Below are 56660 nucleotides of genomic sequence, written 5' to 3'. Positions count from 1 at the left end.
GTCAGAAGCTGCCCTGCGAGACCGATTCTGAAATACGACTGAACTCATACGGCCCGGGGTGGGTGCACAAACCGCACCCACCCCGGGTCTGTGTTGTATTGGTATACCGTTAATGCGATGGTGCCCGGACTAACACCGACAGTGAGCATCGCGAGGAATGAATGAGAAAAGAGACGAGAGTCTCGCCTTGCTTATGATTCGTTTTGGGGGTAGCCCTGATTCTTCCCTGAACACCGGCGTGATCGCTACACTTTGTCGACGTGAAGGGTGAAACTGGTTCCAGTTCATCCCAAAAACGACTGACTGGAGCATGACGTGACCACTGGTATGACGAATACGGCGGAGAATTCCGATCACAATGATTCTTCATTACCTGCCCCAACTCCCACAACAGGCGAATGTGGACCCGCTGGTATTAAACGAGTTATCGCAGCTTGGGCAGTTCATGGTCTGACCATGTCGGGCCTTGTCTTTGCCTGCCTCGCGGCCGTCGCGCTTGTTGAAGGTCAGATCAAACTGATGTGGCTATGGCTGGGCATCTCCATGATCGTCGACGGCGTGGATGGCACGTGTGCACGTAAAGCCTGCGTACGCCAAGTGATCCCGTGGTTCGACGGGTCGGTTCTGGATAACATCATCGACTACATCACGTGGACGTTCCTGCCGGCAGTATTCATGTACCTTTACCTGCCGTTTGGTCCGAAGTGGGTTGCGATGCTGATGGCGATCGTCGCAACCGTGTCCTCGGTGTTCTGCTACGCCAACGATGGGGAAAAGTCGAGCGACAACTACTTCGTCGGCTTCCCCGCAGCCTGGAACATCGTTGCCGTGACGATGTACATTACCCAGTCGCCGGCGTGGATGAACGTCGTGACAACGCTGATGCTGGCGGTATTGACCTTGGTTCCCCTCTATTTCACGCATCCGATGCGAGTAGAGAAGAACCGCACCTCGAACATCATCGTCACAGTCATCTGGATTGCCGTCACCTGTTTCATGGTCGCAGTCTTCCCCACTATCCCGATGTGGGCGAACATCATCTTCTGGATTTCATCCGCGTGGTTCCTCTTCACCGGGTTCGTGCGCACCTATCAGGGGCCCGCCGTTTCTGCGAAGTGACTTCAGGGCAGTGAGATCAGCCGAGTGACGCTTTAACTCACCGAATTCACAAGCGTGCGTTTCACGACGCGGTCGCGCCACCAGCGGAATCCTTCTAACGCGATGGCGCCAATAATCATCGCGGCGACGAACACGATCACCATTGGTGGATAGTGACGCCCGTGCATCCAGAAATACACGTAGGGGGACACGAAGGTCACGATAGTGACAATCAACCCCATGACGCGTTTAAAGAACGTGCGACCAGCAACCATCGCCAGAACGCCCCATGTGTAGGGAATAGCGGTGATCATGTCGATCGACCAGAGAACCCAGACTTTCCCGTGGAACCCCGGAACAAAAGCAACCGGTAGTGCCCGCAGTGACGAGTAGACGAACACAACCAGGTACGCCAAGAACGTCGGATTGACCATCATTCGAATAGCGAATGAGCGGTCACGGAAAGCCACGCCAGCCTCCCGCAAGGCATGGATGGCGGTTCTCGTCGCGCGGAGAGAATCCGCGCCCGTAAGAACACGCTGCAGATACCGGCGAGTGACCTCAGACGTCTTCCACTGATTGATCAGAGCAATCGGGTTGATAGCAACCGGCAAAGATCCGTCGTCCAACGGAACGCCCGCAACTCGAACAAGCGCGGGGTCGCCAGCAAAAGTACGGAGCTTCTCTAACAGGTGCGCGGGCAAGATTCCCAGCCACAACGTCTGACGCCGTTCGACAGCTTCACGCAGTCGGTGACCGAACGCATGTCCCCAGGAGTCAAGGGAAAAGAACGAGTCTGTTACCTCATCGGCTAAATCGCCAAGGTCATCGAAGAACTGCGTACGACGTGCGCTGATTTCACCAATACGATCAGCGCCTGACAGTTCCAGCAGAACGTCGGCATCCCAGCAGTAGCGCGAGGCCTCGGGAATATCGGCGACACTTGCGGGGATGAAGAGTCTATCGACAGCTGAAGGAGTGTACGAGGCGCATGGAGGCATAGTGCCTGCTGGCTTTTCAGCGTCGCTTGGGCGCTCAACAGAGCCTGCCTGGTTCATGCATCTCCTTAATAAATGAGGAGCGAAGCTTTAGCCCCGCATCATCGATGGGCACTCTATGAGCGACTTTACGTGTCTAGCCTGTCTGAGAGTAGCGAATAAAGATATAGGGGTCTACCCGCATTCAGCCCCGAAAATGCCGGGCGACTACGATTGCACTATGGCTAACCGGAAGATTCCAACCGATCAGGGCATGAATGCTCTGCGCACGTGGATGCGTGAGCGGGATGAAACGAAACGTGCCATTCTTTTAACAGCGGTGCGTTTCACTCTTGAGGAACTCGCAGTTTTACACCCCGGCCGTTCGGTCGAGGTGCGTGTCCCACCTGCGGGCGCGGTTCAGATTATTACGGGTACAACGCATCGTCGTGGGACGCCACCCGCAGTCGTCGAAACGACTATGCAGGTGTGGTTACAACTGGCCACAGGCATCATTACCTGGGACGAAGCAACAGGGGATGGGCGCGTTCAGGCGACCGGTGAGCGCACTGACCTGACCACGTTCTTCCCCGTTATTCCGGGGTTGAAAGCTGATCGCGACTCCGCGCTGTAGCAATCACGGCTGAGTCAAAGGGGACATCAAGTCCAGAGCCACGCCCGAGTGATCACGCCGAAGCGCTCAGATTCAGCGTCTGAAAAAGAGCTGTCAGTCCTCAATCTGAGGAGCGCGCGGACCGTACCACTTCTTGGCGCCTCGCAGAGCATAACGCTGAGCAACCGCTACGATCGCCGCCGACGTAGCGGCGAAGAGAACCAGCGACACCATCGCGGCCTCGTCATCGTCTTCACGCGGAATATCGTGTCCCGTCACCAGCTTCCAGCCGAGCTCAGTGACCTTTCCTGCGGCAAGAGCAGAAAGAGCCATCGCTCCAGCGCTTGCAATCTTCCAGCCGAAATCCTCCATGGGACACTCCAATTCTGTCGACAACACACCACGTGCGGTAAATTCCTGCTTCAATCATGCCCCACGACACGTGAAGAGTGCACCCGAGTGCCACGATTCCACACGCGAGCCGTAGACTTGGGGTGTTGGGATCCAGATCCGAGGAGCTTAAAGTGAACCTGCGTCGCGTAATGCCCACATCCGTCGCAATTGTCGTGATGTGCATGGCGCTGAGCGCATGCTCTTCGTCCATCGGCTCAGGAACCGACCCGTTCTCGCGACCGATCGGCTCATCTCCACACTCGTCCGACTCCACATCCGGCCAGCAGTCCGAGAACGCCTCCACCCTTGGCGCCCCCGAACCGTCCAAAGGAACAGGCACTATCACCATCGGTGTCACTCAGGCAGAAAAACTTCCCGACTCAGTTATTGAGGCGTTCCACCAAGCAACCGGCTACGACGTCGCGCAACAGGTGATTGATTCCGCCTTCGCTCTCGATGGCCAGCACATCGATGCAGTGCTCGGAATCGACAGGCCGAGCCTCGTGAATTCTTCAGCACAACTGGCGACGGACGCACTCTTCTCTCTGACGCCAACCCCGGGCACCGAAGTAGCCGCAACCGCCTCGGCGTTGGCGTACGGGCGCAACGACGTGTGCGTCCTCATCGACAAAGCCTGGATGAGCGTCAACGGATATGCCCTCCCAAGTGGACTCGAAACGCTACGCAATCCCGGTGATGCGGCCTCGCTGATTGTCCCCGACCCCGTGTCATCCGACATCGGGCGAGCGTTCATCGACGGCGTCGCCACCTCCTACGGCGAAGGATTCGGCCAGTGGGTGGGCGCGCTCAAAGCCGCTTCGGTGATGATCGAAAACGACGAGGCCGCCTTAGCCACATGGACAGGAACCTCGCTCACGGGCGGAGTTGAAGCACAAAAAGACGCCACAGAACTCAGTGGAGCCCAAACGGTCGTCGCACCCGCGAAACGACTGCCCTACATGGTCGGCCCCATGCGCGAACTTGCTCGCACAACGTCGAACACCGGCATCGAATCCCAAGGCGTCGCAATGGGAAGCAGCTGTGTCACCCGATACCTGTACATTGCGCCCAGCGCGCAGACCACCCAGCTTGACGGTGTCCGCTCCCTAGCCGCGTGGCTCTTGAGCTTCGACGGGCAACACGCGCTAGCGCAGGACGGAGTCGTCTACCCGCTGGAAGAAAGCGCCGGCGAAAACACTCCGGCCAGCTGGTTTATGACCCCTCAAGACGATGCCATCACCGTCAACGAGCCGGCCTCCAACGCCACGACGTGGGCGCTCGACCAGTGGAGGAGCGCGCTCGCGGGCTGAACGTCAGTCAGCCAGCATCTGTGGGATCACGCGACATTCCGCGCCGATCTTCATCGGAGCGATCGTGCCTGCTGCACGCATTTCCTCCAGGCGCGGAACCAAGCGTTCGACCACGTGCCACGGGTCAAGTGTATTGAGGTAAATGCGTGTGCCGCCCTCGAAACCTGCCAGCGTCGAAATGCGCCACTTGAGCAAGATCCTCCACCGCATCGGCGTGCGAACCGTGGGCGGACGATGGTACCACTCTTCGTTGCAGGGAACATCGGCGCCGGTCGCAGCGTGAACCGCGTGCAACAGGTCGGACACGGCGCGAAGCTGCTCTTCGGAAGCTTCCCACGGGTTGCGCGGAGAATGCAGGGGCCAAATAGCGACGCCCGGGAAACGATGTCCGAAGCCCGCCATCGCGATCGCATGGTCGTTCTGCGCAATCAGCAGTTTGCGCGTGGCGGCGACGGTCAGAATGTCGTCGTAAATATCCGGCTGGGAGCGCAGGCGGTTCAGTTCGGCTTCCGTCTGCACCGAGAAGTCGTCGATTGCCACCAACTGCTTGTGCAGGTGGTCGAACGAGGCTCCCGCGGGCTTCAACCAATTCTGAAATGCAGCGACGTAGCGAACATTCGGGTCAAGGGTGTACAGGTCCGCCATCGTGCGCGTTGTGAACGCCGTGTACTGGAAGTGCTCTTCGGGAGTCATTGTGCCTGAAGCAGCAAGCTGCGTTGTGTCTTTCGCGCCATCGATGTAGTGGCGTCGGGCAACGATCAGGTCGTGACCGCCGGAGAAGAAGCCATTCGCCTGTTGTAGCTTGTCAGAATCTGACATTGCGTCGATTTCGCCATCGCTGACACCTGAAGCCGACAGGCGGGCGTGCACCACGCGCATCACATGGTCGTAGCCTTCGGAGGATGCTAGGTATTCCGCCATACGACGGTGTTCAGCTTCGCTGGGAACGTGGCCGTGGTTCAGATGCCAGTAGTTGTAGGACACGATCTCGAACAGGTTCGGGATGCGACGGAACTCCGCTGTCGTCGTGGAAAGCTGGTCAGCGGGAAGTCCGGTCAGTTCACTCCAGTTTCCGGCCTGGTCACGCACCAAACGGGACTTTTCCGGCGGAGTCTCAAGATAACGCCGATCGCAGAAGGCGCAGTGGCATCCATCCTGATCGTGATCGATGGGCATTGGATGAGCTGGGGGAACCGATAGCGGGCGGTGACCGCGTCCAGGCACGGTCCACACCTCGGTTCCTGTGAGAAGGTTCTGCTGCTTTACCGTGCCATCGGCTAAACGCACGATGGCACGGTCGGTTCGAGAAAGCTCCTTTGCCATGGGGTTAATTCTACCTGCCAAATGCACGTTCTCCCAGAGTCGGTGAACGATTCTTTGCATTCGATACGGGCAGGGGTGCGATCATGCCCAACACGCGCAATGGGGTCTGACCAGCGCAAGTACTGGTGTCGGGCCAGTGGACGGACGGGTCAGGTGGTGAACAAGCGCGGTTGTTTGGGCTCGGCTGGTAAAACGCAATCGGCGAGAACCTCGAAAGGTTCTCGCCGACATTAAATGGCGCACATGCTACGTGAACGTCAGGCGTTCGGTAGCCATCCGCGAGCGTTCTTACCCAGATCAGCGATCAGAGCGGCAGCTTCCTGCGCACGATCTGCCTGGACGAAGAAGTGGTCGTGACGAGCGCAGGCGATCGGGTTCGCTGCAATCGAACGAGCCGACAGGATCTGTGCGATTGTCGCGGTAATACCGATCGAATCAAGGTCAGCCTGCAGGCCGAGGAAGATGTGAGCGTAGCGCTTTTCGGTCGGAAGACCGGCCGCTTCGGCTTCGTCAACGGGAAGAACAGCGGTCAGCTTGTCCTCATCACGAATGACGGCGAAGGGGTGGGTGCCTGCTGGGACCTCGTCAACGATGGCGAAAACGTATTCGCCGGCGTTTGTCGGATCCAGCGTGGCAAGAATTTGGTCGAGAGCATGGGTTTCAGTCATGACGTAGATGCTATCGCTCAGCACGTGTGAGTAAAAGGCGTCATCTTATGCTGGACATCCTTGAGCGTTTCATGGGCCGTTTCGCGCTCGCTTCCCTCTTCTATGTGCACGCGATCGCCCGTGCTGACGGTGAACAAGCGCGGTGGGGGCTGAAGAAGAGGAGCCGGTAAAAGTGCTAGTCAGAGCCTATTCATTGTATTCGGGTTCGAACCGGTGCGCCCTGCCTCGCCCTCGTCTAGGGCGTCGATGGCTGTCATGTCCTCGTCCGACAACGTGAAGGAAAAGACATCGAGGTTCTGCGCCTGACGCGATGGTGTCACCGACTTCGGGAAGATCACGTCTCCGCGTTGCAACGCCCACCGCAGTGCTACCTGAGCGGCGCTGACCCCGATCCGCGCACCAATCATGGCCAAGGTTTCGTCAAAGGGGGCGCGGCCTCGTGCCAACGGAGACCAGGCTTCCACCACCATGGAGTGATCGCGCGCGAACTGGCGCAACTCGTTGTTGGGGAGGAAGGGGTGAGCCTCCACCTGCAGAACATGCGGAGCCACCGTCGCCACGTCGAGAACCGCCTGGATATGCGCGATTTCGTAGTTCGACAGGCCGATCGCGCGCGCACGACCATCAGCGTAGAACTCTTCCAGCGCACTCCACGGCAGGGCAACATTTCCGTCGTACAGCGTGGGTAAAGGCCAGTGGATGAGGAACAAATCCACGTAGTCAGTACGCAGATCTTCCAAAGTCTGAGCGAAAGTTGCGCGCGCAACGTCAGGCTCATGGTTCGTGTTGTTCAACTTCGACGTGATGAACAGTTCCTCGCGCGGGATCTTAGAATCTGCGATCGCACGCCCAACCTCTGGCTCATTGCCGTACATCTGAGCCGTATCAATGTGCCGATACCCCAGCTCCAGCGCGTTTGACACCGCTTCATAGACGCCCTCAGTCACTTTGTACGTGCCAAAACCGAACTGCGGAATAGGCGCTCCGGTTGGCAGTGTGAGCGTTGGGATGGTTGGGGTGGGCATGGTTCCTCGCTTCGTCGGGTACTTTCATCTTCCCACGTTCTGCCACGTAGATGTCGCCACGCGAGTGCGAAGAGTATGCGTCACTACTTCCAATAGAATTTCAGGTGCCTGAAAAGCCTGTATTTTACGTGTCGTAGGCGCTCTATCTCAATGGGGCAGTGGGTGGCAGTTCACAGTGGCGTGCGTCCTGTTTAAAGTGAGGGGTATGGCTGAAGAAACCCCGAAAGTACACAAACGTACCGCCGCGTTTACTGAAGAGCAGATTGAAGCTGGTCTTTGGCTTCTGCTGGCATTGAACTCGCGGTCCAGCCTCGGTGATGAGATCCCGGGGAAAGATTCGGCTCTTCGTGATCTTTTGGCTCCCGTCGCGCGCAAGGTCCCGCTCAGCGATGAGCAAGTGGATGAAGCGGTCTTGCTGATCGAGGCTGCCAAATGGGCGATGGAGCGCCATGAACTGCGTCCACTGTCCGTGTCGCAGTGCAATCGTGAACGCGATGCGCTGCTGAAGCGCTGGAATTTAGCGTCCACGAAAGGCGCGTTGCTCTGGCCGCCGTCGTCGCAGACAATTTCAGCTCGCCTTGGGGGAGGATCGTGGAGTCGGGCTACCGCTCGTCTTGGGTTCCGCGCGAATTCGCGAGGCCGGGCCCGCGGATCTGGCAGGTTTACTTCCGAATCAATGGCCGTTGTTCTGCGCGAATTCATTGCCGAATGTGAGCGTAATCAGATCGAACCGACACTTCAGGGGTACAGGAAATGGTCGAAGCGGCAACGTGCGACGGGCAGGGACGATGTTGCTTCTGTTGCCACTTTGCGACAGAGGTATGGGACTTGGAGTGTGATCCTCGCTTCTGTTGAACCATGAACCTATGAATAATTGCATTTCGTAAAAGCAATGAAGTGTTGATTAAACTAGACTCCTCAGTTATAAACTGAGTCCTTTGTAAGAGTGGATAGACGTAGGTAGTCGGAAAGTCTGGAGTCGTCAATGTCAGTACGCAAAGCGCTCCTCGCGCTCGTCTCTCAGCGGCCTGCTGGTGTGTACCGCCTCAAGCAGATGTTTGAGGATCAGACTTGCGAAGCTTGGCCGTTGAATATCGGTCAGGCTTATCAGACGATGCAACGCCTTGAACGCGATGGTTCTGTCTCTTCGCGCCAGGAAACAAACGCTGGGCGGGACTCTGAAGTCTTCGAGGTCACCGAAAAGGGTCGCGAGATCCTCAACGACTGGTGGAAGACCCCGGTTTCGCGTCAGAGCCCGGAACGCGATGAGCTCGTCATGAAGCTTGCCGTCGCAGCAACTGACCCCAGTGTTGATGTCACGGCACTCATTCAGACCCAGCGTCGTTCCTCGCTGAGGGCACTGCGTGATGTTACGCGTCTGAAGTCGCTTGCCTCGGATGAAGAACTCGCATGGAAGCTGATTCTTGAGCGTCATATCTTCGACCTCGAAGCGGAACTGAACTGGCTGGATCACATTGAGTCCGGTGCCGTTTCCGAGGTCGCTCGTCGCGCAGCATTCGCTCGCTTCAAACGTCAGGAACGTCAGAAGTCTTCGAAGAACGTTGCTACCGGCGTGCGATGAGTTTGAACTCCCATCCGGTTGCTCTTGTCGATATCTTTCACGAATACGGTACCGGCAATACGAAGGTTCAGGTGCTCGCTGGGATCAACCTACAGGTTGAGCCTGGCGAGCTTCTTGCCATCATGGGACCTTCGGGCTCTGGTAAATCCACACTGCTTGCCATCGCTGGAGGACTAGAGCGCCCAACGTCGGGCAAGGTTTACATTCACGGCGAGTCCTTTGCAGATATGTCGTCTGTGGAATGTGCGATGGTTCGCCGTAAGTCGATCGGATACGTGTTCCGCGATTCAAATCTACTTCCCACCCTGACTGCGGTGGAAAACGTTGAAATGCCACTTGAACTGGATGGTTTTTCTTCCTCGAAAGCACGCGATGCTGCACTTTTTGCCCTCGAGGAAGTGGGAGCTCTTGACCTTGCTGAAAAGTTCCCGGATGGCCTGAATGGTCGTGAGCAACAACAGGTTGCAATTGCCCGCGCTCTGGTTGGTCGTCGCTCGATTATCATGGCTGACGAGCCCACCGGTTCCCTCGATTCTCACTCGGGTGAACAGATTATGCTTGCTTTGCGTCAACAGATTGATGCGGGCGCTGCAGGAATCCTGGCGACTCACGAGGCCCGTTTTGCCGCGTGGGCTGACCGTACAGTTTTCCTTCGTGATGGGAAGATGACTGATACCTCTTCGTCAGATCGGATTGAGGATCTTCTATGAGCGAAGGCGGATCCGGATTGAGCCACGGAATTCGCGCACGTGCTAATACTTGGAAGATTGTATTGCGGATATCGAGGCGCGCAACGATCCGTGATCGATGGCGTACCCTGACGTCGTTACTGATCGTTTCGCTACCGATCGTGCTGGTTATTTCGTCGATCACTCTCTGGTCGATGATGTCATCATCACGCTATTTGGCGATACAGAACTTAGGGCCGAATGATTCGACTCAAGCGCGAATTACACGCGTCAGCTTTAATCCGATCGAACAGGATTATTTGGGTGAACCAGCGGGTGATGTGACTTCTGCGTCCGTGGATTCATCGTCTGTCGATGAGTTTCAACTGAATCGGTGGCTCCCCAGCGATGCTGTGATGGTCACAACGCTATCTTTCCCGTCGGTCAATGTGTCAACTGAAGACGGTTTACGCTCTGCATTAGTTACGACAGCCACAGAGACTTCGTCGTTGGATATTTTTGCTGAGAAGGATGAACAGACTCCGAGGCTTGAAAATGGGCATGCTGTTCTTGCTTTAGACGTTGCTACAGAACTGAACGTGGGCGTGGGGGACACGATTCATGTTTCAGTATCAAGCACGAGCATGAAGCCATCAATTACTGCGACGGTCATGATTGACCAAGTGGCGGATCAGGAACGAAGCATTGTTGTAGGTCTTGGAACTTTTGCATCGAGATCGCCGAGTGAACTTCAAGGAACCTCTGCTCACTACTACATCTTGAGTGAATCCCCTGTGACGTGGGACGACGTGCAGCTGCTCAATCATTCAGGCTTCGCTGTTATCTCTCGTGCTGTTCTGGCACATCCCCCTCAGAACGCTCCGCCTCCGCAATCCACGGAATTTTCATCGGCTCAGGCATGGCTTCCATTCATCATTGTTATCGGTGTTCTTCTGGTTTTCATCGAGCTGATCCTGTTCGTCTCACCGCTATTCGCGGTCGCTCAAACGAACGGTATCCCCAGCGCGATTACGATGCTTGCCGTTGGCGCGACACGTTTTCACCTGATTCGTCTGATGATGTCGCTGGGACTGGTACTGGGTGTCCTGTCGGCATTCCTGTCCCTTGCAGGGGTGGGGATCGTCCTTGGTACCTTCGTCCAGACTCAAGGTTTAAGTCTGTCGATGATTCCTTGGGAAGCTCTAGTCTTCTCCTTCATTTCACCGATTGTGGTGTGTCTGATCGCCTGTTACGCGCCGTCTCGTGACCTTGCGGACACGGATGCGACCACGCTGTTCTCTGGGCATACTCGTGCGCCGTCGCGTCTTGTTCGGAAGATCCCGTTCTACCCGCTTCTTCTTGTCCTTGCTATCCCGCTTTTGATGTGGGCAGCGATGGCGGGGGCTCTGGGGATTCTTGCTTTCGGCCTAGCCCTGCTGATCAGTGGAATTATCGGAACCGCTCCTTACTTTGTTGCATATGACTGGCGCGGCCGACGCCCTCCTTCGCTGGGTTTGCGTCTTGCGGTTCGTGACGCGGTCAGGAACGGCCAGCGGACGCTTCCAGCAATGGCCTCGTTGATGACCACCGCGCTACTGGCCACAGCGCTTCTGATCACTCTGACAAGCGCGAACGAAGCCGCGTGGAATGCGCACGCGCACCTGGGGCCGAAAGGAAGCGTCTTCGTGTCGGACGCCGATGTCACGGATATGGTTTCTCAGGCGCGAGTGATTCACGATTCTGCCGCTGCAGCTGTGACGGATCGTCGCTCGGTATCGAGCGCCACCACGTTGTCAGGGCTGAAATGGGAATCCACTGATTGTGGCCCCTCCATCGTGATCGAAACGATCTCCCCTGACGAGTCATCCACAGAGTCAATGAACGACCATGTTCCCTCGCTCGCGGAATTGGATTTGGCGTACATCGTGGACGATGGCACTTTCCTCTCCGCCTCCAACCTGATTTCCGGTGACGAGATGGTGAAGGCCGTAACGACCCTGAACTCCGGTGGCGCGATTATGCCGAAGGGCTCGTACATTTCTGAATCGGGCCAAGCGACACTTCGTGCTCTAGATATGAGCGACACGGTTGAGGCAGCTACGCAAGGCTCGAACACGGTTCCTGACCCCACCACGGTGTCCGAAGCCCAGATTCAAGCAATCACCTGGTCGAAGCTGAACGTGATCGTCTTGTCTCCCAAAGCTGCTGAAGTGTTGAAGGTTCCCGTCCTTCCACTGGGACAGCTTTTGATTGTTGATAAGCCCGTGTCTGTTTGGGCGATGTCGGGATTTATTTCAGCAATTGAGTCGAGCGCCCCCGGTTCATCGGTGACGGTCATTCAACCTCCGTTGTCGACCATCATCATGCCCTACATCGCTACGCTGATCGCATTGCTTTCCGCCACCGGAACGATCGCTTTGATTGTCGTTCTTTCGGCTAACGCTATGCGTCCCGACTTCGAGACGCTGGAAGCGATTGGTGCGTCTAGGACTCTCCGTTCGCGCGTTACCGCCTACCAGGGCATGGGACTCGCATTGCTCTGCTTGCCTATTTCCATACTGTCCGGCTTGATTGCAGGGGTGCTGACGGTCATGACGATCGCTCGTTCAGGTGTATTCCCTGAGCTTGCAAACCTTCATCCTGTGATCCCGTGGTTTCAGGTGATCGTGATGTTCTTCGGTTCTCCGATTTTGGCGACTGTCGTTGCGGGCGTTGTTGCTTCGCGCCAGCAGAAGCCGGGCTCCCTGATTTCGGTGAGCTAGGCCGCCTACTGACTGCGGTGCTCGAACTGAGCCGGACAGTCAGCGTCCCGGCGTAATCCCCCCCAGTGACGCCTCGTCAATCCCAATCGAAATCGGAAAGATGATGGTCGAGACGCGCATGTTCATGAGAGTCACGCCCGCGTAGGCGATCCAACTCTCGGCGCTCTTTCTTCGACGGGCGACCAGTTCCACGTTCACGCTGAGCAACCGGGATGAACAATCTGGGACGAGGGGGAGTGAGGTCCTCGTAGCAGACGCGCGCTTGAGGGGCACCAACGCGTTTGACCAGCAGTTTCGTTACCGTCAGTATCTGGTCGAAACCGTCGACTCGTAGGCGGACCTCGTCGCCCACCTTCACTTTTTGAGCGGCTTTTGCGCTGTCGCCGTTGACTTTCACGTGTCCGGCGCGAGCCGCAGAGGTTGCTTGCGACCGCGACTTGACCTTGCGGATAGCCCAGAGCCACGTATCGACGCGAACCGAGTCTCCGGGTGCCAAAGCGCCTCGGGGAATCTCGACGGCCTTCTGCTCGCTGGTAGAGGTCGACGGGGATTCGCCCGAGGTGCCCGGTGTACTAGTCATACGGCAATCGTAGACGGTTGCCGAGGGAGCTAGGCGAGGCGTGCTCGCAGTTCGCTCACGGAGGTTTGGCGACGCTTCGCAACAGCACCGATCGAAACGATGAAAGCAAGAAGTGACCATGCGATCAACAGACCTACGGTGTGCCCAAGGTTCGTCGCACCGACTCCCAAAACAAGCGCTCGTAGCGTTCCTTCAACCGCAGGAAGGATCATCGCGCCTCGCAAGCCACCAATGAATCCGCTGGTCGGCTGGCCGGCGAAAATGCCGACGAGCAACACTGCTTGGAAGGCGAATAAAACAACGGAGATTGCCAGTCCCACGCGCTGACCAAACGCTGCGATCAGTGCTTGCTGAACGATTGCGAGCGTCAGCGCACTTACCACAAGAATGACGAATGTTGCGACGGGGCGAGTTGTCATGGCTCCGGCAATACGCAGTGCGCCACCAAGGATAGCTGCGGAAACACCGGACACGATCAGGTTCGGCCAAAGGGCATTGAACGCGAGTGCAGCGGGGGTGGCCGCCGAATCAACGCGCTTGGAATTGAGCGCGCCGAACGCGAGTGCCCCCACCATTGTCGCCAGCCACAGGGCAAGAACCGCTGCGGTGGGAGACCACGATGTCGTCGTATCCTGCTTACCAGAAGTGGAGGTGACGTCGATCGGAGTGGCCAGTGCCTTCGCGGACGAGGCCGCTTCTGTCTTCGAGTGTGTGGGGATCTGATCGGTGGCTGACTGGAGTCCGTCGGCGAGCGTGGTGGAACCGTCGCTCAGCTGATTCAGGCCGTCAACCAACTGGTTGGCACCGGAGTTCAGCGTTTGGGTTCCGCTGACCAATTCGCCGGTCTTCGACGCCAGAGTGGAGGCTCCGGAGGATAGTTGGGAGGCGCCACTATTCGCCTCTAATGCACCGTCGGCGAGCGTTGAAGCTCCGGAAGATAGAGCAGATGATCCGCTATGAGCCTGGGCAAGGGAACTCGACAGTGTTGATGATCCGCTAGCTACCTGATGGGCTCCCGTGCTCAGCTGGGTGACACCGTGGTCGAGCTTCGTCGCCCCGGCTGCCACCTGCGAAGCAGCGGAGTTCAGGTCGGAAGAGTTTTTCCCAGCCAGCTGGCCCATGTTTGCCACGACGGTGTCAATACCGCCGGAGACCCTGGTGGCGCCTGCGCTCAGCGTGCTCACTCCGGCTTTCAATGCCTGGAGCTGTGTGCCCGTGGAGTCCACCGAGTTTTGCGCCACGGTTGCTCCTTGGCTGAGTTGAGTTGCCAGCTGTTCGGCACCGGAAGAAATGCCTTGCGCGTATTGGGTTGCCCCCGCGCATGCTACAGCGCTTCCTGCCTGGCAGGCGCTAATGAGTGCGGGTAGCGCGTCTGCGTTGGTCTTGATGGTGCTTGCTCCGTTGCTTGCTGCGGTCAGCTGACCGGGCAGAGCGTTGAGAGCAGTAGTGTCGAGGGTGCCCAACTGCTGATCCAGCTGGGTAAGGCCGGCTGCGACCTGTTGTGCGCCCGTCTGCAATGATGGCGAGGTCCCATCAAGAGACTGAGTCATGCCGGCGTAGAGTTGGGTGGCCCCGCCTGTGTACTTCGCGACTGCTCCTGCCAAAGAGGAGGCGCCGTCGCTCAGGGAAGTTGAGCCGCTCTTAAGAGAATCGATGCCCATGGCCAAGGAGGAGGCTCCGGAAGCGAGCGTGGTTGAGCCGTCGTTGAGAGAGCTCAACCCGTTGTCCAACGTGCGCGCTCCGTCTGCCAGGGATGAGCTCCCCGAGGTGAGCTGAGCAACTCCGGAACTGAGCGTAGAAGCCCCATTTGCTAGAGAGCGTGTCCCGTCGGCAAGCTGGCCACTTCCACTTGCCAGTGTCGATGTGCCGTCAGCCAGCTGACGCGCTCCGTTAGTCGCGCTGACTTGTCCGTCAGCAACTTGGCGCGCTCCGTCGGCGGCCTGGCCGATCTTATCGGCAATTGTCCCCGTGGCTTCAAGGGATTGCGTCAGGTATTTGACAGTGAGCGTCGTACCGAATTCCGATGCGGCACTGTGAGCAAGCGCGTTCGACAAGGTGCCAAAAGCATCGCTTGAACCGTCCGCAACTTCGAGGTTCAGTTGTGGAACATCGCCAGAATTGTTCACCAAAATGTCGACCAGAGACTGTGAGAAGTCCTTGGGGATCGTGACGACAGCATCGTAGGTGCCGTCATGAAGACCAGAGGCTGCGGTCTCTTCGGTAACAACCGACCAGTTCAGTGATTGCTCACCGTTGACGTCATCCTTGGTCAGGGCCGCAATGATTTGTCGGCCACCGGGCACCTGTGTCCCATCATCCAGCGTCGCAATTTCGTCGTTGTTCACGATGGCAGCACTGATCTGGCTGGCGTTTGCCGTGCCCGCATTGACGCCGAGCAGGGCGGTCAGTCCCAGCAGAGTGGGGAGCAGAAGGATCAGAGTCAGAAGCATCCAGTGGCGTTTCATCGAACATTCTCCTTTGAGGTGGTGGTGCTCGTACCCAGTTCAACGTCGGCTGCTGGGGTGAGATTTTCAGGGACGACGAGGCCGCGCTTGCCGGTGACAACCACGGTCTTACCTGCGGCGATCAATTCGTCGATACGTTTCCACCGCCTGGTTCCCGGATCGTCAACGATCACGATCCTGGTGTGTGTAGGAACAGCGTCATCGTGGTTATGCAGTGAAAGGGTTTGACGTTGGACGAATGCGGTTCCGTCTGGGAGGACGCGATCGCCGACGACGATGATTCCCCGTGTTGGACGAAGACGTGCGCTGATGATGGTTGCGAGCGCGTGACGCGCTAGGGTGTCGTCGCTTCTGACGATGCCGAGTTCTCCGGGTTTCAAAACAAGGGTGAATCCGCTGAATACGACGTCGCTTCCTTCTTGGACGCGAACTCCTTCCATCCTGAGGGAGGATTCGCCGTGTGCTTTTACCCAGTCGGCGTGTTCGAGCGAGCGGGCAAGCCCCTCGCCTTCGACGTCGACAACGGGGAGCATGCGGTCAAGCCATGCGGGCATCCACCATGCGCGCTTGCCGAGGAGCGCCATGAGTGCGGGGATCAGGGTCATGCGTACAACGAAAGCGTCTGTTGCGATGCCTGCGGTCAGGGCGACAGCGATGGGCTTGATGTAGACGTTCCCGTGTGGGATGAACGCCGCGAAGACGCCGGTCATGATGACGGCCGCTGCTGTGACGACCGTGGATGATCCGATGAAGCCGCGTCGAACAGCTCGCTTGGCGTCGCGGGAGTGGATCCATTCTTCACGCATACGCGAGACAAGGAAAACCTCGTAGTCCATTGCTAAGCCGAAGAGGACACCCATGACGATCACGGGGAGGAACGAGATGACGACGCCCACTTTGGTCACGTGGATGAAGTCAGCGAAGTAGCCCCATCCGAAGACAAGGCCGACTGCGCCGAATGCTGTGCCGAGGCTCAGCAGATAGCCGAGAGTTGCTGTCAGTGGGACAGCGATTGAGCGAAAGACAATCATCAGCAGAATGATCGAGAGCCCGACAACAACAATGCCGAAGGGAACAAGCGCGGCATTGAGTTGGCTGGCAATGTCGATGGCGACTGCGGTTTGGCCCGTCACCATGATGTCACGGATCCCAAGGTCGGTTTCAATCTGGGATGCGTCATCGCGAATGGTTCGAACAAGCGCGTGAGTTTTCGGATCGGTCTGGCCCTTTTCCGGAAGGATCTGGACGAATGCGATCGTTGCATCCTGGTTCGGTGTTGCCAGTGCGATTCGGTCGACGCCGTCTAGGGACGAGAGGCGATCGGCGAGAGCGTCCGTCACTTCGAGTGGCTGAGCCGTTTGGGAAATATCCGCGATGACAACAATGGGGGAGTTGTATCCGTCACCGTAGGCTTGTGTGATCGCATCGTAGGTCTGACGCAACTGCGTATCTTTGGCTTCGTATCCGTTGTCAGTGAGCCCTAAGCGCATACCGGTTGCTGGAATCGTTGCGATACCAAGAATCGTAATGACGACAAGGACCGTCAAAGCGGGAATCTTCGTGATTGTGTCGATCCAACGTGCAGCAAAGGAACGGTGCTTCTTTGCGGGCTTACTATTGTTCGCTACGGCCTTACGGGTGCGCTTCTTTGGAGTTGCGCGCTGGCCAAGAAGAGCAAGCAGAGCCGGAACAGCGGTCAAAGCAACCAGAACCGCAATGCCAACAACAATCGCTGAGGAGACGCCCATCACCGTCAAGAACGGGATACCAGCAACACCCAAGCCAGTAAGTGCAACGATCACCGTGCCACCAGCGAACACCACTGCCGACCCCGCGGTCGCGTTTGCGCGAGCCGCGGCCTCGTGAGCCTCGATCCCTTTGGCGAGATACTCGCGAGCGCGCGAAATGATGAATAGCGCGTAGTCAATGCCCACAGCCAAACCGATCATGACCGCGAGGACCGGGGTCACCGAATTGATCTGAATAAACGTTGCGCCAACAAGAAGCGAGGCCATGCCGACACCCACACCGATGAACGCTGAAAGGATCGGTGCGCCCGCGGTCAGTAGTGACCCGAAGGTGACGAGCAGGACGATCGCTGCGATCAAAACGCCGACCAGTTCGGTCGCGGATAAGGCAATATCGACCGTCTTGCCGATATTGCCTCCCAGCTGGACCGTAAGCGCGGAATCGGAATCGTGGACGGATGATGCTAATTCATCAAGGGCGGCTGAAACGTCGTGAGCCTTCGCATTTTCACCGCCCGCGAGCGACCCCACCGACGTGTCTGCTTGAATCTGAACAAGCGCGTTCTTCCCGTTGTCGGTGATCGTGGAACGCTCAGAATCAAACGGGTCGGAGACCAGCGCGACACCGTCGATATCGCCGGCCTTGTCGACGAACTCATCGATTGCTTTCTTGTGAGCGGTGATATTCGAGTCCGACGCGGTGAAAAGTACCTGTTCGGATGTGCCCGCAGCCTGGGGGAGTCGCTCGGCCAGGATCTCCAAGCCGGTCATCGACTCAGCTTCGGCGATCTTGAAAGCGCCCGACAGATTAATGCCGAGTAATCCAACGGCAATAGCGAGCACAGTAAGAAGAGCTGCCCAGATGGCAAGCGTCCGCTTCGCATGGTCTGCGCACCAGCGGCCTACGCGGTGAAGAAGGGAGGACACGTTTGGTCCTTTCGATGAATCGCATCAATGTTTCGATACAAAAGCGTATCCGATTCACAAATGTATTGAAACTTCGATTAGGGTGATCCTATAGATATTTTCAGTCCTCGAAGGAGGGGCAGTGAGCAGCAAAACCCGCGACGTACGCAATCGCGTCAACACCCGCGCCCGCCTTCTCGACGCTGCCGCAGACGTCTTCGTAGAAAAAGGATTCTCCGGCGTAAAAATTGATGACGTCGTCAAAGCAGCGGGTTTTACCCGAGGCGCCTTCTATTCCAACTACTCGTCAATGGATGAAGTATTGAAGGATGTCCTCGTCCAACGCGCCCACACAATCGTCGATGAAATCGAAGCGGCGCTCGCGGGTATCGAAGGCGAACCCGACGTTGGCACCATCATGGCAGTCCTTGACAGTTTTTCGGCGCAGGGGCGAACAATGTACGTTCTGACCTGCGAATACAACCTCTACATGATGCGTCATCCCGAACTTATCGCTAGCGATGATGCATTCCCCGTCACTGAACGTGAACAGCTCGAAGCAGCAGTCGGAAGAATCGTCCGCGGCGTGCTCGCCCGAATGGGACGCCAATCGATTTTCGAGCCAGGAGTGATCTCGCGAATCCTGACCACCTTCTATCTGGAGTCGTTTGCGCCCTCAATGGGCGGTGGTACGAATAAGCGGATGCTCGCCCAAATGATCGAGGGGCTTATTTTCGCCTCGTCGCGACTGATTTCCTCCCAGGGTGATAATTGGGACGCAACTAACGCCGGGCTCACCCCAACGTGGGCAGTTCCACGCACAGAAGATGGAACTGAAAATGGAGCCTGACTAGGGTTGAAGCATGGCCTCCCTGCTGATTGCGAACCACCTTCTTACCCTCTTCCTGGTTGTTGGAGTGGGTGCTGCGCTCGGCGCAATCCGCTTCGGTCCACTTCGTTTCGGCGCAGCCGGGGCACTCTTCGTCGGCCTCGCAGCCTCCGCGTGGAACCCCGAAGTCGGCGAAGGCATGGAAATCGTCCAACAGATCGGCCTAGCATTCTTCGTCTATACGGTCGGCATCTCGTCGGGCGCAGTGTTCTTTAAAGACATTCGAAAACAGACGGCGCTTCTTGGAAGCTGTGCCGTAGTCTGCGTCATCGGCGCAATTACCGCGTTCATCGGCGGCGGTCTGCTTCAGCTTCCCAAGGGGCTGACACTCGGCCTATTCACCGGTGCTCTGACCGCTGCTCCTGCCCTAGACGCGGCCACTCGCGTCACCGGCGACCCGCAAGCCGCAGTCGGTTACGCCTTCGGATACCCGATCGGCGTCATCATCGGGATCATCGTTGTTACCATGACCGTCACCCGCAAATGGGTGGGCGAAAAAGACACCCCCTCACTGGCCGGTCAGTCCTTGGAAACGATGACTGTTCGCGTTGCCAAACGCATCAACACCCGTCACGTAACCTTGTGGCGTGACCAGCAGGTTCGCATGTCCTACCTTCGTCGCAAAGGCGAAACCCGCGTTGTCGTTCCCGGTGAGGACCTGTACGAAGGGGATCTCGTGCTGGTTGTGGGCGACCCGGCAAAGATTGAAGAAGCCGCGTATCAAATCGGCGAACCCGTCGAGCACCACCTTGAAGATGACCGCTCGGACGTCGCATTTGAGCGCATCCTTGTCTCGAACCCCGAAGTTGCCGGCCAGCCGATTTCTGCGCTCAATGTAGCCACACGTTTCGGCGCTGTTGTCACGCGCGTCCGCCGAGGCGACCTTGACTTGCTTGCCCGAGACGACCTAGATCTGCAACTCGGCGATCACGTCGCCGTCGTTGTCCCGACAGATGAGCTTGATGAAATCCAGTCCTTCTTCGGAGACTCCGAAAAGCGCGTTGCGGAAGTCGACGCAATGGCGTTCGGTATCGGTTTGGTGCTGGGCATGTTGCTCGGCGCGATTCCGTTCCCGATGCCATCGGGGGCCTCGTTCACTCTTGGCTCTGCTGCCGGCCCGCTGATCGTTGGCATGTTGCTGGGTGCCCTGCGTCGCACCGGGCCGCTGGTATGGACACTTCCCACCTCGGCGAATATTACGATCCGTCAGATCGGCTTGCTTCTTTTCCTTGCTGGTCTCGGCTTGAATGCAGGGCCAGAACTCGCTTCGCTTCTGACCAGCCCCGATGGTCCGAAGGCGGCGCTGCTCGCTGTGATATTGGTAGTGGTCTGCTGCGTGGGTCAGGCTCTTGCCGGTCGATTTGCCGGTCTGTCCGCGCCTCGTAGCGCCGGTGGAGTCGCAGGTTTCCTGGGGCAACCGGCAGTCTTGCAGGCCGCGGACGCCCGCGTTCCCGATGAACGCATCGAGGCCGCCTACGCGAGCCTGTTTGCTTTCTCCATCGTCGTGAAGATCCTGTTGGTTCCGTTCATCTGGTCGATCTAACACCGACGTGCTCCACCGCCAGCGCCATTGGTGTCCATTGCATGAGCTGAACGGATGTTGGGTGTGCGGTATGAGTACCCCACACGGTGCGAAATTCGGCTTGCGAGACTTCAATTCCCGTCGTCAGATGGGACCTATGAACACGCCACACGCAATTGCATACACCGTTTCTTCTTCCAACACCGGTGGCCTTGGTGGTCAGGCCGTTCCGCTGTTGTTTCCTTCGAGGACTGAGCTCACCAGCTTCTGATCGTGAAAACCTTTGCCTAGGGGGGATTATGCAGAACTACGCATTGGTGCCCAGCGGATCGTCCGCGGGGCACCAATGCGTCTGAGTACGTCAGGCGCCCAGCCAGTAGGCCTCGAGTGTCTTCGACATACCAATCAGGTCGTTGACGTGGCTCATTTCGCGAGCCGAGTGCATCGACAGGAGGCCGACGCCCACATCCACCGTCAGAATGCCCAGGCGAGTCGCCGTGATCGGGCCAATCGTGGATCCGCACGGCATCGCGTTATTCGACACGAAGTCCTGAGATGGCACGCCCGCAGCAGCGCACGCGCGGTGCCACAGGGCAATACCTTCTCCGTCGGTCGCATAGCGCTGGTTGGCGTTGATCTTCAAGACCGGGCCTCGTCCCATCACCGGATGAGTTGCCGGGTCGTGATACTCCGCGTAGTTGGGGTGTACTGAGTGGGCGGCGTCCGCGCTGATGCACGACGAAGCGGCAAACATGCGCGCAACCCCGTCGGCGTCGCGATTCAGAGCGTAGGCGGTACGCTCCAGAACGGTCTGCAAAATCGGGCCGGCAGCACCTTCGCGGGTTGCGGAACCAATTTCCTCGTGGTTGAAGCACATAAAAATTCGAACGTCACCATCGGTGGGAGTCCCAGCCTTCGTCAGGCGCTCAAATGCAGTCAGAGCGGCGTGAACGGAGGAAAGATTGTCCTGCTGACCCGCAGCGAAGAACTGGCCGGACTCGCCAAAAGTGGCAGGGCCTTGCTGAGGAATCAGGATCAAATCATGTGACACGATGTCCTTGACATTCACGCCGGCGTACTTCGCGACCTCAGCCATGAAGTTCGCTTCCGGGTTATCGACGGTCCACACTGGGTGCAGGTGCTTCTGCGGATCGAGCTTCAGCCCTTCCGGGTTCACGCCACGATCCAAGTGAATTGCCAGCTGTGGGATACGTGCCAGTGCGCCGGTGCGCACCAGAACTTGGCGACCGTCCTTCATCATCAATCGGCCGGCAACAGCAAGCTCGCGGTCAAGCCACGAATTCCACATCATGCCACCGTAGACCTCGACGTCAATCTGACCCCAACCATCTGCGGTCGACGATGTCAGCGACGGCTTCACGTGGAAAACAGGGGAATCGGTGTGCGCACCAACAATACGGAAGCCGGTCTGCTCAGTGACAGAAGTCGGAACGACCCACGCTGCGACGGCGCCACCGCGAACCATGACGTGTCCGCCGGGACTCGCGTTCCACGGCTCAGTTTCGTCCTGGCGAGTGAAACCTGCATCCACCAGGCGTTGCGCCACCAAGTCGGCGGCGTGATATGGGGAAGGGGAGTCAAGCAGGAAGTGCTGATAGTCGATCGTGTGTACGTCAGTCTCAGAGTAATCGAAGTAGCCCATGGGTTAATCGTAAGCCCGACTATGCTGAGGGTATGTCTGCAATGAAGCATTTAGACACCTACGCCCTGAACGACGGCACCACAATTCCCCTGATCGGCTTGGGCACGTACAATTTGCGTGGTCACGCCGGCGTCGAATCAATGGTGAACGCGATTCATGCCGGATACCGTCTGCTGGACTCTGCGTTCAACTACGAAAACGAGGGGGCTCTGGGCCAAGCGGTCCGCACTTGTGGCGTTCCACGCGAGGACCTGCGCCTAGTCTCAAAGCTTCCTGGTCGCCATCACCGCTACGAACAAGCCGTTGACACGGTTGAAGAATCCCTGTTCAGTGCCGGTTTGGACTACTGGGATCTCTACCTGATTCACTGGCCGAACCCGCGTCAGGGGCTCTACGTTGAAGCCTTCCAAGCGCTTGTTGACCTGCAGAAGAAGGGCTTGATTCGATCGGTTGGCGTTTCGAACTTTCTGCCCGAACACATTGAGCGCCTGCGCGACGAAGTCGGGGTTGTTCCCGCTGTCAATCAGATCGAGCTTCATCCGTACTTCCCGCAGGCCGAAAGCCTTGAAGCCCACCGCAATCTTGGTGTTCAGACAATGTCGTGGAGTCCGCTGGCTCGAAAACTGCACGTTGTCGATGAGCCTGTTCTCACTCAGATCGGTCACGAGACCGGTAAGTCTCCCGCGCAGGTTGTCATTCGCTGGCACCTCCAGCGTGGTACTCTTCCGATTCCGAAGTCAGCAAGTAAAGAACGTCAGGCGGAAAATCTCGACGTATTCGACTTCGAGCTTAGCGAAGACCAGATGGCGCGTATTGCCACTCTTGCACGCCCCGATGGTCGCAGTGCGAACCAAGACCCCGCTTTCTACGAAGAGTTCTAAGCCGACGCTTACAAGCGCATATGAAAAGGATGAACTATGGCACGCAACCCCGATGATCTTCGTCGGAGCTCGAACGTTAACTTTTTTGTCGCAGCTTTTTCCGCGTACTTGGTCTATGCCGTGGATTTCTGGCCTCGCTGGATTTTCCTTGCCGCTGCCATTGGTTTCGTTCTCTATGGCTTGAAACTGCGTAAGGATGCCGATCGAATGGGAGACGGGCGGTGCGCCAAAGGTCGTTGACTCCACGGTTTCGGACTTGGTCGATAACAGCTAGTTTTCACTCGCTCGCCGTGTGATTGATTCACGAGGTCGCCCACCGCTTCTCGCCCCTCTCTTGCATCAAGGGCGGAGTGAATACGCGGTGTGTCTAGCGGATCCTCGCTCGCAATTCGGGCAACAAAAAGGACGAGGCTAGGTCAGCAGACCCAGCCTCGTACCCAAGAAAAAGGCGCCAACTGGCGACGTAGCGCTTACTTGTCCAGTGGAACGCGGTACACGTTCGTCTCACGCAACTCGAAACCGGCGCGCTGGTAGAGGCGGTTCGCTGCCTCGCGTGACGGACGGCTGGTCAGATCGACCGTGCGTGCGCCAACTTCCTGAGCATGGCGAATCGCGGCCTCAACGAGCGCCTGACCGGCACCCTGGCCACGAGCAGCTGAATCAACAACGACATCCTCGACCCAGGCGCGCACGCCGGTCGGGATCTCGAAGGTTGCCAGCGAGAGCATGCCGAGGATCGGGAAAGCGCCGGACTCGTCAGCCTTGTCGGAGCGGAAAACGAACAGGTGAACGCCGGGCTGAGAAATGAAACGCTCGCACCCAGCCGCGTCCAGTGGGGCAGCTGAACGGGACAGCTGAGGAATCAGGCGCTCCATCGCCTCGACGATTTCGGGGGACGATTCGGTGATGATCTCGATGGTCATAAGGGTCCTTTCACTTCGCGTCTTCACGCAATCCTGTCGCAATCTTGTCGCAATTCTACGGGCGAAGGCCACCCAAGGAAACGACCGTGATCGCCCTTCGAATGTCACGTCGCCTTATGCGTCCCAAACCGCGAGGTCAGACGAATAAACAGTTCGTGCTCTTTCGGCTGATCCGCATGGACCTAGCCGGCTTGCCCCGCGGTCGCGAGCAGTGAAATTGGAGCGGAAGGCCAGGGAGCGAAACCTGTCCGGCCTCGTACATGGGCGTTTCATATTTGGCGAAAACCCAACGTTTCTGCACGCGCTAGGACACACAGTAGAGCGAAATGTCGACGATCAACTTCGCAATCCAGAGCGGGATTCCGACGTGAGTCAGAAGTCAAAGGCCCACGTACGACGTGCCAACGAGCGTGACAGCGAGGGAAGCGTACCGGAGACCAGTTGAGACAAGAGTGCCAGGGCGAGCATGGAAAACCTTCCTATTAAGAGCAAAATTGCCGTTCGCGGAAACAATGCGAGCAATGATGACGGGTAGGGCCAGGCTGCCGATCACTGTGCGCAAGCCGAGGACTGTGACACGGTCGATGACCGCGCCGTTTTCCCCTGCTGAAACGTTTTCCATCTGCACCTCCCAAGAAAACTGTCGAACTTCCAATAGTTATCTTGGTCGGCACCTTAGTTGGTATCTTGGTCGGTTGGTCGGTTGGTCGGTTGTGCTAGCCAGGTCAGATTTGCTGGACGTGTTGTCGTAACGTAGCCATCGACACATACGACGGTTCGTGCGTCATACCGGACAGAACACATTCTGATGACACCTGTCAGAAAAGCGCTGTGAACCACCCGTTAAACTCGGACTATGCGCCACAGTGATGCTCCGGCCCTCGTACTTGCCAACCTTGGAACTCCGAAAACTCCGACGACTGCGGATGTTCGCACGTATTTGCGTGAGTTCCTCAGTGATTCGCGAGTCATTGAAATGCCGAAAGCTGTCTGGCGCCCGATCCTTGAGGGAGTGATCCTGCGCGTTCGACCGGCCCAATCCGCCGCGAAATATCGGACCGTGTGGCTGGATGAAGGATCCCCGCTACTGCACTACACGACACGTCAGGCGGAACTTCTGAGCGAACAGCTTGGAATGAAAGTCGTGCCCGCAATGCGCTACGGCCAGCCAAGCCTCGGAAGTGTCCTTGATGATCTGATGACGCAGGGCTATCGAAAGATCGCGATCCTGTCGGCCTACCCGCAGTATTCGGCGACCACGATTGCGTCCGTGAATGACGCGGCCGCCAAGTGGCTACTGTCGAGGCGCGAGCACCCTGAAATCCGGCTATCCCGTTCGTTTCCGACTGCGTCCACCTATATTGACGCGCTTGAAACTCCAATCCGTGAGTCGTGGGAGCTCAACGGCACTCCGGACTTTGCCGGTGGTGACCGTCTGATCCTCTCGTTCCACTCAATTCCGGTTGCCATGTCGAAGAAGGGTGATCCCTACATTGACGAATGCAAGGAAACGGCTGCGCTTCTGCGTGAGCGACTGGGACTGAATGAAGAGTCCTGCATCGCTACTTTCCAGTCTGTTTTCGGTCCTGCCGAGTGGAATGGTCCGGCGACGATCGACACGGTTGGTGAACTCGGCAAGCAGGGGACGAGGCGCGTCGATATCATCTGCCCCGGCTTCGTTGCCGACTGTCTGGAGACCCTTGAAGAGATTGACCAGCTGAACCGTACAGCATTCACTGATGCGGGCGGATCAGAGTTCCACTACATTCCATGGGCCAATGAAGCGCAGCCTGCAATTGACGCATTGGCTGAGCAGGCGCGAAACCTGCTTGCCGGCTGGGGTGATTGAGGCCAAGCTGCGGCGTGCCGCAATTCCTGTTAGCCGTGGGGCGTACCACGTGGAAATGGGGCATATTCATGGCCGAGAACTGGACGTTAGTCATTCTTGGCGGGAGTCGGAGGGATCGACTCGGATTCGAAGAAACCGGCACAGTAAAGATGATTTACGCCAGTGAGTTCGATCCATATGCCGTTGAAACGTACGAACAGAACTTTGACCTCACAGTAGATGGGCGCGATATTCACGAGGTTCTGCCTGAAGAAGTACCCGATGCCGATATCTTTGTCGGAGGTTTCCCCTGTCAGGCTTTTTCAGTGGCGGGATATCGTCAAATATGGGCGAAGGAGGACACAACGTTCAAACTGGGGGCATGCGCCCAATTTCTGAGCTTGTCTCAGTGCTCAGCCAAGCCTGAGGCGATTGTAGTCAGCAACGCTCCAAGGCAATTGCAACCTCGGCGTGGCTTGATTGCTCCAGATGGATGTCAAATGGTCATTTTTGCCGATTTTTTCGGTACCGTTCGTTCTCGGAAATAAATCCACAACTTTTACACCCTCAAAATCGCCATTTTATCGACTTCGGACGTTCTCGGAAACAGGTCGATGTGGTTGTTCCTACTATATATAAGCGGACGCGCAGATTTTCCAATCGTCTCTACTCATCGCTCTGAGGGAATATGTCCGAAATCCCATCGTCTCGATTCTAATCATCATCGTGTTTACCGCCGCGTTGATACGGTTCTTTTTCTTTCCAGATCAGACCATCCTTTGTGCGATAATGCTGTCCGTGTGCGGGCACTGTATGCTCAGCCGGCGATGATCGCTCGTCTGGATAATCTCTACTGGAAGATGGGCTATCCAACTCATCCGAACTCGAATAATCGCTGTAGTCGTCATCAGAAGAACCACTGATATCTTCTTCTGACGAAGAGGAACTTGATCCACCGCCCGACTCGCTGGCGAGATATATTGCACCTACTCCAGCAATTATATACCCCGCAGCCTTTAATGCACCCGTAAGAACAGGATGCTTTTTACCAAATTCGTTTGCAACGTCAAAAATATGGGAAATCTTATTCTTATCACCAATGCCCTCATGTGTCTCAGGTGGAGCTACTGTAGGATTCTTTTGTGATATGTTTTCAGAGTGGTGCGACACATCCTCTTGTCGTGAAGGTTTTGTGTGCTCTGTAGAAGTTGTATCATGCTTGACCGTTTGTAGTTTTTCGCTATTATTCTGGCTCTCAATAACAGGACTGCATACCGGCTCACTAAGATTAATCGGAGCACAAGGAGTAGGTTTATTATCTCCGAAATCTACGAACTCTTTCGTTTCCGGATTATAGTACCAGTTAGTCGGATTCTGCCAACTTCCTTTATGTGCCTCCAGATGTTCATCTCTTGAAAGAAACTGAATATTATCCGGATCGCCCTGATACTCAGAATATTCAGCAGCGCTCTTCATGTGCTGGCCTTCAAAAGCACGTCCATTTTCGTCGTAGGCTTTTCCTTTTTCAGGATCAAGAATGTCCTTTTGCTGATCCTGCGACCAGTCCCGTGTTCCTTTGCCTTCAGCGACTAATTTTTGCTCTCTTTCCCAAGCAAGTCTTATCGCCTTATTTCTTTCCTTTATACTTGTTTTTGGCATAGGCTCACTCTCCTATACCAAGCAAGTCATAAAGGTCGTTCAAAAAAGTGTAAAAATCATCATAGGTCAGCTCGTCATCAACACTTCCTGCCTCGTGATTGTATATCGAAATTTTCTCTCCCGACTTCTCACATAATACCGGATCGCCTGAAGCTAATGCGCCGATGACAATGTAGTTTTCATCAGGCCTGTCATTTTCATTTACATCAATAACTGGCTTATGGGCCACACCGTAAAACTGGACTCCGGCTGGCAGAAATAATTCACCACCATCAGAGTGCAAAAGCCACTCTTTATACTTTTCAGGAAGTGTAATTTCATGTTCTTTCTCGAACCGAGTAATCTGTTCTTCTGTTGCTCCTTCGAGAAAAATCATCTTCCCTTGTTTGTTAAGCCTGTCAACGATGACTTTTAATTCTTCTATAATCATAAATTACGCTCCTTTGCATTACAGATCACTCGCAGTCCCTTTTTGCCACAGAGCGTTTTATCTGCTCAATGATAAATCAGCCCGATTGCCAGAAAAGTGGAGTATCACCGTATTTTATAGCTTATTACGCTCCGACCCTTGACATCAATACTGACGTCTCCACATGATCCGTGTGCGGGAACATGTCGAATACGCGCGCTTCGAGGCCCCGATAGTTCGGCATTTCTGTCAAGTCGCGTGCGAGCGATTTCGGGTTGCACGACGAGTAGATGACTCGCGGGATTCCAGATTCGCTAATCCACGAGGCCAATTCTGAGCCGATCCCTCGACGTGGCGGGTTAATAACCAGCACGTCCGGTCGGCTTTCTTCGGGCTGGCGAGCAGCCCAAGCCGTCGCGTCCTTAGCGATGAACTGCGCGTCCGCGCGCCCCAGCTTCAACTGGCGAGCACCTTGAATTGCCGAAGCTATCGCCTGATCCGATACTTCCACGCCCGTTACGGGAGTAATGCCGGCCGCTGCCAAGTGAAGAGCGAAACCTCCGACCCCGCAGTAAAGATCCCAGGCTGAGCGAGGGTGGTCGGCCTCGTTATCCGAAACTGCCCATTCGGTGACCTGGCGGTACAACTTTCCGGCCACCTCCGTATTCGTCTGCGTGAATGAACGAGGCCCGAGCGCCAGCTGAACATCACCGACCGCCATCTTCAGTGTGCGACGCGTGGTCAGAATGATCTCGTCGGGACCTTCGACGATCGCTTCGTGTGTGGGGTGAATGTTTGCGGTGACGACCTCAATATGTGGTACCAAGTCAAACAAGTAGGGGAGTGCCTTGCGAATATCTGAGACGCGGTCGCGTGTGCGAAGCACGAAGCGACACATCAGAGCATTATCCACGCCGACGGTGAGTAGCACATACTTCAACTCGCCGCTCTTTGTGGGCACGTCATACGGCGTCAGGTTCAGCTGGCGAATAAAGCGCTTTAACCCCGGCGTCGCACGGTTAATTGCAGAATGCTGAATCGGGCAATCCGGCAGGTCAACACCCCTGCGATCGCGTCCCAAAATGCCAAGAGTCGGCCGGCGCCTCGTGCCACCGACGACCAACTTTGCGTTCGTGCGAAAGCCGGTCGGCGACGAGGTAACAGGGGGAAGCCATGCGATATCGGTGGCTCCAGCAACGTCGGCTAACTGGTCGCGAACACGCGTTGTCTTCGTGGCAAGCTGGTCGCCGTAAGGAACCTCAATATTCGTGCACGAGTGGCAACGACCTGCATTCCAGTGCTGACAGAGAATGTCGCTTGTGGAACGCGGGGAAAGCCTGAGCTGGATCGAAGACACAAGGTCCGCCTATTCGCTGTAAGAGGGAGGGTCGGATACGTCTCAGTATTCTCTCACTCCTTGGCAGGTAAGACGGAAGTGAGTGTTCACTGCCTTAAAGACAGCGTCGCAGACTGTCATCTGATCGGTGATCGCGTTGGGGAAGTCGCCCGGAGTGGCTTGCTTTCGTGGTGATGTAACGCCAGTTGAGACCAAGAGCCTCGTAGTCAGCCTCTTCCATGACTCCAGTTGGGTTATCGTCGACGGGATCGCTGAAAACACCGGTAAGTGCTCGGTAATGTGTGAAGTCAAATACGCTCTTGACCTGCATAAACGTGTGAACATTGAGTTTTGGTGACTCAACTTTTCGTTTTCCTCTTGCGCAGTGAACTTCGGGTGTATAAAGTTGAGCCTGTCGGACTCAAGTAGGCGCCTCGCGCATACGGCAGTCCAAGAAAACTTCACATGCAGTCACCAGCGAAGCTGGGTGGCTGAACGAAAGGAACACATACATGGCACGTGCAGTAGGCATTGACCTCGGTACCACCAACTCCGCAATCGCTGTCCTCGAAGGCGGCGAACCCACAATCATCGCGAACGCAGAAGGCATGCGCACCACGCCTTCCGTTGTCGCATTCTCCAAGTCTGGCGAGGTCCTCGTCGGCGAAATCGCAAAGCGTCAGGCTGTGACCAACGTTGACCGTACGATCTCCTCGGTCAAGCGTCACATGGGCACCGACTGGAGCGTCGAAATTGACGATAAGAAGTACACCGCTCAGGAAATCTCCGCGCGCATCCTCTCCAAGCTGAAGGCTGACGCGGAAGCATTCCTCGGCGAGCCCGTCACCGATGCCGTCATCACTGTCCCCGCCTACTTCAACGACGCTGAGCGTCAGGCAACGAAGGACGCGGGCCAGATCGCAGGCCTCAACGTCCAGCGCATCGTTAACGAGCCCACCGCAGCAGCACTTGCATACGGCCTCGAAAAGGGCAAGGAAGATGAACTCATCCTGGTTTTCGACCTCGGTGGTGGAACCTTTGACGTCTCCCTGCTCGAAATCGGCAAGGATGACGACGGTTTCTCGACCATTCAGGTTCGCGCAACCTCCGGCGACAACCGCCTCGGTGGCGACGACTGGGATCAGCGCATCGTCAACTGGCTGATTGATCAGGTCAAGGCGAAGACTGGCGCGGACCTGTCCAAGGACACCGTCGCTCTGCAGCGCCTGAAGGAAGCCGCTGAGCAGGCCAAGAAGGAACTCTCCAGCGCAACCTCGACTAACATCTCCCTGCAGTACCTGTCGATGACCGCAGACGGCCCGATCCACCTGGACGAGTCCCTGACCCGCGCAAAGTTCGAGGAAATGACCTCGGACCTGCTGGATCGTACCAAGAAGCCGTTCCACGACGTCATTGCCGAAGCCGGAATCTCCGTCAAAGACATTGACCACGTGGTTCTGGTCGGTGGCTCCACCCGTATGCCTGCCGTTTCCGACGTGGTCAAGCAGCTGACCGGCGGCCGTGAACCGAACAAGGGCGTGAACCCCGATGAGGTTGTCGCCGTTGGTGCGGCCCTCCAGGCCGGCGTCATCCAGGGTGACCGCAAGGACGTCCTGTTGATCGACGTGACCCCGCTGAGCCTCGGTATCGAGACCAAGGGTGGCATCATGACCAAGTTGATCGATCGCAACACCGCGATCCCGACCAAGGCGTCCGAGGTCTTCTCGACCGCCGAAGATGGTCAGCCGTCCGTGCTCATTCAGGTCTACCAGGGTGAGCGTGAGTTCGCCCGGGACAACAAGCTGCTCGGCACCTTCGAGCTGTCCGGTATTGCGCCGGCTCCACGTGGCATCCCGCAGATTGAGGTCACCTTCGACATCGACGCCAACGGTATCGTCCACGTTTCCGCGAAGGACCGTGGCACCGGCAAGGAACAGTCCGTCACCATCACCGGTGGCTCCGCTCTTCCAAAGGAAGACATCGACCGCATGGTGAAGGAAGCTGAAGAGCACGCAGCCGAGGACAAGAAGCGCCGTGAAGACGCCGACACTCGTAACCAGGCTGAGCAGGTCGTTTACTCGATTGAGAAGCTCCTCAAGGACAACGACGAAACTGTCACCGAGGCGACCCGCACCGCGGTTCAGGCTGACGTTGACGCCGTCAAGGAAGCGCTCAAGGGTGAGGACACCGGGGCCGTGAAGTCAGCTCTCGAGAAGCTCAACGCTTCCGCGATGAAGATCGGCGAAGAGGTCTATGCCTCCCAGCAGGCGGCTGAAGCAGCAGGCACCGAGACTCCGGCTGGCGATGCCCCCGCAGCTGATGAAGACGTCATCGATGCTGAAATCGTGGATGAGGACGACACCAAGTGAGCGAAACTGAGAACCAGGGCTTCCAGTCCGGTCCCCAGGATCACAGCGATGCCAAGGTCAACGACCAGGCATCGCAGGCGCAGGTCGCACCGAGCTCGGACGAACAGTTCGCAGCCGGCGCGGCCGCGTCCGCATCAACCGGGGAAACTGCAGGCGAAGCCACCGCGCAGTTAGCTGACGAGGCACTGACTGACATGAGCGCCTTCGAGGAACAAGTTGAAGACTCGGACCTTGCAAACGCACTCGAGAAAATCGCTAACTTCGAAGACCAGCTGGCACGTGCGCACGCTGACCTGTACAACCTGAATCAGGAGTACTCGAACTACGTGCGCAGGGCGAAGGAAGCTGCTTCAGGCCACCGTGAATCCGGCCAGAGCGAAGTCATTGAAGCGCTCATCAGCGTTCTCGATGACATCGATGCGGCCCGCGCTCACGGGGAGCTCGAAGATGGCCCCTTTGCTGCGATTGCAACGAAGCTGGAAAGCGTTCTGGCCTCGCGCTTCAACCTGGAACGCTACGGCGCTGTAGGTGAAGAATTCGATCCCACTCAGCATGAGGCCCTGCTTGCCAACGTGAACCCAGAGGTTCAGGTAGCAACCATCGCCCAGATCCTCCAGCCCGGCTATCGTCGCGATGAAAAGATTCTACGTGCTGCGAAGGTCATGGTGGACAACCCTGAATAAACCACATACCCGTATCCGCCCAAACTCAAAGAATGATGGAGGTGAGTGAAAGTGAGCGGACAAGATTGGCTTGAAAAAGACTTCTATAAGACGCTGGGCGTAGCAAAAGATGCCGACCAAACAGCGATTAAGAAGGCCTACCGCAAGCTTGCTCGCCAGTATCACCCCGACCAGAATCCGGGTGATGAAAAGGCGGAAACCAAGTTCAAGGAAATCGGCGAAGCCTACGCGGTGCTGTCTGACGAGGAACAGCGTAAGCAATACGACGCGATCCGTGCCATGGGTGGAGGAGCTCGCTTCTCCGCCGGTGGCCCGGGTAGTGCCGGCTTCACAGATGCGTTCTCGTCGATGTTCGGTGGTCAAGGCACTAGCTTCAACTTCTCAACTTCCGGTTCGGGAGTCAATATCGAGGATCTCTTCGGAATGTTCGGTGGAGCGGCCGGTGGCTTCAACGCCGGCGGCCCTCAGCCGAACTACGGGGCTGGTACCCGCTTTGGTCACACCCCGCCACGTCCCAGGAAAGGCGCCGACCGAATCGCGTCGACGTCGATCACTTTCCGTGAGTCGCTCAAGGGAGCAACGCTCACCATGAAAGTCGACGGGAAGAAGAACACCGTTCGTATCCCCGCAGGCATTAAAGAAGGTCAGAAGGTTCGTCTTCGTGGCAAAGGAATGCCCGGGGAAAACGGTGGCCAGTCCGGCGACCTTCAGGTGACGATCCACGTTGAGCCCCATCCGGTATTCACCCGGGATGGCGACAATCTGCGCGTGAGAGTTCCCGTGACGTTCGCCGAAGCGGCCTTGGGTACGAAGATCGACGTTCCACTGATCGATGGGAATACCGTGACTGTGAAGGTGCCTGCTGGAACTCAATCAGGCGCGGTTCTACGCGTGCGCAAACGCGGTGTTGAAACCGCGAAGCACACGGGTGACCTGCTGATCGAGATCATGGTTGCCGTTCCAGACCACCTGACCAAGGAACAGAAAGATGCCGTGAAGGCACTTGCTGACTCTTTTGATCACCAGGACGTGCGAGCCACCCTGATGGAGAAGGCGAAGGAGTGACCGATGGTCAGGCGGCGTTCTTCCGATTCTGATGACGCACTGACGTTCGTTATTTCAGTGGCGGCTGAGCTTGCAGGCATGCACCCGCAGACTCTTCGTCAATACGATCGCCTCGGTTTGGTGACGCCCGCGCGCACAAAGGGCAGAGGACGTCGCTACTCGCAACGCGACGTTCAACGTCTGCGCGAGGTACAGAGGATGAGCCAGGATGAAGGCATCAATCTTGCTGGAATCCAGCGGATCCTTGAACTTGAACGCCGAGTGGAAAGCCTCGAAGCTGAGCGCGTCGCGCTGTGCCAGCGGATCGAAGAACTTGAAGCTCGTCAAGATCGAGTCTTCGCCGCGTCCGCAAACGGCGTGGTGTCGCCGATGCGTCGCGGTGAGCGCCCGTGGGTTAATCCTTCTGCCCGCGATGGGCAAGGGAGGGAAATCTCTATCTGGCGTCCAATCCGTACTGCAAGCCCGTACCCGGAACGCACAATCCGGGCTGTTATCGAAGCAGGACCTTCGGGTGTCAGGGTGATCGACGGGACGATTTCCGTCGTCGACTAATCGCCATAACCTCTGCATCTTCGGGGCGAGCGTTGACAATAGTCACGCTCGCCCCGAAGTGTATTTGCGCAGATAGTTCTACACTCGCGTTAGGGTTACCCCATGAGTTCTCACGATTCGTCGGCGCACCGACTGCCGATGCGCGCCCAACTTGCACTCGGTGCGGGCACACTTGCCCGCACGGCCTCGCGAATTCTGGGACGAGGATCAGGCGGAATGATCGGCGGTGAAGTCGCCAGCCGTATCTACCCGAATATTCTGTCGGAACTTGCAGTCCCGATGGACTCCGTGATCGTGTCAGGGACGAACGGCAAGTCAACGACCAACCGATTCGTTCGCGCGGCCCTTGAAACAGCAGGTCAGGTTGCCTCGAACGTGAATGGCGACAACATGGGCTCGGGTATTATCACCGCGCTGATGAGCACGCCGACCGCGCCACACGCGGCCCTCGAAGTTGATGAGATGCACGTGCCCGCCGTTGCAGCGCACGTTTCGCCCAAAGTTTTTGTCTTCCTCAATCTGTCTCGCGATCAGCTGGATCGCGTCGGTGAAATTGGTTCGGTTGAACGCCGTCTGCGTCAGGCAGTTGAAGAAAACCCTGATTCCCTTGTTGTTGCGAACTGTGATGATCCGCTGATCGTGTCGGCAGCCTGCGAAGCGCGAAACGTTGTCTGGGTTGCCGCGGGCGCCGGATGGGGAGACGACTCCGTGGCCTATCCGCGCGGTGGCAGGGTTGTTCGTGACTCCGATTCGTGGCATCTCATTGAAGCTTTCCTCGGCGAAGAACTCCCCGAACTTCGCCAGCGTCCCACGCCAGACTGGACAATCGGCAACATCGATTTGATGCCGGAAGGAGCAAGCGGGCCCTCGGCAATTCTGTACGGACCAAACGACGTTCGCGTTCCTTTGCACCTGCAGCTCCCGGGGCGCGCAAACCTTGGCAACGCTGCCCAGGCGGTAGCGGCCGCGGTCGCGTTGGGGATTGATCCGCAGGTGGCCGCCAACGCGATCGGTCAAGTGCGTCAGGTTGCCGGACGGTATTCCATTCATGACGTTGATGGGCGTCGCGCTCGCATCATGTTGGCGAAGAATCCGGCAGGCTGGCAAGAAGCGATGACGATGGTTGACCCGCGTGTCAAACAGGTCGTGATTGCAGTCAACGGCCAGGTTCCGGACGGGCAGGATCTCTCGTGGCTCTGGGATGTCGACTTCTCCGTGTTGTCCGCGTCCGACGATCGTCGCATTGTCGCGTGCGGTGAACGAGGCGCCGACTTGGCCGTCCGCCTTGAATACGCGGGAATTCACTGCGATCTTGCGCCACTACCCATGGACGCCTTGAAGCTCCTTGAGCCCGGCAAGGTTGAAATGTTGCTGAACTACACGGCTCTTCGAGACTTTAAAGTAATCCTTGATGCTCGCCAGAAATCAGCAACTGGACGATAGGAGGGTGGACGATGAGTGAATCAACCCTGCGAATCGGGGTCTTGTTTCCCGACGTGCTGGGCACCTACGGAGATACGGGCAATGCTCTGATTCTGGCAGAGCGCGCCCGCCGTCGAGGTATCGATGCGGAACTAGTGACAGTGTCTTTGAACGAAGACATCCCAGCAGAACTGGATCTTTACACTCTCGGCGGTGGCGAAGACACTGCGCAGTCACTGGCGGCTCAGAAATTCCGCGACGACTCGGGCTTGCTTCACGCCTTGGACGCCGGCAAGCCACTTCTTGCCATCTGCGCCTCATTGCAGGTTTTGGGGCACTGGTATCGCGATGCGCGCGACGAGCGAGTCGAAGGCCTCGGCGTTCTTGATGTCACCACGGATCCGCAGGGGCATCGTGCAATTGGCGAGCTTGTCTGTGAACCCCTTCTTGAAGGACTGACCCAGCCAATGAGCGGTTTTGAAAACCACGGTGGTGGGACGGTTCTTGGGCCCAACGCGCGTCCGCTTGGTCGCGTCATTGCGGGCGTTGGCAACGGAACTCCCGAAGGGATGACACCGGAGCCTATTGCCTACGATGGTGTCGTTCAAGGATCCGTTATTGCTACCTATATGCATGGACCCGTTTTAGCTCGAAATCCTGAGCTTGCCGACTTGCTTCTTACTCGCGCTACAGGGCTTGAACTGGCGCCACTTGATGTTCCAGGCGTCGAAGCTCTGCGCGCTGAACGTTTGGATTTTGCGTGCCGCTGATCAGCGTGCTTTGCGCTGTTGTCTACGGAAAATCAGGGTTTGATCGGGGTTGCTCCCCAAAGACAGGGCGCTTCTTCACCGATACGATGGATAAGAATTGACTATCGATCTGGAGGATTGATGACCCCTGAAATGAACACCGATCCGACTGGTAGCCAGCCGAATGGTGGTTTCGCGACCGGTTTCAACGGACAAGCCCCTCAGGCTTCATCCCAAACACCGTGGCCTCAGTACGGCGAGGTCTCCGGTTCATCGAATCCAACCTACGGTTCTTACGCGGGTGGGACGTTCAATGATGGTGGCGCGGGCTACCCGCAGGGTGCGCAAGCGCAGTGGAATTCTGATGCACCTCAGTACCCGGGTCAGCCGATGAATCAGCCGATGGGACAGCCCTATGGCGGCCAACAGGCTGGTGGCCCCAACGTTGCTGGAATGCCGATGCCGGGTGTGCCTCAGAAGCTTCCTAGCCGTGCCGGTTCGATCATCATGATGGTCGTTGGCTTGCTGATGATGTTTATCGTTGCCCCGATTTCCCTGTTGGTGGGCGCTCTGGCTGGTCTCGATCTTGACGGTGTTATTGCTGGAACGAATGAGATCCGCTCTGGCGACACAATCACCATCGGTGACGGCGGATCGCTGATGGTGACGGCCTCACGTTCGGATCCTTCGGCTTACGCGGGCACCCTCTACTCGTGTAAGGTCACCTCGGTTGAAACGGACACCGAATATAAGATGACGACGAGTGCGACGGACACTTTCTACATTGATGGTCTGGCGCCCGGAAATTACGTCGTTGAATGTGAGGGTGAAACCACTAGATTGATGGCAATTTCTGGTGTTACCGCCGACGATTTGGTGGGGGCTGGAATGTCGGGAGTTGCTTGGGCGACGGGAATCGGAATTCTTGGTCTGATCCTACTGATTGCCGGCATCATCTGGCTGGTGGTGACGAATCGTAAGCGTTCGCAAATCCGCGCCACTCAGATAGGTTCGCCGTATCAGTGGCAGTGATGTCCTGACAGTTTCTTTCGCGTGAGGGCGAGGCTGGTAGTGATACCGCCTCGCCCTCACGTCCACCCTGGGTGTTTTCCTCGGCGTCGACGAGGTTCTTCTTGGTTCGCTTCTTCCAGAGTGACAGGGAAGATCCTCTTCACTGAAAAACTGCGAGGGCGTTCGTGTTTCTTTTCCGGGACTGTCAGTCGCCGAGCGTTTGGAAGAGGGATGCCCACGAGGGTGCATGGCGCTGTTTGGGCTTTAAATGAAGAAGACGCCAGCATTCATATCAAGATTCTGACATGGACCATGTACACACCAGATTGACGCTAAATGCAAAATGATTTCTACATGGTCTCTTCTAGACTGGGAACAATGGTGGGTCGGCAACGATGCCATGGCACGTGATTGCCTGGGATGACTGCTCATCCCTGAATGGAGAACGGTTCAGCGCAGGTATCGACATCGTGAAACAATGCGTTTCTTAGCGTTATTGGTAGAGATAAACGGTAATTTCGTTAAAAAGGGGAAGGAAAGCATGGGTTACATCGAGTCAAACAGCGCAGATCGATTGAAGATTCCTACCCCGGTAACTCAAGACCGCCTGAAGGATCTTTTCAATCAACGTAGCTGGACGTGGTTCGTTGATAATGAAGGCGATTTGGGTGGTCGCTGGAATGGCTACACCTTTTATTTTTTGTTGACTGGAACGAAGCAAGAGATTCTCCATATCCTGGGTGGCTGGGGTAACCCCATCAATCCGGACCGTCTACCAGAGGCACGTGCTTTTATTGCTGACTGGCATAGGAAGCACCTCTGGCCGAAAGTCTGCTCGACCCTTAACGATCAGGGAGTCGTCAATATTCGAGTAGAGAACACTGTTGACTGGGAGTCTGGAGCAACGGACGAACAGCTCTACCAGCAGATCGATTGTGCGCTTGGCACGGGGATGCAATTCTTTGAAGCACTGAACGAGGAGCTGTCGTTATGAGCGGAATCTTTGATCGAATTAGGAAGATCTTGAATGCCCAAGTAGCAGATGAAGTGCAAAAGGATGCTTCTGCCAAAGACGGCCTCGTCCTAGATGTAGACGCAGACCTGCAAGAACTCCAGTCCCTTCAGGTTCCCAGTGAAGATGACAACGGGGAAGACCAAGGTAGGGGAGCTTCTTCGGCAGATGATGTGCAGGATCGTTCGGACCAGCCCGATCAGCTGGATCTGACTCGTCCAGTCACCCTTGAACGTGTCGGGTTCTTTTTTGACTCACAGGGTTGGAATTGGGAGATCGACGACGAGGGTGACTTTGTGACAGGTTTCGATTCGAATCAGTACGTGTTCCGGATCACCGGCAAGAAGAATGAAATCTTCACAATTATTGCCTTTCGAAGCACCCCCGTTGATGCTCAGCTGAGGTCAGAAGTCGAGCTACTGATTGAAGATTGGCATGCGACTCACCTGTGGCCGATGGCTTCGTTTACTGAAAAGAACGGAGAGATTCGAATTCTGGCAGAAGTGAACTTGGACTGTGAGTGGGGGCTTTCTGACGCGCAGCTTGTTACTCAGTGCAAATGCGGAATCGGCACAATTTCCGCCTTCTTTGAGGAAGTAGATCAGAAATTTGGCCCAGCTCCATCGGAATCTGACATGAACGGCGACTACAGCGAATAGTGCGCTGTTCGCGACACTAGCGTAGGAACTCTGCCGATCATGTGGCAGACACAGTCATTTATTAAAGGGGGGATGTGATGGACACTCCGCTCACATCGCGGGCTACAGCTTATCCCCTGCTGAATGAGCGCGGTGAAACGACGCGTTCTCACATCCTCGACGCTGTCCGAGCTGAGATTGTTGAGCGTGGGGCTACAGCGATGACGGTTTCTTCAATCTCGAAGCGAGCGAACCTCACGCGCTCCCTGTTCTACCACTACTTTGCGACCAAAGATGAAGCCGCCTCGGCGGTCCTCGACAGTGTGATTGATGACTTTCTCGCTCAGGTTCGTCAGTGGAACGAGGGGCGAGAACTCGGAAACGTTGATAAAGCTCTTGATGACGCAGTGCATCTTATGTGTTCGATCATCGATCAAGACAGTCCATTCAGCATGAGCTTGGCGGGGACTGGGAACGGGCAACTGTATCTGCAGTTCATTGACCGCGCGGCCGACCGTATCGCGCACTTCATTGTGGATAACACCGTAGAAGATTTCCGCCGACACCATGAGATCAAAATTGGTGACCTTTACGAGACCTTCTACATGCTTATCGTCGGTCTGATCTCCCTGATGAGAACGCGCCCGGATATCAGCGAAGCGGCGGTTAAACGAATCGTCGCCCACACCCTCCAGATTGACGATCTCGTTCAACTCGATTGATGAAGGATTTCTTCATTGAGGGAATGCGCGGAGCTCAAACAGTGATTGACAGGGTGTAAATGTTGGCCCTAGACTGTGTGAGTCAGTTCATATCTGTAGTGGCGCGCGCTTTGAATCTGGATCTTGACCCCGAAGGGTGGACCTTCATTTCTTGAGTCCGTGTCACGACTCAGCGTCCTGTGAGTGCAAGGAAGGCAAGAACAATGTTGTTCGAGGTCTACGGCGAACATGCCGCATATCAGTGGATTGGATGGGTGCTAGTTTTCGCTGCGCTCATCGGAGCGAATGAGATCGCGCGTCGTACAAAGGCGGGAGGCATCTTCTGTTTCCTTGTACTGCCGGCTATTTTGACGGTCTATTTCATTGCGATCTACGTAGGTGCTGGACAGGGTGCCGAGTGGGCGCTCAATAACCCGACCTACGTGCACATGAATAGCTGGTTCCATTATGCGAAGCTCTATGCGGCAACTGCTGGCTGTATTGGCTTCATGATGCTGAAGTATGGCTGGGGAAAAATCGGTCGTTCACATGCATTCAAGTGCTTCCCGTTCGTTATTGTTGCGATCAACATTCTGATTGCCGTTGTCTCTGATTTTGAGTCGGCGTTCCGCGCATTCGGCACGACCTGGGTTTCCTCCGAAGGTGTCACGCTGATGGGCGGTTGGCACAATGTCTTCAATGGCATCGCGGGTCTGATCAATATCTTCCTGATGACCGGCTGGTTTGGTATCTACGCTTCTCGAAAGAAGCAGGACATGCTCTGGCCAGACATGACGTGGGTGTTCATTGTCGCCTACGACCTCTGGAACTTCTGCTACACCTACAACTGTTTGCCGACTCACGCCTGGTACTGCGGTGTTGCCCTGCTTCTTGCACCGACGGTTGCCAACGCCTTCTGGAATAAGGGTGGTTGGATCCAGAATCGTGCAAATACGTTGGCTCTCTGGTGTATGTTCGCGCAGGTTGTTCCCGCGTTCCAGGACTACTCGAATTTCTCGGTTCAGTCCGTGAATAATCCGAATGTAAACCTGTTTGTTTCGATTCTCGCTCTGGCTGCCAACATTCTGGCTCTCGGCTACGTGATCTACCGTTCGCGCAAGCTTGGCCGTAACCCGTACACGAATGAAATCTTCGTGGGGACGAAGGATTTCGAGGCTGCAATGGCGCGCCGTGAGGATGTGGCTACCGCCTGATCCAGTTTGTATGGACGAGGCCCCGCCCGGCATGTGTCGGGCGGGGTTTTCGCTTGTCAGATCACCTTTGTCAGCTAAGGGTGAGTAGCTGGCCTCGTGAATGGGGAAGCGGAAGGGGCGGAAGTTGAGTTTTCGGCGAGAAAAATAAAGTTGAGTGGAATAGACTCAACTTTGGAGCGTTGATATATGCAGACGCACGTGGGATCGCCACGTGCCCATATCTCGACGCAATGCGTCACTGGAGGAAATATGACCAACGAATTCACGACGAAAGCGCAGGAAGCTATTGGCTCTGCGCTCGAGTCAGCCAGGGCAGCTGGCAACCCGGGAGTTACGCCCCTGCATCTTTTGAATGCTCTGCTGACTCAGAACGAAGGAATTGCGACGGCGCTTCTCGATGCTGTCGGTGCCGACCGTAAGACGATCGGCGCGAGAGCGCGTAACGCTCTGCTCGCATTGCCAAGTATTCAAGGCTCGACCGCCCAAAACGCTCAGGCAGACCAGGCTCTGATGGGAGTCATCAACGACGCTCAGAAGCGTGCAGAAAAGGCTGGCGACGCTTATGTGTCGACTGAACACCTGATGATTGCGCTTGCCGCGTCAAAGAGCGAGGCCGGCACCATTCTTTCTCACAACGCGGCATCGCCCACCGCTTTAGAGGAAGCTCTGAAGACGCTCCGTCCGAATCCGATTACATCACCTGACCCGGAGGGGAGCTTCGAAGCTCTCAAGAAGTACGGGCGAGACCTGACCGAGGTTGCTCGCGAAGGCAAGCTCGACCCGGTGATCGGTCGTGACGCGGAGATTCGTCGCGTTGTGCAGGTACTGTCGCGTCGTACGAAGAACAACCCTGTCCTCATCGGTGAGCCCGGTGTGGGTAAGACTGCGGTTGTCGAAGGGTTGGCTCAGCGTATTGTCGCGGGCGATGTTCCGGCATCCCTGAAGGATAAGACGCTTATTGCTCTCGACCTGGCATTGATGGTGGCAGGCGCGAAATACCGCGGTGAATTTGAGGAGCGTCTGAAGGCTGTCCTCGAAGAAATCCAGCGCTCTGACGGGCAGGTCATCACCTTTATCGACGAGCTTCACACGGTCGTCGGTGCCGGTGGTGGGTCTGAAGGTGCGATGGATGCTGGCAATATGCTCAAGCCGATGCTTGCGCGTGGCGAACTGCGCATGGTTGGCGCGACCACGCTGGACGAGTATCGCGAGAACATTGAAAAGGACCCGGCTCTGGAACGTCGTTTCCAGCAGGTTTTCGTCGGCGAACCGTCCGTTGAGGATACGGTTGCGATCTTGCGCGGTATTGCGCCGAAGTACGAGGCTCACCATAAGGTGACAATCTCCGATGGTGCGCTCGTTGCGGCGGCAACCTTGTCGGATCGCTACATCACGGGGCGTCAACTGCCGGATAAGGCGATCGACTTGATTGATGAGGCTGCGTCTCGTCTGCGGATGGAACTTGATTCTTCCCCGATCGAGATCGATGAGTTGCGTCGCCAGGTGGATCGTCTGCGAATGGAAGAATCCTATCTGACCGAATCTGATTCGGATAAGACGGATGAAGCGACCCAGATTCGCCTAGAGAAGCTTCGTGCGGACCTCGCTGATAAGCAGGAAGAGCTGACTGCATTAACTGGACGCTGGGAGGCAGAGAAGGCCGGGCATAACAAGGTCGGTGATCTGCGCGTTCAGCTGGATGAACTGCGTACTCAGTTGGAACTTGCTATCCGTGAGAATCGTTGGGAAGAAGCCGGAAGGCTTCAGAACGGTGAAATCCCCGCGGTCGAACGCCAGATTGGCGAAGCCGAGGCGAACGCTGAAGCGGAAGATGAAGCAGCCGGCGAGCCGATGATCGCAGAGAAGGTTGGGCCGGCTGAGATTGCGGAAGTCGTGGAGTCCTGGACGGGTATCCCGACCGGTAAGCTCCTACAGACGGAAACCGAGAAGCTTCTGACCATGGAAGATGCGATCGGGCATCGACTGATTGGTCAGAAGATGGCCGTCGCGGCGGTGTCCGATGCGGTTCGGCGTTCCCGTGCGGGGATTGCGGATCCGAATCGTCCGACCGGTTCGTTCCTGTTCCTCGGTCCGACGGGTGTCGGTAAGACGGAGCTGGCGAAGTCGCTGGCGGAGTTCCTCTTCGATGATGAGCGAGCGATGATTCGCATCGACATGTCGGAGTACTCCGAGAAGCATTCGGTCGCGCGCCTCGTCGGCGCCCCTCCGGGATACGTTGGATACGAGCAGGGTGGTCAGCTGACCGAAGCTGTTCGCCGTCGTCCGTATTCGGTGATCCTTTTGGATGAGGTCGAAAAGGCTGATCCGGAGATCTTCGACATTCTGCTTCAGGTTCTCGACGATGGTCGCTTGACTGACGGTCAGGGGCGCACGGTTGATTTCAGGAATACGATCTTGATTTTGACATCGAACCTTGGCTCGCAGTTCCTATCCGATCAGTCTTTGACGCAAGAGATGAAGACTGATGCGGTGATGGAGACGGTGCGTCATGCATTCAAGCCGGAGTTCTTAAACCGTCTGGATGAGACGGTCATGTTCGACCCGCTGTCGGCGGATGACTTGGCTGGCATTGTTGACCTGATGGTCGGCCAGCTCGCGAAGCGTCTTGAGGGCCGTCGCATCACGCTCGACGTGTCCGAGCCTGCCCGCGGTCTGCTGACCCGGATTGGCTACGACCCGGCTTACGGTGCTCGTCCGCTACGTCGCCTGATCCAGAAGGAAATCGGTGACAAGCTGGCGAAGATGCTTCTAGCCGGCGAGGTTGGCGATGGTTCGACCGTTCGCGTCGATGTTTCCGAAGACTTGGAGACTCTGTCGATGCAGGTAGTCGCAGAAGGTGAAGAGCCGGACATCTTCTCCTGCTGATTGATTCACGAGGCCGTGTGGGGCGCGGGTTTTCAACGCGCGCCCCACACGTGCGCTTGTCACCAGAACTCGTGGCCGATAAGGGCGCGTTTAGAATAGGGGGGCACACCGATAACAGCACGGCCCGAACAATCGAGCGAGCGTCACAACGCAGAAGGGGACACGCATGGCAGTGATCACGAGCGAACTGATGGATATTCCTTTTGCTCATGCGTATGCGTTGAATGCTGGGGGACAGACCCTGGTCAAGGTTGGTGACACGTCGACCGTCTATCCGCTGGCGTCTGTCACGAAGCTTCTGATGGCATGGTCAACGTTGGTTGCAGTCCAGCGAGGCTTTATCAGTTTGGGCGATCCGGCTGGTCCCGAAGGGTCCACGATTCGCCACCTTCTGGCTCACGCCTCGGGCTTGCCCGCAGAATCTCGCGATGCACAGTTCGGCGTCGAAAAACGACGTGTTTACTCCAACGCCGGTTTCGAGATCCTTGGTGATGCGGTTGCCGAAGCAACGGGAACAGACATCGGTCGATGGATTGAAGAATCCGTGATCGAGCCTCTGGGCATGACAACGGCGGACGTTCCCGGTTCAGTCGCACGCTCTGGGCGAGCAAGTATTGATGACCTGCTGATCCTCGGCCAGGAGCTCCTGCATCCAACTTTGATCAGCGATGCGCTATCGACTGAAGCGGTAACCCCGCAGTTCCCCAACCTCGCGGGCGTTGTCCCCGGATACGGTCGGCATAACCCGTGCCCGTGGGGACTCGGCCTTGAAATCCGGGGAACGAAGAACCCGCACTGGACCGCCCCAGATGCCCCGGCCACAACATTCGGCCACTTCGGAGTCTCAGGCTCGTTCCTCTGGGTTGACCGTGAACACGACGCGACCGCAGCGTTCCTTGGTTCACAAGAATTCGGCCCCTGGCATAAGGAACAATGGTCGCAGCTCAACGCCCAATTGCAGGGCCTCGTGAATGCCTAACTGTCAGGCGCGAAGGCGGTTCTGATCCCAAGTGGTCAGTCGGCAATGTCGATGATGACTGGCACATGATCCGACGCGCCCTTGCCCTTACGCTCATCCCGATCGATCTGAGCCTCAACCACACGCGACGCCAACGCGGGGGAGGCGTACACAAAGTCAATGCGCATGCCCTCATTCTTCGGGAAGCGTAGCTTCTGGTAATCCCAGTAGGTGTAGTTGGTGACGCGGTCGCGGGTGATTTCGTCCCACCCGTCATCGGCGAAAGCAAAGAATGCGTCGCGCTCGGGCTGTGAGACGTGGGTGGCGTCGGCAAATGCGGTCATGTCCCACACGTCCTCATCAAAGGGGGCGACATTCCAGTCACCGACCATGGCGATCTGCGCCTTCGGGTCCTCAGACAGCCACTTCACACCGTTTTCCTTCAAGACGCGTAGCCACTCGAGCTTGTAGACGTAATGAGGGTCGGTCAGCTCACGACCGTTCGGGATATACAGGCTCCAGATCGTGAATGGTGAGCTATCGGGCGATTCGACAGTAACGCCGAGTGCGCGAGCCTCCACAACCGGAGGATTCCCAAATGCGGGTTGGCCCGCGAAATGATCCTCGACCTTAAGAATCGGTAGGCGCGAGGCTACCGCAACACCATTCCACTGATTCAGGCCGTGAATCCGAACCTCGTACCCCGCTTCGGTGAACTGGTCGACGGGGAACTGGTCGGGTTTGCACTTAATTTCCTGCATCGCCAGTACGTCTGTGCTCGAGCGTTCAAGGAAAGCGATGACGCGATCGACGCGGGTGCGGATGGAGTTGACGTTCCAGGTAGCAAATCTCATGGGATAAACCCTAGCCGGCAGGCTCCGACCTTGCTTGTTCGGGGTTTGAGTCCGCGCTTGTTCAGGGATTGACCGCGCTTGTTCACCAAAGACCTGTTTGTCAGTCTTTTTCGCTCCTGCGGTAGTTGCGGGTGAAGGTCCCTGACGATGGCGTGCTTTGCCTCGTAGGCTTATCTCATGGGAACTGCACTTGTTACCGGCGCGACGTCGGGCATTGGCGAAGAGTTTTGTTGGCAACTGGCTGCAGGTGGCCATGATCTGGTCCTGGTGGCACGGAGTGAAGCGACATTGCACCAGCTTGCGGAGCGACTTCACGCCTACGCGGGGATTAACGCAGAGGTGATTGTCGCTGACTTGGCGAATCCTGACCAGCTGGCTCGCGTCGCTGAGCGTCTGGATGTGGGTGGTGCTGAAGTGGGCGCTTCGGCTCTGAAGCCCATCGATCTGCTGGTGAATAATGCCGGATTCGGGCTAGGTACGTCCTTCCCTGACAACGACCTTGATGCTGAGCTCTATGGCTTGGATGTCATGGTTCGTGCGGTGATGGTGTTGTCGCATCATGCAGCTCGGTCGATGCGCGTGCGTCACCGAGGTGCCATCATCAACACGGCGTCGGTAGCGTCGCGAACAGGGGCGGGCACCTACTCCGCGCATAAAGCGTGGGTCGTTGCGTTCACCGAGGGCCTGTCGGAGGAATTACGAGGCTCGGGAGTGACTGCTACCGCTGTTATGCCGGGGCCGGTTCGTACTGAATTCTTTACAAAGGCTGGTGTCGATATGGAAGAGATGCCGGGTGCGTTCTTGGCGACCCCTGAGGAAGTTGTGACTGCTGGCCTTGACGCGGTGCGTCGCGGGAAAGTGTTGGTCACGCCGACTGTTCCTGCGAAGGTCGGGATGGCGTTGATGAAGTTTGCTCCGCGTTCTTTGACGCGTCGTGTGATGCGGGCTGTTCCGCATATGTGAGTGCATACCAGCACTTAATGGGGCTACTGTTACTAATGTGATTGGTGATAATAATGTGGTTTAGCTCTTGCTCCCTCATTTTGTTCACCGATACTCTGTAATGACATGTCTGCTCGACGTGTGTCTGTTGACTCCCATCAACGATCAGTCGATTGAAGGAAGAACTCGCCAATGAAACTGCGTATGACGAAGCGAACGGCTCTGCTTGGCCTCGTAGCTGCCGCGCTCATCATTCCCGGAGTAAAAGCGACAAGCGCCGACTCCGCGCAGAGTGCAACAGGGGTAAGTATTCCGCAAGCAGCTCAGATGGACCTGCAGTCGGGCGTAAATCCTTTCTCCCCTTCAACGGTGACAACCTCCACCACTCCCTACGCCCCGTCCGGAGGAAACTGGCAGAACATTGGTGGCGATTGGCGTTGGGCTGCCAATGGCACGGGTCTCCAGATTGCGTCAACCTGGGCAAAAATCAATGGGCACATCTATCACTTTGAATCAACAGGCTGGATGAATACCGGTTGGTACAAAGAGGATGGCACTTGGTACTATTTCCAGCCTTCAGGAGGCTATGCGGGAGCCCTACACACCGCCGGCTGGCTCAAGCTCGGCGAAACCTGGTACTACCTTGATCCGACGACCGGCAAGATGATCGCAGACACGGAGAAGATCATCAACGGAAAGCTATACCTCTTCGACATTGACGGCAAGATGAAGACCGGCTGGGTCTCCATGTCGCAAGGTTGGCGCTACATCGACGCATTAGGTGACCGCGTCTTCGGCTGGCTCAAGCTGAACGGCACCTGGTACTACCTTGATCCGTCCACGGGAATCATGCAGACCGGCCGACGCGCGATCAATGGAACCACCTACGTGTTCAACTCTTCGGGTGCAATGTCTACCGGCTGGACCAAGTTGAAGGAAGGCTGGCGCTATTCCGATTCCAACGGCGTCGAGTACCTCGGCTGGCTGGGTCTGAATGGGGCGTGGTATTACCTCGATCCATCAAATGGCGTCATGGTCGAAAATGCTTCCAAGACAATTGGTGGCAGGACCTACACTTTCGACGCCAATGGCAAGATGAAGACCGGCTGGGTATCAAACTCTGACGGTTGGCGTTACCTCAACGCATCCGGGTACGAAACCTACGGCTGGTTGAATGATCGAGGAACGTGGTACTACCTTGATCCGTCCACGGGAATCATGAAGACCGGACGCCACACGATCAATGAAACCACCTACGTGTTCAACGCTTCGGGTGCAATGTCTACCGGCTGGGCACGTCTGAGCGATGGTTGGCACTACTCCTCAACCAGTGGTGCCGAGGCTGTTGGCTGGGCAATCGTGAACGGCTACTGGTACTACATGGATCCCTCAACGGGCATCATGGTCGCAAACACCTCGAAGAATATTGGTGGAAAAACCTACTCCTTCGACGCTTCTGGAGTATGGCGTTCCTGAACGTCTGGTCGTCCTCGTAAAATCCGCGCAACCCCGAACGTGAAATTGTTCGATGTGCTGGATAGTCCGGAAGTCGACGTGCTCATTTCGTCGTGATTCGCTGCTGTACAGTAACGTGCGCCATTCGATAAGGTGATTCCTGAGTAGTATTTACTAGTAATCCAATGTGGCTGATCTTGGTGCCATCTACGGAATTGCAATACAAGGGGAACAATGAGAGTTTCACACCAAGTCCCGTGGCGTACATTGGCAAGCGCGTGTGTTATCTCTGGGCTTGTCCTGTCGACGAACGTCGCCACGTTTGCTGACGAAAACGGTGAAAGCGCACCTTTGACCGTCGCAACCCAGAGCGATCCCCAAGAAAACCCGCAGAATCAGGAGGGTACTTCACCTCTAGGAGCTGAAACCGTAGCTCCTGTCGCTACCCCGAAAAAGACGACTGCCCACGAACCTTTGCAATCCCCTGAAGGTTCATGGATCTACTCCGGCGTCTGGCAGTGGAAGCAACCCGATGGGACGCTCCTGAAAGACTCGTGGGCGCGTATTAACGGCTCCACCTACTACTTCGATGCGAACGGGACCATGGCAAGTAACTGGTTCCGCAACTCTGATTCGTGGTTCTACGCATCCGCGTCTGGTGCTCTTACCACAGGTTGGTTGAATGATCGAGGTACGTGGTACTACCTCGATTCTGAAACGGGACAGATGGTCACCGGCCAGAAGCAAGTGGGAAACGAAACCTACTTCTTCAATGCCTCCGGCGCGATGTTGACCGGTTGGGTTGAGATGCCCGATGGGTGGCATTACGCGACTACGTTCGGCGTTGAAGTTCATGGTTGGTTGAATGATCGAGGTACGTGGTACTACCTTGATCCGTCCACGGGAATCATGCAGACCGGCCGACGCGCGATCAATGGAACCACCTACGTGTTCAACTCTTCGGGTGCAATGTCTACCGGCTGGACCAAGTTGAAGGAAGGCTGGCGCTATTCTGATTCCAATGGCGTCGAGTACCTCGGCTGGCTGGGTCTGAATGGGGTGTGGTATTACCTCGATCCATCAAATGGCGTCATGGTTGAAAATGCTTCCAAGTCAATTGGTGGCAGGACCTACACTTTCGATGCCAATGGCAAGATGAAGACCGGCTGGGTTGAGATGTCCGATGGGTGGCATTACGCGACTACGCTCGGCGATGAAGTTCATGGTTGGTTGAATGATCGAGGTACGTGGTACTACCTTGATCCCGTTACGGGCATCATGGCGACAGGCGAGCGAACTATCGGCGGGAACTCCTATGAGTTCGCATCTAACGGCGCGATGTTGACCGGATGGTACAAGCGCGCAGATGGCTGGCATTACCGCAAGCCTTCAGGTGAAGTCGGTCTTGGATGGCAACGGGTTGGTTTAGATTGGTACTACCTTGATCCCGTTATGGGCATCATGGCGACAGGCGAGCGAACTATCGGCGGGAACTCCTATGAGTTCGCATCTAACGGCGCGATGTTGACCGGATGGTACAAGCGCGCAGATGGCTGGCATTACCGCAAGCCTTCAGGTGAAGTCGGTCTTGGATGGCAACGGGTTGGTTTAGATTGGTACTACCTGGAACCGTCTACAGGCATCATGGCGAATGCTGGTCGCACGATCGACGGGAAATGGTACAACTTCCTCTCGTCGGGTCAATGGGTCAACTACCAAGCTCCTGCCGGCTATCTACAACCGACAATGTCAATTCAGTCCCTTGGATGGGCTACCAATACTCTGACCTACGGCATGAACGGCGTGAAAGTCAGAATCGTTCAACAGCGCCTAGGTATCTGGCACACGATGAAGCTGGCGTCCGTTGACAGTAGTTTTATGTCGGCAGTGCGTAACTTCCAGCGTCGAGCGGGCCTGCCACAAACGGGCGTCGTCGATGAGCGCACATGGAACGCGATGGGAACCGGGTATTCCTGGTATGTCGACCAGTATCAAGTTGCGCCGACCGTTTCGGTTAGCGCAAGTCGCTCCGAACACATTGAAGCAATGATTTCCTACGCCTTAGCGCAGGTGGGATCGCCCTACACTTGGGGTGGAGCTGGCCCGTACAACTTGGGCTTTGACTGTTCGGGTTTGGTGCTTCAAGCACTACACGCAGGTGGCCTTGATCCACAACCGATTAACGTGCTCAAGCATGCGTGGCCTGACTATCGCACCTCGCAGGAGCTCTACAACTACTCCGGATTCCAATATCTTCCGCTGTCGCAAAGGCAACGTGGTGACTTGATCTTCTACACGTCGGGTGGCGTAGTGACGCATGTGTCGCTCTACTTGGGTAATGAGCGGGTTGTCCACACCGACTGGATGGGGAATCCGGCTCGTGTTGATTCCGTGTGGACTAGCTACGGATACTCCAACACCGCACCGTGGGTCATTCGCCCGTTCCCGTAAAGAGAATCGTGATCTAGCAGGTCGGTAGCTTTCCAGTTTGCCGGCACGTAACGAGGCCCCTCAGGAAACTGAGGGGCCTCGTTCGTCAGTATAGGGAAGCGAGAGTCTTTACTGGTCTTGAGATCTTTACTGGTCTTGAGATTTTCCTTGGAGATCTGCCTTGGAACTCTGTCTTAGAACACGATTGGCCAGTGCGGAAGACAGTCGGTCAAGGTGATGTGCGCGGAGTTGAAGAGCTCCACAGTTGATGCATATTCGGGGTTCAACTCGGGCATCTTCCCGGTCTTAATTGCTTCTTCTGCAGCCCGATCATCAACGTATTCGTTTAAGGAGCCATCAGACAGGCGCGCACTTGCATCCGCGTACGCTTTGAACGCCTCCGTTGCATGAGTACCAGTGGAATCCACCGATCCTGCTTGCACCAGAGCATCAGTTTGTGCCGAGGCAAAAGCCTTGACGAAAGAAGCCCACGCGGTAGTTGCAGTGGTGGAATTGCCTGAGACTGTTGCTTCAGTAAAGGCTTGTCCTTCAGGTAAGGACTCGAGTGCCTGGACGAGAATGTCATCCATCGCTTGGCAGCCCGCTGAAGGAGCGCTCATCTCGGGAAGCGCTTGGGTTGATTGAGGATCGGCATAGATCCCCGCTCCAGCCTCAGATCCGATTGACTGCGCTGTGGGGGCAGATTGTGGGCTTGCCTTGGGCGATGGTGAGCATGCGCCAAGAGTAAGCGTGAGACCTGCAACCGCGCTCAAACACACTGAGCAACGTCCCGGAAAGAGTTGATTTCGCATCAGATTCCTACCGTGAAATCAGGCCAGATCGAGGTCTTCAAGACCGAGCGCATAGAAGTAGGGGAATCCCTCAGCCTCGATGCGTTCCTTAGCGCCAGTTGCGCGGTCAACGATGACTCCAACAGCAACGACCTCGGCTCCTGCTTCACGCAGAGCAGTGGCAGCTTCCAGAGGTGAACCGCCAGTGGTCGAGGTGTCTTCGAGGACAACCACGCGCTTGCCGACCACGTCCGGCCCCTCAATGCGACGCTTCATGCCGTGATCCTTGGCAGCCTTGCGCACAACGAAAGCATCAAGGTCGAGGCCACGCGAAGAAGCGGCATGCATCATTGCGGCTGCAACGGGGTCTGCTCCCATGGTCAGGCCACCAACTGCAACATAGTCTTCGCCCGGAGCGAAACCGGATTCTTCCAAAAGATCGAGCATGACGTGGCCGATCAGGGGCGCAGCTTCGTGATGAAGCGTTGCGCGACGCATATCAACGTAGAAATCAGATTCGCGACCGGAAGCCAGAGTCACCTTTTCGTGGATGACGGCGAGTTCCTTGACGAGTTCGGACAGGCGGGCTTTTTGAGAGTCATTCGTCATGCTTCACAGTCTAGACGGTAGGTGGGCATAGAGGATGAGGTGACGGTAGGTGGGCATAGAGGATGGGACGCTTTCGCCACATCTCTCGCTCCGTAGCCGGCCGTATACGAAAGTGCCCCCAACCTTTGAACTGTCTCCCGGAAGTTGGACTGATTTATTCAGTTTTCTTCCGGAGGACAGTTCACTTCAGGCTGGGGGCAGTATCGTCAAGAGCTCGAGCATTCAGCCCGAGAAGGGAAAACAGGCGGTCAGCCGGCGATTGCCTCGACCAGCTCAATCAGCTCACCAATACCCTCGTGAATTCCGAATGGGCGGTATGGATACTGTTCGACCTGTTCGATTGACGTTGAGCCGGACAGCACAAGGTGCGTGCGCAGACCGGCTTCAACACCCGCCTGAATATCCGTGTCCATGCGGTCGCCGACCATTGCAGCGTGCTCAGAGTGAGCGCCGATCTTGTTCAGACCTGCGCGAATCATCACGGGGTTCGGTTTGCCGACGAAGTAGGGGCGCTTACCGGTGGCTGCGGTGATCATTGCTGCGATCGAACCGGTGGCGGGCAGTGTGCCTTCATCCGAGGGACCCGTGACGTCCGGGTTGGTGGCGATGAACTTTGCGCCACTTTCGATCAGTCGGATTGCTCGGGTAATCGCGTTGAAGTCGTAGTTACGTGTCTCGCCGAGCACCACGTACTCAGGATCCTGATCGGTCATGATGTAGCCGGCGCCGTGGAGCGCGGTCGTCAGTCCGGCCTCGCCAATCACGAATGCGGACGAGTTGGGTGACTGCTGCGACAGGAATGCTGCGGTTGCGTTTGCCGAAGTCCAAATATGCTCCTCGGCAACATCCAAACCGGACCGTTCAAGTCGAGCAGACAGGTCGCGGTTGGTGAAGATTGAGTTGTTCGTCAGAACCAAGAATGGCATGTTCTTGGCGCGCAGTGCCTCAAGGAACTGCTGAGCTCCGGGAAGCGCGCGGTTTTCCTTGACCAGAACACCGTCCATGTCGGAAAGCCATGCGGAAACAGGTGGCATGTCAGTGAGCGCCTTGGGCGCGATTTCGTTATCAGTCATGTCTTTATCCTATGTGGAATATCGGGGAAAGACATGGATAAGGGTCTATTCGGGATCTGCGACGATTGCGCCGTGAATGTCGTTGAACAGCAGGTTCGAGATTTCAACTTGAACGTATTCGACGCGCGGAACATCGTGCAGGACAAGCGGGTCGTCTGCGCTGGTCTGCAGAGTCAGAGTGCCACACCCGAACAGGCGGTCGATAAAGTCGCGGTCCATTGCTACGTCGGAAATGCGCGTGATAGGCAGGTCGTGACCCTTCTTATTGATGATGCCGTGGCGCGTGATGATGCGCTTCGTGGTCAGCGTGAAGGTCGTGGTGAGCCAGCGGATGAACGGCATGATGAAGATCGGGAATGTCGCGACGATGACGATTGCCCAGACGATCTCGTGGCTGTAGGGCGCCCACTCAGTCGGTAGGTAGACCGACGCGAAGACGCCGACAATGATCAGAACCAGCTCAGCCAGCGTATTGCCCAGGATGGCTTTGAAGTGCGTGCGCATACGGCGGACAATGTGTTCATCTTGTGACAAGAGTGCATGACGTGGAGACATGTCTTAATCGTGCCATTATTTCCCCCGCTTGTGCGTGCTATGTAATGCAAGACGCTATCGTTATGCCCGTGAGTAATGATTATCAGGATGTCGTCAGCGCCGGTGAGCGCGGTGCGCAGGTGCCAGGCCGTGTGCTCTCCGGTGGTGCAATGGGGGACGAGGCCACGCCTGCTTCTGAAAGCAGGCCCGGTGTTGGTCCGTGGGTTGGCGAGCTTCCGACCGATGAAAAGTACGATCCTGAACTACTGAAGAACGGCGATCATCGTAACGTTGAAGACCAGTATCGCTACTGGACGATGGACGCGATCCGCGAAGACATCGCAGCCCATGCGCTCCCGTTCGAGGTTGCAATCGAGAACCTCGGTCATGACTTCAATATCGGGTCTATCGTGCGCACTGCGAATGCGCTGGGAGCTAGCCGAGTCCACATCGTCGGGCGTCGTCGTTGGAATCGTCGCGGGGCAATGGTGACTGACCGCTACCTGCAGATCGATCACTGCCAGACTCCCGAAGACCTTGCCCGATCGTGCGCAGAGCGCGGAATGAGCCTCGTCGGCGTCGATAACGTGGAGGGCTCCAAGCCGCTGGAATCCACTGAACTGCCGAAGCGAGCGTGCCTGATTTTCGGCGAAGAATCCTCCGGTTTGAGCCAGGAAATGAGCGACCTTGCCGAGGTGATCGTCCACATTACCCAGCGAGGATCGACGCGCTCAATGAATGTTGGCCACGCGGCGGCAATCGCGATGTGGGCGCACGCGTCCAGTTTGGCCTGACGCTTCAGTGATGTGCGCGGCCTCGTTCCTCATCGGCGAGGCCGGGATGGCGAAGCTAAAACTACGCTGTTTTTTGTTGCCTGCACGGGCAAAAGTCCACCTTAGAGGCACTTATGTGCAGGAAATAGGGACTTCCTACCTCACATGAAACTTGCGATGTGTGGAACAATAGCCAGTGACAAATCTGTCGTTCGAATAGGAGGCTCCTGTGCCTGTCGCAACCCCTGAGGTCTACGCCGAGATGCTGAACCGCGCGAAGGAAGGCAAGTTTGCCTACCCCGCGATCAACGTGACCTCTTCCCAGACCGTTACCGCTGCTATCCAGGGCTTCGCCGAGGCAGAATCTGACGGTATCGTTCAGATTTCCGTCGGTGGCGCTGAATACGCTTCCGGTTCGACGATCAAGAACCGCGTCACCGGTTCGCTCGCCCTCGCTGCATACGCAACCGAGGTCGCCAAGAACTACGGCGTGACCATCGCTCTGCACACCGACCACTGCGCAAAGCAGAATATTGATTCCTGGATCCGCCCGCTCATGGAGATTGAAGCAACCCAGGATCTGCCGACCTTCCAGTCGCACATGTGGGACGGCTCCGCTGTTCCGCTCGCCGAGAACCTGGAGATCGCCAAGGAACTCCTCGCCCTCTCCCAGAAGGCAAACACCATCCTCGAAATCGAAATCGGCGTTGTCGGTGGCGAAGAAGACGGTGTTGTCGGCGAAATCAACGAGAAGCTCTACACAACCACCGAAGATGCACTCAAGACCGTTGAGGCCCTCGGTCTTGGCGAGAACGGCCGTTACCTGACCGCTCTGACCTTCGGTAATGTCCACGGCGTTTACAAGCCGGGTCACGTCAAGCTTCGTCCCGAAATTCTGGGCACCATCCAGGAAGAGGTTGCAGCAAAGGTTGGTTGGAAGAACAACCGTCCGTTCGACCTGGTCATGCACGGTGGCTCCGGTTCGACCGCAGAGGAAATTGCCCTCGCAGTCGAAAACGGCGTCATCAAGATGAACGTCGACACCGACACCCAGTACGCCTTCACCCGTCCGGTCGTGGAGCACATGTTCCGCAACTACGACGGTGTCCTGAAGATCGACGGTGAGGTCGGCAACAAGAAGCAGTACGACCCGCGTTCGTGGGGCAAGTCTGCTGAAGCAGGCATGGCTGCTCGCGTCGTCGAGGCTTGCCAGCGTCTTGGTTCCGTCGGAACCAAGATGGCCTGATCTTTTACCTGATCAACGGACGGGGTCCGCAGCTACGGCTGCGGGCCCTTTCCGCGTTTAGCCCTGTTTCGCATGCGTGAGGGCGCACTTTTGTCCGGCCACACTGGAAGTTTTGCGCGCTTTCGCTGAAAGAGTGTCTCAGATAGCGACAACGCGGGTGAAACGTGATGAGATTAGAACAGTTCGACGTAAGAAGGGTGGTCGCTATGGGCCAGGTGTGGACTTCAGTTGAAGGCATGATCATCGGTGCGGGTCTTGATCCCAAGGCCGTTATCAATGAGTTGCATGAGCGCGCCATCCTAGCGAAAGTCGAGTGGTATCCGTCTGCCCCGCACTTTGTGGGCGTTGACTTCGCTGTTTCTGACGGTCGTCTTGGCATTGTTCGTGACAATACGATTTCTGAAGGTCCCACAATCGAGGATCTTGCCGAAGAGCTTGCATCCCGTTTTGAGGGCGAAGTCCGTATTTCGACCGTGGTCGTGGACCATACTCCCGAAGGGGTCAGTCCGCTTGCTGACGTGTGGGATGACGACTTGGATGACGATGAGCCGGCAGAATCCTCGCGAATCGTTGAGATTGGTAATACACCTGCGTCGTCGGTGCCGTTGCTTGCAGCGCTTGAGGGTATCGATCTTGCCGATCTTGAGGGCAATGGTGGCCAGCGCCTGCTTCTTGCTGAGCTTCCGGTTGAAAAAGCCGGTTGGAACTTCGGTGAACTGCCACTGATAACCCTGTCGAAGCAGGATGATGAGTTCCAAATTTTCCTGGTCACGGATGACCACTTGGAACACGTTGTTATTCACAACTGGGCGATGGACTCAAAGATCATTCCGGGTGCGCACAATGTGCCGACAGAGGTTGACGACGAGATCCTGGATCTCGTCGGCGAACGTCCGAATTTGAAGAAGATTGCGGACGCGGTGAACGGGTCGAACGTTGACGATCTGTACAAGTCGACGTCCCTGTTCGGTGATGACGCTGTTGTCGCTGCGGTGAAGGCGCTTGGTCTGCCCGAGTCCGTTGCGGGCTTCCTGCTGGGGCATATTGATGCCGATGAGGTTGAAGGCGCGAAGCTCCACATGGCTCGCGGTATTTCAAACGCGATCGGTCGCAGCGTGGACATCATGCTGAAGGAACCGGATTCACCGGCTCAGCCTCTGTGGGAGTCCTACCATTCAATCGCTGTCGATCGTCCGCATCTGGTGAAGTATTTTGCCGGTGCCGAGGCTATCGTCGGCACGACGTTGCTGACCCTCGCGGCGCGCGCGCAGGCTCCGCGTCGTGGTTGGATGAAGTTCGGTGGTGTGCTCGGCGCTATTCTGCTGTTTGATTCGGTGGCAGAGTTGTCGCTGTCGCGTTACCTGCGTGCGAAAGAGGACCGCTAGTATCGCTTGCGATTGATGCGTCCTCGTGTGATGATCGCGCCAACTGCTTATTGACGAGGCCGGGGTCGGCAGTTCATTCG

At 56.6% G+C, this 56660-nt stretch carries 56 protein-coding genes (1 of these 56 running past the window's edge); 36 read left to right on the top strand and 20 right to left on the bottom strand.

What is annotated here, in order from left to right:
- Both purL and QP381_RS07200 read left to right on the top strand, forming a co-directional pair.
- Positions 1 to 31: the 3' end of a phosphoribosylformylglycinamidine synthase subunit PurL gene (purL, locus tag QP381_RS07205; protein WP_006680296.1), read on the top strand. It extends 2342 nt beyond the left edge of the window; only the last 31 of its 2373 coding nucleotides appear in the window; its start codon lies beyond the left edge, outside the window; it ends in the stop codon at positions 29 to 31.
- 284 nt (positions 32 to 315) lie between these two features.
- On the top strand, positions 316 to 1119 hold the full coding sequence (locus QP381_RS07200) for a CDP-alcohol phosphatidyltransferase family protein (RefSeq protein WP_006680295.1): 804 nt from the start codon (positions 316 to 318) through the stop codon (positions 1117 to 1119).
- A gap of 32 nt (positions 1120 to 1151) precedes the next feature.
- On the opposite strand, the gene QP381_RS07195 is transcribed toward QP381_RS07200, so the two are convergent.
- Positions 1152 to 2156, bottom strand: a complete 1005-nt coding sequence (locus QP381_RS07195) for a hypothetical protein (protein WP_006680294.1) — start codon at positions 2154 to 2156, stop codon at positions 1152 to 1154.
- A gap of 160 nt (positions 2157 to 2316) precedes the next feature.
- Here QP381_RS07195 and QP381_RS07190 point away from each other — a divergent pair, with 160 nt between their 5' ends.
- Complete coding sequence (locus tag QP381_RS07190; protein ID WP_040318326.1) at positions 2317 to 2709, top strand: sterol carrier family protein; 393 nt, start codon at positions 2317 to 2319, stop codon at positions 2707 to 2709.
- A 93-nt stretch (positions 2710 to 2802) separates the two neighbouring features.
- Here QP381_RS07190 and QP381_RS07185 read toward each other — a convergent pair whose 3' ends face one another.
- Positions 2803 to 3060, bottom strand: a complete 258-nt coding sequence (locus QP381_RS07185; RefSeq protein ID WP_006680292.1) for a DUF4235 domain-containing protein — start codon at positions 3058 to 3060, stop codon at positions 2803 to 2805.
- A 152-nt stretch (positions 3061 to 3212) separates the two neighbouring features.
- Here QP381_RS07185 and QP381_RS07180 point away from each other — a divergent pair, with 152 nt between their 5' ends.
- Positions 3213 to 4391 (top strand): hypothetical protein, encoded by a 1179-nt coding sequence (locus tag QP381_RS07180; protein WP_285068197.1) that lies wholly within the window; start codon positions 3213 to 3215, stop codon positions 4389 to 4391.
- Between the two features lie 3 nt (positions 4392 to 4394).
- Here QP381_RS07180 and QP381_RS07175 read toward each other — a convergent pair whose 3' ends face one another.
- Entirely contained in the window at positions 4395 to 5714 is a 1320-nt protein-coding gene (locus tag QP381_RS07175; protein WP_285068196.1) for a DUF4921 family protein, read from the bottom strand.
- A 257-nt stretch (positions 5715 to 5971) separates the two neighbouring features.
- A complete protein-coding gene (locus QP381_RS07170; protein WP_040318393.1) occupies positions 5972 to 6382 on the bottom strand; it encodes an ACT domain-containing protein in 411 nt (136 codons plus the stop codon).
- Positions 6383 to 6429: 47 nt separating this feature from the next.
- Between QP381_RS07170 and QP381_RS07165 the strand changes: the two genes are divergently transcribed.
- The gene (locus QP381_RS07165) at positions 6430 to 6552 is read left to right on the top strand and encodes a hypothetical protein (RefSeq protein ID WP_285068195.1); all 123 of its coding nucleotides are present in this window, start codon (positions 6430 to 6432) and stop codon (positions 6550 to 6552) included.
- Positions 6553 to 6561: 9 nt separating this feature from the next.
- On the opposite strand, the gene QP381_RS07160 is transcribed toward QP381_RS07165, so the two are convergent.
- Positions 6562 to 7407: an aldo/keto reductase gene (locus tag QP381_RS07160; protein ID WP_103632477.1), complete on the bottom strand. Its 846-nt coding sequence runs from the start codon at positions 7405 to 7407 to the stop codon at positions 6562 to 6564.
- 205 nt (positions 7408 to 7612) lie between these two features.
- On the opposite strand from QP381_RS07160, the gene QP381_RS07155 reads away from it, so the two are divergent.
- The 4 genes from QP381_RS07155 (at position 7613) to QP381_RS07140 (ending at position 12419) form a co-directional block, all read left to right on the top strand.
- Complete coding sequence (locus QP381_RS07155; protein WP_103632476.1) at positions 7613 to 8269, top strand: hypothetical protein; 657 nt, start codon at positions 7613 to 7615, stop codon at positions 8267 to 8269.
- A gap of 123 nt (positions 8270 to 8392) precedes the next feature.
- On the top strand, positions 8393 to 8989 hold the full coding sequence (locus tag QP381_RS07150) for a PadR family transcriptional regulator (protein ID WP_006680285.1): 597 nt from the start codon (positions 8393 to 8395) through the stop codon (positions 8987 to 8989).
- Complete coding sequence (locus QP381_RS07145; protein WP_006680284.1) at positions 8986 to 9699, top strand: ABC transporter ATP-binding protein; 714 nt, start codon at positions 8986 to 8988, stop codon at positions 9697 to 9699. Before QP381_RS07150 ends, QP381_RS07145 begins: the two co-directional genes overlap by 4 nt.
- Positions 9696 to 12419 (top strand): ABC transporter permease, encoded by a 2724-nt coding sequence (locus tag QP381_RS07140; protein ID WP_285068193.1) that lies wholly within the window; start codon positions 9696 to 9698, stop codon positions 12417 to 12419. Before QP381_RS07145 ends, QP381_RS07140 begins: the two co-directional genes overlap by 4 nt.
- Positions 12420 to 12495: 76 nt before the next feature.
- Here the strand turns inward: QP381_RS07140 and QP381_RS07135 are convergent, their stop codons facing one another.
- The 3 genes from QP381_RS07135 to QP381_RS07125 are packed head-to-tail and all read right to left on the bottom strand — an operon-like array spanning position 12496 to position 18139.
- Positions 12496 to 12999: an RNA-binding S4 domain-containing protein gene (locus tag QP381_RS07135; protein ID WP_219810916.1), complete on the bottom strand. Its 504-nt coding sequence runs from the start codon at positions 12997 to 12999 to the stop codon at positions 12496 to 12498.
- Between the two features lie 29 nt (positions 13000 to 13028).
- Positions 13029 to 15464, bottom strand: coding sequence for a YhgE/Pip domain-containing protein (locus tag QP381_RS07130; protein ID WP_285068192.1), 2436 nt, complete (start codon positions 15462 to 15464; stop codon positions 13029 to 13031).
- The gene (locus QP381_RS07125; protein ID WP_285068191.1) at positions 15461 to 18139 is read right to left on the bottom strand and encodes an MMPL family transporter; all 2679 of its coding nucleotides are present in this window, start codon (positions 18137 to 18139) and stop codon (positions 15461 to 15463) included. Before QP381_RS07125 ends, QP381_RS07130 begins: the two co-directional genes overlap by 4 nt.
- Positions 18140 to 18260: 121 nt before the next feature.
- Here QP381_RS07125 and QP381_RS07120 point away from each other — a divergent pair, with 121 nt between their 5' ends.
- The 3 genes from QP381_RS07120 to QP381_RS07110 all read left to right on the top strand — a co-directional run bounded on the left by QP381_RS07120 (position 18261) and on the right by QP381_RS07110 (position 20800).
- Complete coding sequence (locus tag QP381_RS07120; RefSeq protein ID WP_006680279.1) at positions 18261 to 18968, top strand: TetR/AcrR family transcriptional regulator; 708 nt, start codon at positions 18261 to 18263, stop codon at positions 18966 to 18968.
- Between the two features lie 13 nt (positions 18969 to 18981).
- Complete coding sequence (locus tag QP381_RS07115; protein ID WP_285068190.1) at positions 18982 to 20550, top strand: aspartate:alanine exchanger family transporter; 1569 nt, start codon at positions 18982 to 18984, stop codon at positions 20548 to 20550.
- Positions 20551 to 20620: 70 nt separating this feature from the next.
- Positions 20621 to 20800, top strand: coding sequence for a hypothetical protein (locus QP381_RS07110; RefSeq protein WP_285068189.1), 180 nt, complete (start codon positions 20621 to 20623; stop codon positions 20798 to 20800).
- Between the two features lie 90 nt (positions 20801 to 20890).
- Here QP381_RS07110 and QP381_RS07105 read toward each other — a convergent pair whose 3' ends face one another.
- Positions 20891 to 22192, bottom strand: coding sequence for a M18 family aminopeptidase (locus QP381_RS07105; RefSeq protein ID WP_285068188.1), 1302 nt, complete (start codon positions 22190 to 22192; stop codon positions 20891 to 20893).
- A gap of 41 nt (positions 22193 to 22233) precedes the next feature.
- Here QP381_RS07105 and QP381_RS07100 point away from each other — a divergent pair, with 41 nt between their 5' ends.
- Together QP381_RS07100 and QP381_RS07095 are read left to right on the top strand one after the other, a co-directional pair.
- Entirely contained in the window at positions 22234 to 23073 is an 840-nt protein-coding gene (locus QP381_RS07100; RefSeq protein WP_006680276.1) for an aldo/keto reductase, read from the top strand.
- Between the two features lie 36 nt (positions 23074 to 23109).
- Positions 23110 to 23313 (top strand): hypothetical protein, encoded by a 204-nt coding sequence (locus tag QP381_RS07095; protein ID WP_006680275.1) that lies wholly within the window; start codon positions 23110 to 23112, stop codon positions 23311 to 23313.
- Positions 23314 to 23543: 230 nt separating this feature from the next.
- Here QP381_RS07095 and QP381_RS07090 read toward each other — a convergent pair whose 3' ends face one another.
- Complete coding sequence (locus tag QP381_RS07090; protein WP_006680274.1) at positions 23544 to 23996, bottom strand: GNAT family N-acetyltransferase; 453 nt, start codon at positions 23994 to 23996, stop codon at positions 23544 to 23546.
- Between the two features lie 86 nt (positions 23997 to 24082).
- On the opposite strand from QP381_RS07090, the gene QP381_RS07085 reads away from it, so the two are divergent.
- Positions 24083 to 24211 (top strand): hypothetical protein, encoded by a 129-nt coding sequence (locus tag QP381_RS07085; protein ID WP_285068187.1) that lies wholly within the window; start codon positions 24083 to 24085, stop codon positions 24209 to 24211.
- Between the two features lie 164 nt (positions 24212 to 24375).
- Here QP381_RS07085 and QP381_RS07080 read toward each other — a convergent pair whose 3' ends face one another.
- Positions 24376 to 24618 (bottom strand): hypothetical protein, encoded by a 243-nt coding sequence (locus QP381_RS07080; RefSeq protein WP_006680273.1) that lies wholly within the window; start codon positions 24616 to 24618, stop codon positions 24376 to 24378.
- A gap of 234 nt (positions 24619 to 24852) precedes the next feature.
- Between QP381_RS07080 and hemH the strand changes: the two genes are divergently transcribed.
- Positions 24853 to 25845, top strand: coding sequence for a ferrochelatase (hemH, locus tag QP381_RS07075; protein WP_285068186.1), 993 nt, complete (start codon positions 24853 to 24855; stop codon positions 25843 to 25845).
- A 68-nt stretch (positions 25846 to 25913) separates the two neighbouring features.
- On the top strand, positions 25914 to 26372 hold the full coding sequence (locus QP381_RS07070; RefSeq protein ID WP_243440746.1) for a DNA cytosine methyltransferase: 459 nt from the start codon (positions 25914 to 25916) through the stop codon (positions 26370 to 26372).
- A gap of 166 nt (positions 26373 to 26538) precedes the next feature.
- Here the strand turns inward: QP381_RS07070 and QP381_RS07065 are convergent, their stop codons facing one another.
- From QP381_RS07065 to QP381_RS07050, 4 genes are all read right to left on the bottom strand, one after another.
- Positions 26539 to 27483 (bottom strand): hypothetical protein, encoded by a 945-nt coding sequence (locus QP381_RS07065; protein ID WP_006680270.1) that lies wholly within the window; start codon positions 27481 to 27483, stop codon positions 26539 to 26541.
- 4 nt (positions 27484 to 27487) lie between these two features.
- Complete coding sequence (locus QP381_RS07060) at positions 27488 to 27913, bottom strand: SMI1/KNR4 family protein (protein WP_006680269.1); 426 nt, start codon at positions 27911 to 27913, stop codon at positions 27488 to 27490.
- A gap of 124 nt (positions 27914 to 28037) precedes the next feature.
- On the bottom strand, positions 28038 to 29204 hold the full coding sequence (locus QP381_RS07055) for a methyltransferase domain-containing protein (RefSeq protein WP_285068210.1): 1167 nt from the start codon (positions 29202 to 29204) through the stop codon (positions 28038 to 28040).
- Positions 29205 to 29343: 139 nt separating this feature from the next.
- The gene (locus tag QP381_RS07050; protein ID WP_285068185.1) at positions 29344 to 29559 is read right to left on the bottom strand and encodes a hypothetical protein; all 216 of its coding nucleotides are present in this window, start codon (positions 29557 to 29559) and stop codon (positions 29344 to 29346) included.
- Positions 29560 to 29740: 181 nt separating this feature from the next.
- On the opposite strand from QP381_RS07050, the gene dnaK reads away from it, so the two are divergent.
- The 13 genes from dnaK to QP381_RS06985 all read left to right on the top strand — a co-directional run bounded on the left by dnaK (position 29741) and on the right by QP381_RS06985 (position 44509).
- Positions 29741 to 31597, top strand: coding sequence for a molecular chaperone DnaK (dnaK, locus tag QP381_RS07045; protein WP_219585462.1), 1857 nt, complete (start codon positions 29741 to 29743; stop codon positions 31595 to 31597).
- Positions 31594 to 32280, top strand: coding sequence for a nucleotide exchange factor GrpE (locus QP381_RS07040; protein ID WP_285068184.1), 687 nt, complete (start codon positions 31594 to 31596; stop codon positions 32278 to 32280). The genes dnaK and QP381_RS07040 overlap by 4 nt, the downstream gene beginning before the upstream one ends.
- 51 nt (positions 32281 to 32331) lie before the next feature.
- Entirely contained in the window at positions 32332 to 33345 is a 1014-nt protein-coding gene (locus QP381_RS07035) for a DnaJ C-terminal domain-containing protein (protein WP_006680265.1), read from the top strand.
- 3 nt (positions 33346 to 33348) lie between these two features.
- A complete protein-coding gene (locus QP381_RS07030; RefSeq protein WP_006680264.1) occupies positions 33349 to 33897 on the top strand; it encodes a heat shock protein transcriptional repressor HspR in 549 nt (182 codons plus the stop codon).
- Between the two features lie 102 nt (positions 33898 to 33999).
- Positions 34000 to 35340: a Mur ligase family protein gene (locus QP381_RS07025; protein WP_006680263.1), complete on the top strand. Its 1341-nt coding sequence runs from the start codon at positions 34000 to 34002 to the stop codon at positions 35338 to 35340.
- Positions 35341 to 35351: 11 nt separating this feature from the next.
- Complete coding sequence (locus tag QP381_RS07020; RefSeq protein WP_006680262.1) at positions 35352 to 36089, top strand: type 1 glutamine amidotransferase; 738 nt, start codon at positions 35352 to 35354, stop codon at positions 36087 to 36089.
- Positions 36090 to 36209: 120 nt separating this feature from the next.
- Positions 36210 to 37100 (top strand): hypothetical protein, encoded by an 891-nt coding sequence (locus QP381_RS07015; RefSeq protein ID WP_006680261.1) that lies wholly within the window; start codon positions 36210 to 36212, stop codon positions 37098 to 37100.
- Positions 37101 to 37620: 520 nt separating this feature from the next.
- Positions 37621 to 38073 carry a YbjN domain-containing protein gene (locus tag QP381_RS07010; protein ID WP_103632488.1) on the top strand — a complete coding sequence of 151 codons (453 nt, stop codon included), beginning with the start codon at positions 37621 to 37623 and terminating at the stop codon, positions 38071 to 38073.
- On the top strand, positions 38070 to 38750 hold the full coding sequence (locus tag QP381_RS07005) for a YbjN domain-containing protein (RefSeq protein WP_006680259.1): 681 nt from the start codon (positions 38070 to 38072) through the stop codon (positions 38748 to 38750). Before QP381_RS07010 ends, QP381_RS07005 begins: the two co-directional genes overlap by 4 nt.
- Before the next feature lie 77 nt (positions 38751 to 38827).
- The gene (locus tag QP381_RS07000; protein ID WP_006680258.1) at positions 38828 to 39451 is read left to right on the top strand and encodes a TetR/AcrR family transcriptional regulator; all 624 of its coding nucleotides are present in this window, start codon (positions 38828 to 38830) and stop codon (positions 39449 to 39451) included.
- Positions 39452 to 39654: 203 nt separating this feature from the next.
- The gene (locus QP381_RS06995) at positions 39655 to 40644 is read left to right on the top strand and encodes a DUF5692 family protein (RefSeq protein WP_006680257.1); all 990 of its coding nucleotides are present in this window, start codon (positions 39655 to 39657) and stop codon (positions 40642 to 40644) included.
- 249 nt (positions 40645 to 40893) lie between these two features.
- The gene (clpB, locus tag QP381_RS06990; RefSeq protein ID WP_285068180.1) at positions 40894 to 43530 is read left to right on the top strand and encodes an ATP-dependent chaperone ClpB; all 2637 of its coding nucleotides are present in this window, start codon (positions 40894 to 40896) and stop codon (positions 43528 to 43530) included.
- 166 nt (positions 43531 to 43696) lie between these two features.
- On the top strand, positions 43697 to 44509 hold the full coding sequence (locus QP381_RS06985; RefSeq protein WP_006680255.1) for a serine hydrolase domain-containing protein: 813 nt from the start codon (positions 43697 to 43699) through the stop codon (positions 44507 to 44509).
- Positions 44510 to 44544: 35 nt separating this feature from the next.
- Here the strand turns inward: QP381_RS06985 and QP381_RS06980 are convergent, their stop codons facing one another.
- Positions 44545 to 45342 (bottom strand): exodeoxyribonuclease III, encoded by a 798-nt coding sequence (locus QP381_RS06980; RefSeq protein ID WP_006680254.1) that lies wholly within the window; start codon positions 45340 to 45342, stop codon positions 44545 to 44547.
- Between the two features lie 177 nt (positions 45343 to 45519).
- On the opposite strand from QP381_RS06980, the gene QP381_RS06975 reads away from it, so the two are divergent.
- The 3 genes from QP381_RS06975 to QP381_RS06965 all read left to right on the top strand — a co-directional run bounded on the left by QP381_RS06975 (position 45520) and on the right by QP381_RS06965 (position 50190).
- Positions 45520 to 46305, top strand: a complete 786-nt coding sequence (locus tag QP381_RS06975; protein WP_006680253.1) for an SDR family NAD(P)-dependent oxidoreductase — start codon at positions 45520 to 45522, stop codon at positions 46303 to 46305.
- Positions 46306 to 46476: 171 nt separating this feature from the next.
- Positions 46477 to 47760, top strand: a complete 1284-nt coding sequence (locus QP381_RS06970) for a hypothetical protein (RefSeq protein WP_006680252.1) — start codon at positions 46477 to 46479, stop codon at positions 47758 to 47760.
- Between the two features lie 213 nt (positions 47761 to 47973).
- Positions 47974 to 50190 carry an NlpC/P60 family protein gene (locus tag QP381_RS06965; RefSeq protein WP_285068177.1) on the top strand — a complete coding sequence of 739 codons (2217 nt, stop codon included), beginning with the start codon at positions 47974 to 47976 and terminating at the stop codon, positions 50188 to 50190.
- A 173-nt stretch (positions 50191 to 50363) separates the two neighbouring features.
- Here QP381_RS06965 and QP381_RS06960 read toward each other — a convergent pair whose 3' ends face one another.
- From QP381_RS06960 to QP381_RS06945, 4 genes are all read right to left on the bottom strand, one after another.
- The gene (locus QP381_RS06960) at positions 50364 to 50981 is read right to left on the bottom strand and encodes a hypothetical protein (RefSeq protein WP_285068175.1); all 618 of its coding nucleotides are present in this window, start codon (positions 50979 to 50981) and stop codon (positions 50364 to 50366) included.
- A gap of 18 nt (positions 50982 to 50999) precedes the next feature.
- Positions 51000 to 51569 (bottom strand): orotate phosphoribosyltransferase, encoded by a 570-nt coding sequence (gene pyrE, locus QP381_RS06955; protein WP_006680248.1) that lies wholly within the window; start codon positions 51567 to 51569, stop codon positions 51000 to 51002.
- Positions 51570 to 51817: 248 nt separating this feature from the next.
- Positions 51818 to 52642 carry an HAD-IIA family hydrolase gene (locus tag QP381_RS06950; RefSeq protein WP_006680247.1) on the bottom strand — a complete coding sequence of 275 codons (825 nt, stop codon included), beginning with the start codon at positions 52640 to 52642 and terminating at the stop codon, positions 51818 to 51820.
- A 45-nt stretch (positions 52643 to 52687) separates the two neighbouring features.
- Positions 52688 to 53197: a PH domain-containing protein gene (locus QP381_RS06945; RefSeq protein WP_285068172.1), complete on the bottom strand. Its 510-nt coding sequence runs from the start codon at positions 53195 to 53197 to the stop codon at positions 52688 to 52690.
- Between the two features lie 149 nt (positions 53198 to 53346).
- Here QP381_RS06945 and QP381_RS06940 point away from each other — a divergent pair, with 149 nt between their 5' ends.
- The 3 genes from QP381_RS06940 to QP381_RS06930 all read left to right on the top strand — a co-directional run bounded on the left by QP381_RS06940 (position 53347) and on the right by QP381_RS06930 (position 56580).
- Complete coding sequence (locus tag QP381_RS06940; protein ID WP_050998773.1) at positions 53347 to 53970, top strand: TrmH family RNA methyltransferase; 624 nt, start codon at positions 53347 to 53349, stop codon at positions 53968 to 53970.
- A gap of 208 nt (positions 53971 to 54178) precedes the next feature.
- Entirely contained in the window at positions 54179 to 55195 is a 1017-nt protein-coding gene (fbaA, locus tag QP381_RS06935) for a class II fructose-bisphosphate aldolase (protein ID WP_006680244.1), read from the top strand.
- Positions 55196 to 55401: 206 nt separating this feature from the next.
- Positions 55402 to 56580, top strand: coding sequence for a hypothetical protein (locus tag QP381_RS06930; RefSeq protein WP_285068171.1), 1179 nt, complete (start codon positions 55402 to 55404; stop codon positions 56578 to 56580).
- The last annotated feature ends 80 nt before the right edge of the window (positions 56581 to 56660 follow it).

The sequence above is a fragment of the Pauljensenia sp. UMB6358 genome, assembly GCF_030216865.1.
Classification (GTDB): domain Bacteria; phylum Actinomycetota; class Actinomycetes; order Actinomycetales; family Actinomycetaceae; genus Pauljensenia; species Pauljensenia turicensis_A.
This window is presented reverse-complemented; position numbering and strand designations above follow the sequence as displayed.

What these genes read in the sequence shown, in the direction of transcription:
- QP381_RS06960 (WP_285068175.1), bottom strand. Translation starts at nt 50,981, where the DNA reads ATGCGAAATCAACTCTTTCCGGGACGTTGCTCAGTGTGTTTGAGCGCG.
- pyrE (WP_006680248.1), bottom strand. Translation starts at nt 51,569, where the DNA reads ATGACGAATGACTCTCAAAAAGCCCGCCTGTCCGAACTCGTCAAGGAA.
- QP381_RS07195 (WP_006680294.1), bottom strand. Translation starts at nt 2,156, where the DNA reads ATGAACCAGGCAGGCTCTGTTGAGCGCCCAAGCGACGCTGAAAAGCCA.
- QP381_RS07115 (WP_285068190.1), top strand. Translation starts at nt 18,982, where the DNA reads ATGGCCTCCCTGCTGATTGCGAACCACCTTCTTACCCTCTTCCTGGTT.
- QP381_RS07160 (WP_103632477.1), bottom strand. Translation starts at nt 7,407, where the DNA reads ATGCCCACCCCAACCATCCCAACGCTCACACTGCCAACCGGAGCGCCT.
- QP381_RS06945 (WP_285068172.1), bottom strand. Translation starts at nt 53,197, where the DNA reads ATGTCTCCACGTCATGCACTCTTGTCACAAGATGAACACATTGTCCGC.
- QP381_RS07010 (WP_103632488.1), top strand. Translation starts at nt 37,621, where the DNA reads ATGGGTTACATCGAGTCAAACAGCGCAGATCGATTGAAGATTCCTACC.
- QP381_RS06985 (WP_006680255.1), top strand. Translation starts at nt 43,697, where the DNA reads ATGGCAGTGATCACGAGCGAACTGATGGATATTCCTTTTGCTCATGCG.
- QP381_RS07105 (WP_285068188.1), bottom strand. Translation starts at nt 22,192, where the DNA reads ATGGGCTACTTCGATTACTCTGAGACTGACGTACACACGATCGACTAT.
- QP381_RS07170 (WP_040318393.1), bottom strand. Translation starts at nt 6,382, where the DNA reads ATGACTGAAACCCATGCTCTCGACCAAATTCTTGCCACGCTGGATCCG.
- QP381_RS07080 (WP_006680273.1), bottom strand. Translation starts at nt 24,618, where the DNA reads ATGGAAAACGTTTCAGCAGGGGAAAACGGCGCGGTCATCGACCGTGTC.
- QP381_RS07140 (WP_285068193.1), top strand. Translation starts at nt 9,696, where the DNA reads ATGAGCGAAGGCGGATCCGGATTGAGCCACGGAATTCGCGCACGTGCT.
- QP381_RS07150 (WP_006680285.1), top strand. Translation starts at nt 8,393, where the DNA reads ATGTCAGTACGCAAAGCGCTCCTCGCGCTCGTCTCTCAGCGGCCTGCT.
- QP381_RS07025 (WP_006680263.1), top strand. Translation starts at nt 34,000, where the DNA reads ATGAGTTCTCACGATTCGTCGGCGCACCGACTGCCGATGCGCGCCCAA.
- QP381_RS07130 (WP_285068192.1), bottom strand. Translation starts at nt 15,464, where the DNA reads ATGAAACGCCACTGGATGCTTCTGACTCTGATCCTTCTGCTCCCCACT.
- QP381_RS07135 (WP_219810916.1), bottom strand. Translation starts at nt 12,999, where the DNA reads ATGACTAGTACACCGGGCACCTCGGGCGAATCCCCGTCGACCTCTACC.
- QP381_RS07065 (WP_006680270.1), bottom strand. Translation starts at nt 27,483, where the DNA reads ATGCCAAAAACAAGTATAAAGGAAAGAAATAAGGCGATAAGACTTGCT.
- QP381_RS07145 (WP_006680284.1), top strand. Translation starts at nt 8,986, where the DNA reads ATGAGTTTGAACTCCCATCCGGTTGCTCTTGTCGATATCTTTCACGAA.
- QP381_RS07190 (WP_040318326.1), top strand. Translation starts at nt 2,317, where the DNA reads ATGGCTAACCGGAAGATTCCAACCGATCAGGGCATGAATGCTCTGCGC.
- QP381_RS07050 (WP_285068185.1), bottom strand. Translation starts at nt 29,559, where the DNA reads ATGCAGGTCAAGAGCGTATTTGACTTCACACATTACCGAGCACTTACC.
- QP381_RS07030 (WP_006680264.1), top strand. Translation starts at nt 33,349, where the DNA reads ATGGTCAGGCGGCGTTCTTCCGATTCTGATGACGCACTGACGTTCGTT.
- QP381_RS07015 (WP_006680261.1), top strand. Translation starts at nt 36,210, where the DNA reads ATGACCCCTGAAATGAACACCGATCCGACTGGTAGCCAGCCGAATGGT.
- QP381_RS07175 (WP_285068196.1), bottom strand. Translation starts at nt 5,714, where the DNA reads ATGGCAAAGGAGCTTTCTCGAACCGACCGTGCCATCGTGCGTTTAGCC.
- QP381_RS07020 (WP_006680262.1), top strand. Translation starts at nt 35,352, where the DNA reads ATGAGTGAATCAACCCTGCGAATCGGGGTCTTGTTTCCCGACGTGCTG.
- QP381_RS07165 (WP_285068195.1), top strand. Translation starts at nt 6,430, where the DNA reads ATGCTGGACATCCTTGAGCGTTTCATGGGCCGTTTCGCGCTCGCTTCC.
- QP381_RS06950 (WP_006680247.1), bottom strand. Translation starts at nt 52,642, where the DNA reads ATGACTGATAACGAAATCGCGCCCAAGGCGCTCACTGACATGCCACCT.
- QP381_RS06965 (WP_285068177.1), top strand. Translation starts at nt 47,974, where the DNA reads ATGAGAGTTTCACACCAAGTCCCGTGGCGTACATTGGCAAGCGCGTGT.
- QP381_RS07100 (WP_006680276.1), top strand. Translation starts at nt 22,234, where the DNA reads ATGAAGCATTTAGACACCTACGCCCTGAACGACGGCACCACAATTCCC.
- clpB (WP_285068180.1), top strand. Translation starts at nt 40,894, where the DNA reads ATGACCAACGAATTCACGACGAAAGCGCAGGAAGCTATTGGCTCTGCG.
- QP381_RS07110 (WP_285068189.1), top strand. Translation starts at nt 20,621, where the DNA reads ATGAGTACCCCACACGGTGCGAAATTCGGCTTGCGAGACTTCAATTCC.
- QP381_RS06940 (WP_050998773.1), top strand. Translation starts at nt 53,347, where the DNA reads ATGGGGGACGAGGCCACGCCTGCTTCTGAAAGCAGGCCCGGTGTTGGT.
- QP381_RS06930 (WP_285068171.1), top strand. Translation starts at nt 55,402, where the DNA reads ATGGGCCAGGTGTGGACTTCAGTTGAAGGCATGATCATCGGTGCGGGT.
- hemH (WP_285068186.1), top strand. Translation starts at nt 24,853, where the DNA reads ATGCGCCACAGTGATGCTCCGGCCCTCGTACTTGCCAACCTTGGAACT.
- QP381_RS07185 (WP_006680292.1), bottom strand. Translation starts at nt 3,060, where the DNA reads ATGGAGGATTTCGGCTGGAAGATTGCAAGCGCTGGAGCGATGGCTCTT.
- dnaK (WP_219585462.1), top strand. Translation starts at nt 29,741, where the DNA reads ATGGCACGTGCAGTAGGCATTGACCTCGGTACCACCAACTCCGCAATC.
- QP381_RS06995 (WP_006680257.1), top strand. Translation starts at nt 39,655, where the DNA reads ATGTTGTTCGAGGTCTACGGCGAACATGCCGCATATCAGTGGATTGGA.
- QP381_RS07070 (WP_243440746.1), top strand. Translation starts at nt 25,914, where the DNA reads ATGGCCGAGAACTGGACGTTAGTCATTCTTGGCGGGAGTCGGAGGGAT.
- QP381_RS06970 (WP_006680252.1), top strand. Translation starts at nt 46,477, where the DNA reads ATGAAACTGCGTATGACGAAGCGAACGGCTCTGCTTGGCCTCGTAGCT.
- QP381_RS07000 (WP_006680258.1), top strand. Translation starts at nt 38,828, where the DNA reads ATGGACACTCCGCTCACATCGCGGGCTACAGCTTATCCCCTGCTGAAT.
- QP381_RS07155 (WP_103632476.1), top strand. Translation starts at nt 7,613, where the DNA reads ATGGCTGAAGAAACCCCGAAAGTACACAAACGTACCGCCGCGTTTACT.
- QP381_RS07095 (WP_006680275.1), top strand. Translation starts at nt 23,110, where the DNA reads ATGGCACGCAACCCCGATGATCTTCGTCGGAGCTCGAACGTTAACTTT.
- QP381_RS07005 (WP_006680259.1), top strand. Translation starts at nt 38,070, where the DNA reads ATGAGCGGAATCTTTGATCGAATTAGGAAGATCTTGAATGCCCAAGTA.
- QP381_RS06980 (WP_006680254.1), bottom strand. Translation starts at nt 45,342, where the DNA reads ATGAGATTTGCTACCTGGAACGTCAACTCCATCCGCACCCGCGTCGAT.
- QP381_RS07060 (WP_006680269.1), bottom strand. Translation starts at nt 27,913, where the DNA reads ATGATTATAGAAGAATTAAAAGTCATCGTTGACAGGCTTAACAAACAA.
- QP381_RS07090 (WP_006680274.1), bottom strand. Translation starts at nt 23,996, where the DNA reads ATGACCATCGAGATCATCACCGAATCGTCCCCCGAAATCGTCGAGGCG.
- QP381_RS06975 (WP_006680253.1), top strand. Translation starts at nt 45,520, where the DNA reads ATGGGAACTGCACTTGTTACCGGCGCGACGTCGGGCATTGGCGAAGAG.